Here is a 57,671-nt window from a genome sequence, read left to right on the forward strand (position 1 = left end):
CGACAGAGCTTTCGACATGACCGCCGGCCTCCCATCCGGCCATCATGTTGAATCACAAATACGCCCGCTTGGGTACCCCAAAAAATTCACTCAGGTCGAATTCCGCTCTAAGGAAGTAAAAAAAGCAGGTGGCAATCTCCGATTATTGGGGTGGGAACACGCTAGTAGTCTTCCAGGCCACTTCGAAGGCTGGGAACCTATTTTGGGAGAGCAGACTGCGAAAGCGGCAATCAGAATAGTGGAGCGATTTCACGAGGAATGGAGCGCTATTGATATAGCAGTGAGGGCTATTCTCGCAGCCAATCAATGGGCAGTCGGGCTAATTATGCCTGATGGTTCAATTTCGACTGTCGCGGCGCCCGCTTGGGGCGCCATGAGATTCCAATGGGACGGAGAGGCTGAATTCACCGCGTGCTTTCCCCGTGCAACGGTCCTCATGCCTGACGAGGAAACAGAAAATCCTCTCTCGCGTTTCCGAATTCGGAGATCAAACCTCATCGAAAATGAAAAGAACTTATTAAATAGCCCCGCAAAACGAGGGCGCCCCAAAAGCCAGACAAGACTGCGCGCGGAAGAAATCGCCCTTACTTGGCTACGCGATGAAGGAGAAGACCTTCGTGCTGAAGATAGCAAACAGGCCGATTGTGAAAGGCATGTAGCAAACAAGCTATCTGAAGACGGCCTTGATCTTGCGATTAGCACCATCCGCGAAGCTGTAACCACCGCCGCTGGCCGAATCGCAGCAGAAAAGAAAACCGGAAAGGCCGGAAATTCATAATCCGGCCTTTCCGGCCGACGCCATCCCGAAACGCGCCAATCATCCCTCGTGACGCACCGCCGACGCACCACGCATCAGGCCGTGCCCAGACAGGGAGTTTTCATGTCACCCACGATACCGACCGCCAACAAGAAACGCGGTCTTCTCGCCTCCGCCACCGGCCTTGCCGGCCGCGACCAGCCGCCCGCAGTTCAGGCGCTCGTCGTTCCGGAAGAAACCGCCGCCAGCATGATCGGACTGGCTGCCCGCACCCTGCAAAAGCAGCGCCTGTCAGGTGATGGGCCGCCCTATGTCCAGCTTACGGGACGGAAGATCGGATACCCGATCGATGCCCTCCGCCGGTGGGTCGAAAACCGCACCGTCCGCGCCACCATCGATTCAGGCGTGCGCCTGACCGGGGGTGTGGCATGACCCGCGCCACAGCCATGGTCGGCCTCGGGTTGCGTCAGATGGCGTTTTTCGGGCTTCTGCATCCCTTTTCCAACGAACAGTGGAGCGAAGACGAACGCACAACCTTCCGGCATGCTGCCGGCGAAGTGTGGCGCACTGACGGGCCGCTTACGGCCTCCGCCTGTCCGCACCTCGCGGAAGCATGGCAGATTGCCAACGGGCATGACGAAAACTGGTGGCCCAAATTGATCATCGCCACTGGGCTAGACCGCGCGGGACGGCTGCCGGTTCTCGATCTGACGTTGCCAGCTCTGTGGGGCGTAAGGTGGCTTCATGCCACTCTGATGACGATGCCCGACGCATGCGTTCAATACCGGACCCTCGTGACCCTCCATGACCTCGCCAATGTCGCGTTGGATCATCTCGAAACCCTGCGCAATGGCGCTGCGTGTGATCTGCCAGCCGACACTCCGAACAAGCTAGATATCGCCCTGTGGGATACAGGCGAGGCCCTGGCGAAGGTCGGGCCTGTCTGGGTGCTCGGAGACATGAATGTGCTGGGAGACCTGGCATGAGCGCAACTCTTTTGCCGTTCAAAATCGCGGCCATGCCTCCGAGGCGATCCATCATGCAACGGCCCGATGCGATGATGCTGCTATCGTCTACGGTCAACTCAGTGCCTGCAGCGCAGGGCCGGGAAGCGCAATCATGAACCAGATTTTCGATTCTATCGCTCAAACCTTGGGATATGGCGGTACGGCCTCCGATGATGTCTCGATCATCGTTGGTCCCTACCAAATCTCTGGGTGGGAAAGTGTCAAAATCATGGTGGGCGTTGAAATCATGCCCTGGACTGCAGAATTCACGGCCACAGAACAATCTCCGCAAAGCGGACTTGAAACACCAATCAACGAAGGAGACGCCTGCCAGATCAAAATAGGGAAAGACACAATAATTACGGGTTGGGTAATCACCGTATCCCGAGAGGTTGATGCCGATAACCATATACTTTCGGTTTCTGTTGCTTCCAAGAGCATAGACCTGGTTGAGTGTGCAGCCGAATTCTTCACGTTCTCCATGAACTCAACGAACGCACTTGCCATAGCAAAAAAAGTTTGTGCACCGTTTTCAATCGAAGTTTTGCCGGCACAAAGCTACGTCGAAAGAACGCCTATCCAGCAATTCGCGGTTATTATTACGGAAAGCCCATACGAAATAATCGAGAAGATTTGTCGGACGGCTGGTTGCCTGTTTTATGATCGGCCAGATGGAAATATCACGCTTTCCGGCGTAGTGGACGATTTTGCCGCCAGTGGTTTCGTCCAGGGCCAGAATGTCGAATCCTTTCGTGTGACCAGAACTATGCACGACCGTTTTTCTTCGGTTCGCGCATTACTTTCGACAACTGCCATTTTATACAATCCGCCACCCGATGAGGTTGAGGAAATTATCCAAGAGATGGATGCAATAACGGGCAAGGGCTGCATTGCATTTGATCCGCTCGTCACCCGACATCGTCCCCTCTTGATCAACGTCGAAATTGGTGATCCGAATTACGAGATCACGCAAAGGCGTGTGCAATGGGAGGTTAATCGGCGCGCGGCCCGAGGATTGTCTATCCAACTGACGTGTGATTCATGGCGGGATGCAGCAGGCGCATTATGGCAGCCGAATACCCGCGCAATCGTTGATCTGCCTGCGGGCAAGCCACGCTACAATCTGGATTACGTCATATCTGAAATTTGCTTTCGAAGAGACGAAAGCGGAACACACGCGGACGTCACGTTGATGCCGGCGGCTGGCCTGTCGGTCGAGCCCATGGTTCCTCCGGCCCAACAGCAAGAAGCATTGGTGGCGATCGGACGGCCGCCATCGCCTGACGGCCAATAACAGATGAATCGGCGGACCACACAGCGGCCGGACGCCGCAACCCTGGCCGTGATGCTGGCCGAGCGGATCGCCGTTCTGGCGCCGGAGTTGCTGCCGCACGGCCACCGCGAGGGCGTAGAATGGCGGTGCGGCAGTCTGGCCGGCGAGCGGGGACAGTCCCTCGCCGTGCGACTGACCGGGCCGCGCCGGGGCGTATGGGCCGATTTCAGTTCGGGCGAGCGCGGGGACGCGCTCGATCTGGTGGCGGCCGTCCAGTTCGGCGGCAACCGACGGGACGCCATGACCTGGGCCCGCACCTGGCTGGGCCTGGGCGATGGTCCGGCGCCGGGGATCGCCCGGCGAGCGGTGGTGAACAAAGCCACCACCGCCGATCAGGACCGCGACGACCAGCGCCGGCGGGCCAAGGCCCGGCAGCTTTGGCACGAAGCCCCCACCGGCATCGCCGGTAGCCCGGTCGAATCCTATCTGCGCGGGCGAGGAATCGACCTGCGCGAGATGGGACGCCAGCCGGGCAGCCTGCGATTTCATCCCGCCGTCTGGTGTGGCGAGGTCGGGCGGCCTCTTCCGGCGATGCTGGCCGCGATCTGCGGGCCGAATGGCAAGCTGGTGGCCGTGCATCGCACCTGGCTGGCACCGACGCCCGCCGCCGAATGGACCAAGGCAGATCTGCAAACCGGCAAGAAGGTGCTGGGCAGCTTCGCGGGTGGCTGCATCCGCTTATGGCGCGGCGCCTCGGGCAAGAGCCTGAGCATGGCCGAACCGGGCGAAAGCGTCATCATCGCGGAGGGGATCGAAACTGGCCTGTCCGTGGCGCTGGCGTGTCCGGAACGCCGCGTCCTGTGCGCGGTCAGCCTGTCGAATATGGGGCGGCTGGAACTGCCCGATGCGATCCGCGACGTGACGATCTGCGCCGACAATGACGGCGACAATCCAGCGGCGGCCAAGGCGTTGCAAGCCGCCTGCGCATGGTTCGGCCGCAATGGCCATACCGTCCGCCTCGCCAAACCTTCAATGCCTAACTCGGACTTTAATGATGTCCTGAGGATGAACGAGCATGAGCAAGAAACCGACCGGCACGGGCCGTAAGGGCGTCCGACAGGCCGTCGAGTCAGCCGAGGTCGTGGCCTTCCCCAGCGGTGGTGCCAGCGTCGAACAGGGACGCCCGCCGCCAGGCGTATCCCGCCGTTTCAGCCGCGACGAAAGCGGCCTGTGGCGACGCCCGACCGATGACGGCGCACCGCCGCTCTTCATCGCCGGCCCCATCGACCTGCTGGCCGAGACGCGCGATGCCGAAGGCAATGGCTGGGGCCTCTTGCTGGGCTGGACCGACCGCGATGGTGTCCGCCATGAAGAAGCCTTTCCACGCGCCATGTTTTCCGGCGAGGCTGGCGAACTGCGCAGCCGTCTGGCCAATGGCGGCCTGACACTGGCCAGCAGCACCGCCGCGAAGAACGCTTTCACCGAATGGTTGGCCCTGATCGCCACCGAAGAACGAGCACGCAGCGTCTCGCGGATCGGCTGGCACGCCTTCCTCAGCGGCAACGTCTTTGTGCTGCCCACCGCCACATTCGGCATGGCCGACGAACGGGTGGTCCTACAGCAGGAATCACCGGAGCCCGACCTGTTCGGTGTCAGCGGCACCGTTGAGGAATGGCGGGACCGGATCGGTGCGCTATGCCGTGGCAATAGCCGTCTGACCCTGGCCGCCTCGGCCGCCTTCGCCGCGCCCCTGCTGACCCTGATGGGCGAGGATGGCGGCGGCTTCTCCCTCATGGGGGCCAGCCGCTTGGGCAAATCTACCGCCCTGCGGGTGGCGGCCTCTGTCTGCGGCGGCACGATGCAGGCCGGTGCCGAGGGCTATGTGCGAAGCTGGCGCGCCACCGGCAATGCCCTCGAAAGCGTGGCATTGGCGGCCTGCGACGGGCTGCTGTGCCTGGATGAGCTCGGCCAGCTTGATCCGCGCGAGGCTGGCGACACCGCCTACATGCTCAGCAACGGTTGCGGCAAGGCGCGGGCCAGCCGAACCGGCGGCGCGCGGGCCGTGACCAGGTGGCGTGTTCTGTTCCTCTCCACCGGCGAACGGACTCTGGCGGACATCAACGCGGAAGCCGGCCGGGCAACCAAGGCCGGGCAGGAAGTCCGGTTTGTCGATATGCCGGCAGACGCAGGCGCAGGGCTAGGCCTGTTCGAGAGGCTGCATCACGCGGATGCGCCGGGCGAACTGGCCGAGCATCTGCGCGCCGAGACGGCGCAGCTATACGGTGCGCCATTCCGAGCCTTCCTCACCCGGCTGACACAAAGGCTGGCCACGGAAAGCGAACAGACGGTGCGCGATGCCCTCCGGGCGCGCATGATCGAACTGACCGACCATTATCTGCGGAACTGGCCCCAGGCATCCGGGCAGGTGCGTTCCGTTGCCCGGCGCTTTGCCATCGTGGCGCTGGGCGGCGAACTGGCCACAGGCTTCGGCCTCACGGGCTGGGACGATGACACGGCGCCCGAACTGGTGAGGCTGTGCTTCGACGCCTGGCTGACAGCACGTGGCACCGCCGGCCGGCGCGAGGATGAACAGGCGATCGAGCGGCTTCGCGATTTCATTGGCAAGAATGGCGAGGGCCGGTTTGAACGGTGGGTTGATCCCCAGGCCACCGACGCCCCACAAAGCGGCGACCCGTCCGAGCCACCAGGCGAACGCTTCCGAACCCAGATGCGGGCGGGGTGGAAACGATGGCAGAAACTCGATGACGGCCGGATGGGCTGGATGTTCTATCTGACCAGCGCCGGCATGAACGAGGCCCTGACCGGCCTGAACGCCCGCGACGCCAAGCGTGTCCTGGTCGAACGCGGCTTTCTGGTGCCGGGCACCGATGGCAAGCTGGCCAAGGTCATCAGCCCGCCGGGCCTGCGAAGCGTGCGGGCCTATGAAGTCCGGCCGATCATTCTGGGGTCGGATGCAGGGGATGCAGGCTGAGTGGCCGAAGCCCGAACCCGTCACCACCGGAAGGGCCGTCACCATGTGACGGTCCTTTTTTCGTATCCGCTGCCCATCCGAACGACCCATGCGCGCAGTACATGGCTTGGGACTGTCTTATTTGAGTATACCTCACCGAGGCGTCTCATGGCTTTTCGAAACGTGAGGATTTTCCTGTCTCATTAGGGTTGCATCTCACCATATAAGACGCCATAACGAGCATGTCTAAACCCTAATGAGACATTTGAGGCGATCATGAGCACGACATACGGATATGCACGGGTCTCGACCACCGATCAGGACCTTGCCATCCAGCAAGACGCGCTCCGTGCTGCCGGTTGCACGACGATCAGATCTGAGAAAGCATCTGGCACCTCGACCAAAGGGCGAACCGAGCTTCGTATTCTGCTCGACTTCATCCGCGAGGGCGACACGCTGGTTGTAACGAGAATCGACCGCCTGGCGCGCTCGATCGCTGATTTGCAGGCTATCGTCATTGAGCTGCGCACGAAGGGGGCTGCCCTGCGCTGCACCGAACAGCCGGTGGATACCACGACCTCTGCCGGCAAGGCGTTCCTCGACATGCTGGGCGTGTTCGCCGAGTTCGAGACGAATCTCCGCCGTGAACGGCAGCTTGAGGGTATAGCTGCCGCCAAGGAACGGGGCGTTTATAAGGGCCGCAAGGCATCGATCGATGTCGAGCGCGTGCGTTCGCTCCATGATCAAGGCATTGGAGCATCCGAAATTGCCCGTCAGCTCGGCATCGGCCGGGCCAGTGTCTATCGCTGCCTGGCAGAGGCCACGTCCGGAGCGGCGTGAACCTTGCGGAGCCTGCCCGGTGCGCGCGGGCAGCGCGGTGGTTTTCTTCCCGTTTTGTGACCGCTTCCGGCCCGTCTGCGTTCATAGATATGCATTAATCGCATATCTCAGAGATACCGAAATGGCTTCGAAATTCTGTGGGTAACTTGGGCCCGATGGGGCTCGAAGAAGGGAGATTGGCGATAATCTGCCATTCGACCGATTGCCGAGTTACACCCGTTTACACCTTCGAAAACGATAGAACGCAAAAGGTGTAATCTATATATCCATTTAATTTCATATAGTTACGTCACAAATTACACCTTCTACACCTGTTACACCTCTTTTCGGAGAGAGTGGAAGAAAGAGGGGCAATTGGGTGAAGTGAGCGGTCGCAGTCATCATGCGAAAAACGCATAGCTCTAGGATAGGCAGAGGGCTGCGGAGCCATGCGCACAGAGCAGGCATCAAGATGGAGAACCCACCCCATCGCATATCTCTTGGGTCCCTCTGGAAGGGTATCCCCTACCACGGGTTATTCGCACCCCGGTCAGACGCTCTTCCTGATAAAAATGAAAATCGGGTTGGTGTTTCTGTTGGTGTTGTTGTCGGGCCACGCCTGAGCCGGGGACCCGAGTCGAATTGATGAGCGATGGGCATAGGCAATGGATTCGCCCGGTGACGACACGGAACGGCCACTGATGTGCCTGAAGGCGGCCAGAAGGGTACGGACACCTATGGAGACCTGTGCAACGCCCTCACGGCCCTCTGTGAAGGCGTTAACCGGCCGACACACCCGGCCAGCGATTCGGTCCCCTGGGCGCGCAGACCCTCACGCCTTGGTCGCTTAGCGAGGCATCCCGTGAAATGTCGATTTTCGGATGAGTCCGGAGCGAGTCCGGAAACAAAGCGGGTAGTGATCCCGCCCGACCACCCAACCTCAAATTTTTCTGGAAAATCATAAGGTTGCGTGGTGCCGGTGGAGAGATTCGAACTCCCGACCCCATCATTACGAATGACGTGCTCTACCAACTGAGCTACACCGGCAACGAGGCGAGCGTATAACGAGCCCGTCAGGGCAATGCAAGCCCCCTTCTGAGACGGATTTTCCACCGCCCGGCCCAATGCGCGGGACACGCGGCCTCCACACAGGCCCGATCCGGCCTGTCATGCCGGCGCGACCTCGGCTCACACCCAGTCGGCATGCCGTATCGCCCCGGATATCCGGATTTTTTCATGGCTCCGCGCACCGGCTCAATCCGCCCGGTGCGTCCGGCCGGCCCCATCAGGGCCGGCCGGCGAATCGGTCACGCCGTCAGGAACGGCGCATCGCGATCAGAACGGCGCATCGATATCGACGACGTCGATCAGCTTGTGGTTGACGAACTCCTTGATCCCCAGCCCGATCAGCTCGCGGCCGTAGCCCGAGCGCCCGACGCCGCCGAAGGGCAGATCGGCCTTGACCATCGTCGGATGGTTCACGAACACCATGCCGGTATGGATCTTCTTCGCCACTTCGACACCGCGCGCGGTGTCCTTCGTGAAGACCGAGCCACCCAGCCCATACGGCGTATCGTTGGCGATGCGGATCGCATCGGCCTCATCACGGGCGCGGAAGATCATCGACACCGGCCCGAAGAACTCCCACAGGCGGGCCGGATTGTCGCCGGACATGCCGGTCAGGATCGTCGGCTGGACGAAGGCGCCGGTCTCGGGCACACGGGGCCCGACCTCGGTCGCCGTCGCGCCATGAGCCACCGCCTTGGCGATGTTCTCGCGGATCTCGTTCGCCGCACCCTGCGACGACAGCGGGGCCAGCGTGGTGTCCGGCGACATCGGGTCGCCGGCCTTCAGCGCCGCCACGCCGGCGGTGTAGAGCTCCATGAACCGGTCATAGACCGCATCCACCACGATCACCCGCTTGGACGACACGCACACCTGTCCGGCATTCCAGTGCCGGCCGAACACCGCCCATTTCGCGGTCTTCTCCAGGTCCGCGTCCTCCAGCACCACGAAGGCATCGGCGCCGCCAAGCTCCATGGTCGTCTTCTTCAGCGCCTTGCCAGCCTGCGACGCGATTACCGACCCGGCGCCTTCGGAGCCGGTCAAGGCCGCACCGCACACGCGCGGATCGTTCAGGATCATCTCGACCTGTCCGCGGGTAGGGTAGAGGTTGCGGAACGCGCCGTCCGGCAGACCCGCGCGCTTCATCAGCGTCTGGAAGATCCCGGCACTCTGCGGCACGTTCGATGCATGCTTCAGCAGCACCGTGTTACCGGCTGAAAGCTGCGGCGCGATGATGCGCGCGATCTGATAATAGGGGAAATTCCAGGGCTCGATCGCCAGCAGCACGCCCAGCGGCTGATGCACCAGCACGGCATCGCCCGAGCGCGGGTCGGATACCGGCAGCTTCTCGGGCGCCAGCAGGCTCTCGGCATGTTCGGCATAATAATCGAAGATTGCGGCCGACAGCTCGACCTCGGCCTTGGCTTCGGCGAACAGCTTGCCCATTTCCAGGGTCAGCAGCCGCGCGAAATCGTCGGCCTCAGCACGCAGGATCTGAGCCGCCTTCGTCATCACGGCAGCACGGGTCGCGAACGGCGTATCGCGCCAGTCCAGGAATGCCGCGTGGGCGTCGGCTATCGCCTGGCGCACCTCGTCGTCCGTGGCATCCGGAAACGTGGCCAGCACTTCACCGGTGTAGGGGTTGGTCGTTGCGTATGCCATAGTCGTCTTCCTTCCAGCGGGCCATTTTTCGGCCCGATACTTGTGATAACGGCTATCCGAAGCCCCCCGTCAAGGGGAACCTCACGGCTGCGTTATCATAAGAGTGCGGTCGATCCGCTCTTCGGAATCGGGCCTGCCAGGCGCACGGCCTCCGCAGGCATGCCGCCGGATCACCCGGGCGGCATGCAATCCTGCACCATTCAGAACGTCAGTTCCAGATTGGTCTGGAAATAGGCGCCGGGCTGCGCGCCAGCATCACGCAATCCACGCGACAGGGCGGTATATTGGCCGTCGATGCTGAAGGTCACATGCCGCGTCGCGCGCCAGGTAAAACTTCCCTGCGGCAGCACCCCCGTATAGCCCCCGGTCGGACGATACGCATAATTCACACCGCCCGGGAAATAGATCGTGTCGTGGACCGAATTGCGCCACAGCACCGGCACCCTCAGCAGCAGCGATGTATTGATCGTGGGCGCCAGCGTCACCAGCGGCCCGACATCGATCACGTTCTGCAGGTTGAAGTTCTGCGCCAGGTCAAGATAGTACGCACTCGGCACAAAAGGCGAGAGGAAGGTGCCCCAGCTGCTGGTCGCACTCTTGCGGGTATCGCCGCCCGAAATATCGTCGGCCTGAATACCGATCGAGGGATGCCCCCACCATTTCGCGAAACGCCACGCCACCGAGGCATTGAACGAATAGGCCGATACCGGTCGCGACGGCCCGTTCTTGGCTTCCTGGAACGTGCCGCCCTGCCACATGCCATTGGCGGTGAATTCGATCGGGCCGGCATTACCCCATACGCGCACCCCCGGCGTGTCGCGATGGGTGGAGCCGGCTATGACACCCTTCGTCGCGGTGATCGGACTGCTGGCCAGCAAATAGCCGAGATAGTACGTATCCACGAAAATCTGGCTCTTCTTTCCGAAAGTCTGGAATTCCGGCACGGCGTAGGACGTATAGGCGCCAAACAGCCGGGTCTTCCAGCCGACCTGGTCGTGGAAGGCCCGATATTCGAAATTGGTCAGCGACAGATCGAACAGATCGACGCGAAGCCGCTTCCAGACGCTGTAGCCGCGCAAGCCGTTCCAGGAATACGGAATGGAGGGATAGACACTGCCCGCCGAAACATTGGGCGGCACGTCCAGGAATGACATGCGACCAATCATGGCACCCATCGTCGCCCCCAGCATGTGCCCGCGCACTTCCACGAATGCCTGTTGCGCGTCGACCCGGTTCCGCCAGCGGGCATTATAGCCGAATTTGTTGCCGCCGGTCGCCTGGCCGCTCATCAGCTCGCCGTAAAACCGGACATGCTCGCCCAGATGCAGGTCGGCGCCGAGATTGGTGCGCAGGTTGGAAAGATAGACGTGACTCTTGTCCACCGCGCCCAGGGCAGGGTGCTGCTCCCAGAATCCATGATGACGGAAATTCCCGCTCAGCGTCAGGTAGATCGAACCGCTATCGTTCAGCGCGATGAATTTCAGCGGATCGAGAAAATCCTGACGGTTGCGCTTGTCCCGCAGGCTCGACCAGTCCTCGGCCCAGCGTGCCACCGCATAATATCCCACCGTGCCGAAACCGGAGGCCGCACCGGTATTCGCATTGAACACACCCCACGGCCCCTGATGCAGCTGAATCGGCGTCAGGGGATGCAGCATCAGCGATTGCGGCTGGCCGTACAGTTCCGGACGGCTGGTCAAAGGCGGCAATTGCTGGGGCGGCGAATGCCAGGGCGAATCCCGGCCGGTCACGATCGGGGTCGGGCTTGCACCGGCCGTCGTCGCGGTCCCCGACGCGGTCGTCGACGCGGTCGTCGACGGGGCCTTGGCGCCGCCCGCGATCGTCTGGGCCAGTTGGACATGGGTTGCCACGATATCGGCCGCCTCCGGCGCGGCATGGGCCGGCGGGGCGAGCACCGTGCCCGCAAGGGCGGTCAGAAGCCCCGCGCGGCCTTTTGTCAGGCGGGAAACAGCAAAAAATCCACGGGAGATATACATAGCCAGATCTTTTTCTTTATTATTTTCAGACATCACAGAACAACCAGATTCTCAATTCCGTCATGTATTGACCTGTCCTGGAAACGGGCCGGAAACCACGCATGTATCGAGATCAACCACACGCAGTCTCATCAGATCTATTGGAACGTGTATCGCATGCCGAAGTTTGGTCACCGCTCGTGCTGACGTGCCGGCCGGCAGCCAATCCGGCGCAGCTGGACCGCGCGCCGGCTATTTCCATCATGACGAGAAACAGGGCTCCTATTTCGCGGAACGTCCCCTCATGCCGCCGCGACCACAGCGGGACGAAGACCAGCCTTCAGCATATTGCCTGAAAGAACAAGAAAACTGCCCAATCCATGACCAGCGAACGCCGCGGCAACGCACGCACCGCCCATCGCCGCAGATAACCCGGTCGGTGGAAGAGCCGTGTTGCATCCATTCGGAAGAATCGCCGTCAATGCGGCACCGGCAAAGCCCGGGGAAGCAAAGCGGGCGAAGAGAATCATGGTTCAGGCCTCCGTCGGTCACAAAGAATATCCACCCGCCCTCCGCGAATAGCGTGACCACCTACTTTTTGTCGGATTTCCATCCGAAGTAAAAATAACAATTATATGTTGTGCGCATAAATCACGGTCACATTCCGGTGTGGCAAACCACCGAATTCCCCGGTCGGTTCATAGCGACCACCCGACCGCCCAAAACGGCGTCAGGGACGCCAAATAGATTCGATATCAAATCAAAATACACAGAGCGCCAGCCATGAAGCGGCGGAAAATCGCTCTATCCTCCCTTGCGGTCGCGCGCCACATGGTGCCGGATTGTCCCCTGTAACCGCGCGGCCCACCTTACGGAAACTGTTTTCCCGTTATGGAGTGTTCCATGCCTCACACAGCCCTGATCGTCGGCGCCACCGGAATTGTCGGCCAGAACCTGGCCAGCCGGCTGGTGGCCGAAGGCTGGACCGACCGTCCACGGTCTGGCGCGCCGCACAGCCGCCCTGCCGACGCCGGAGGCCCTGGTCCATGGCAGCCTCGTCACCGGCCTCAAACATTATCTCGGCCCGTTCGAAGCCTATGCGAAAGGTCCCCTGCCCCAGACGCCCTTCCGCGAGAGCATGCCACGGCTCAATATCAAGAACTTCTACTACGCCCAGGAAGACGCCCTGGTCGAAGCCGCCGCCCGATACGGTTTTTCGTGGAGCGTCCACCGTCCACACACCATCATCGGCCACGCCATCGGCAATGTGATGAACATGGGCTCCACGCTGGCCGTCTATGCCAGATCTGTCGCGAGACCGGGCGCCCCTTCATCTTCCCCGGTTCACCCATGCAATGGAACGGGCTGACCGACGTAACCGACGCCCGCCAACTGGCCAGCCATCTACACTGGGCGGCAACCAGCCCCGCCGGCCGCAACCAGGCCTTCAACATCGTCAATGGCGATATCTTCCGCTGGAACTGGCTGTGGCCCCAACTTGCCGCCTGGTTCAGCATCCCGCCGCCCCTATCCCGGCCACTCACGCCGCACTGCTGGAAGGGCTGGGGGAACCGACCCCCTGATCCGGCTTGCGTGAAGAAGGTCTCTTCTTTTTCTGAAGAAAAAGAAGAAAAAAGTTTTTTGGTTCTTTTTTTCAAAAAAGAGCGAACCTGCCGCCCCGGCTTCGCAAACCGCTCCGAAGCTGACCACGATCCGTGCTACAAGCAGGCGATGGAAACCACTCCCCCCATTCCGCGCGCCGTTCTCGTCGGCATCCAGACCCCTGATGTCGATGACGTCGCCCATGAAGCCAGCCTCGAAGAGCTGGGCCGCCTAGTTAAAACCCTGGGCTACGAAGTCGTCGGCTCGGTGTCGCAGAAACGCGAAGGCACGGGTGCCGCATCACTTCTGGGCGCCGGAAAGCTGGAGGAACTGGCCGCCCTGACCGGCGGCAGCGGCGTCATCACCTCCATGGCGACACCTCCCATGACCAAGGCCCGGAAACGGTTCGAGGCCACCGCCGAAGCCCCCAGGCCGGCCGAACCCGAGCCGGATGCCTCCGACAGGCCCGAATTCGTGATCGTCGACCATGAACTCTCGCCCAGCCAGATCCGCAACCTCGAGCGCGCCACGGGCACCCAGGTGCTGGACCGCACCGGCGTCATCGTCGAGATCTTCCACCGCCATGCCAACACCCGCGAGGCGAAACTACAGGTGGAGATGGCGCGCCTGAAATATGTCGCCCCGCGCCTGCGCGAATCCTCCCACGGCGGCGACCGCCAGCAGGGCCCCGGTGCCGGCGAAAGCAATCTCGCCCTCGATCGCCGCAAGATCCGCGACCGGCTGGCGGAACTGAAAACCCAGCTTGAAGCGGTGCAGCGCGACAGCGATCAGCGCCGCTCCGCCCGGCGCGACCAGCTACGCGTCGCCCTGGTCGGCTATACCAATGCGGGCAAATCCTCCCTGATGCGCGCCCTCACCGGCAGCGAGGTGCTGGTGCAGGACAAGCTCTTCGCCACGCTCGACACCACGGTGCGCACGCTCCAGCCCGAAACCCGGCCGCGCGTGCTCGTCTCCGATACGGTCGGCTTCATCAAGCAACTGCCCCATGATCTGGTGGCCTCGTTCCGCTCCACCCTGTCCGAGGCGCTGGAAGCCTCACTGCTGCTCTTCGTGGTCGATGCGTCGGACCCGACCTATGAAGCGCAGCTGGAGGTCAGCCGCAGCGTGCTGCGCGAGATCGGCGCGGATACCGTGCCGTCCCGCCTCGTCCTGAACAAGATGGACCGGGTAGACGCCACCCGCCGCGCTGCCCTGCTGGAAAAACATCCCGACGCGATCATGCTCTCTGCCCACGCGCCAGACGATGTAAGCGCCCTGCGCGAGACCATCATCACCTTTTTCGAGGCCGAGATGGTCGATGACGTTCTGGTTCTGCCTTACGCCAGACAGAAACTGATCGGCGAGATCTACGAGAGCGCAAGGGTCCTGTCCGAAGAACATGACGAAACCGGCCGCGTGCTGAAGGTGCGCGCCCTGCCCGGTGCCATGGCCCGGCTGCGGCGCATGCTCGCGTAAAACCGCCTCCCCTGGTCCGTTCAGGGCGATCCAGTCCCGCAGCAACCGGCGGCCGGCTTCATCGTCCCCGACAGATCATCCAGGATGCAGCAATCGGGCCGTCAGCGCTGCCGCCACAACGGCATCGACGGCAGCACTCGCCTGCGGCGTCTGCTGCGTCCTGCCGTTCGCCCTCCCCGCCGTCCTGCTGGGGTCGGTCGGGCGAATCCTAGCATGGTTCGCCGACGCGCATCGTTACGTCGTGCCGGTGGCCATCCTGGCTGTGGCCGCCGGCTGGCTCCGCGTCCTCCACCAGTCTCGGCAGACCGGCAAACGACCTGCTACCTCGACATTGCACATCATGGGTTTCGCGACCGTCATGATGGCGTTGGCTTATCTATGGCCGAAATTCGAGGCACCGATCGCCGGCTTCCTCCGCCACTGACCGGCCCCGCAAACGTTCTCAACCCGCTACAGGCAGAACATCGGCCAGACAGGCCGCCGCACCTGTCCGCCCGCACCGCACATCAGAATGTCCGTGTCACGTGAAACATCCATTCCGATTCCCTCCCGACCATTCGTGTGCCTAAGGCACACACTGAGGAGCGCACCAGAATGCCGACCAAAACGGTGCATGACGCATACATCCGCACGAAGCTCCCCGCCCTGCATCGCGCGCTAATCGAAATTGTCGGCGTGATGAACCGGCCGGAGCGGAACGAAGCCATGCTGAAGGCTGCCGGCCTCACGCTGGAACGCGCGCTGTTTCCATTACTGGTTCTGGTCGAGCGGCTGGGCCCGATCGGCGTGGTCGACCTCGCCGGCCGCGTCGGCCGCGACCACACCACGGTCAGCCGCCAGATCGCACGGCTGGCGGAACTGGGGCTGGTCACCCGCCATGGCAGCACGGCGGACCGCCGGGTGCGTGAAGCAACGATCACCCCGCAGGGCAAGGAAGCAACCGACGCCGTCGACCGCGCGCGCGAGACCATGGCCATCGCACTTTTCCAGGATTGGAGCGAGACCGATTTCGATCAGCTCATCCGCCTCATCGGAATGCTCGCCGAAGGCATGGCGAACATTCCCACCGAAAGCGCCTGAACGGGCTCAAGGGAGCCCGTGACCCCTTGACCAATGGAGAGGAAGCCCCCCGCCCCCGCCTCTCCTCACGGGCATTATTTCCCCGGCACCAGCGCCTCGAACAGCCGAGCGATCGCCTCGGCACCCGGATCGGGCACGTTGTCCAGTTGCCCATCGGGAATATAGGAGGCACGCCCGGCTTCCGCCTTGCCCATCCTCGCCGTCGCATCGGCCCCGCCGCGCGCCGCGCGCACGATGTCAGCCCACGCCGCGCCCTCATCAAGCGCCCGCACTGCCGGAATCAGCGCATCGAGCATCGTGCGGTCGCCTTCCCGCGCCCCGCCATAACCCTGCATCGCTGCGATGCCTTCCAGCAAAGCTGCCTGCCAGCGCTCCTGTGTGCTGCGCCCCGCCGTCGCGAACAGGATGGACAGCAGCGCGCCGCTCGACCCGCCCGCATGCCGGGCCAGCAGGCGGCCCAGCGTCTGCATCAGCGCCTGGGGGTCGGCCAGCGGCAACCGGTCCAGCGCCCCGTCGATCACACGCGCGGTCTCGGCAAAGGTGGAGCCGGCATCGCCATCGCCGATGCGCGCGTCCAGCGCATTCAGCGCTTCCTCATTCTCAAGCAGCGCCTTCGCGCCACGTTGCACCGCGTCGCGCAGGGCGGAATTGTTCGAAGGCTCGGCCGCGAAAATATCCGGCAGCGCCGGCACCGGAATCACCACCGGCTCCTGCCACGGCGCCATGCCCGTCCACGCCGTGGGTCCGACATCGGCCTGCAATGCCGCCGCGATCTCGTCGGTCAGTTCCACCAGCGTGAGGGAAAACCCGTTCATGTCCAGCGCGGTCATGAACGGCGCCGGGCCGGCCACCAGCGCGACCTTCCGCGCCAGCGCGGTGCCGGCAAAGGCTTCCAGCAGCAGCGACATCTCGATCACCGGCGTGATGCCCAGATTGTTCAGCATCAGGGCATAGCGCGCATCGCCCTCCGGCAGGGTCTCCAGCAGAGCATCCGCCGCCAGTCCCATCAGCGCACCGGCATCGGCCAGCGCAATGCGCTGTGCCCCCGGCTCGCCATGGATGCCCAGACCCAGTTCGCCCTCATCAGCCGCCAGACGGCTGGCATGTTCTTCGTCATACGTATCGCAATCGCTCAGCGACAGGCCGATCGAGCGCGTGCGCGCCGCCACGTCGCCGGCAAAAGCCGCCACCCGGTCCAGCGACGCCCCGCTTTCGGCCATGTGGCCGGCGGCCTTGTGGACCAGTACCGTGCCCGCAATGCCCCGCGCCTGCCGGTGGCCGGGCAGCGAGATGTCGTCACCGACGATCACCATCTCCACCTTCAGTCCCAGCGCGCGCGCCTGCTCGGCGGCCAGCCCGAAATTCAGCCGGTCGCCGGTATAGTTCTTCACCACCAGCAGGCACCCGGCCTCGCCGGTCACGGCCAGGATACCCGCCAGGATCGCATCCACACCCGGCGAGGCAAACAGCGATCCACAGACCGCCGCCGTCAGCATGCCGCGCCCCACGAAGCCGGCATGGGCGGGCTCATGCCCCGACCCGCCGCCGGAAATCACGGCGACCTTGCCCGCACCCCGGTCCCAGTCCCGTCGCAGGACAACCTTGATGTCGGGATAGCCGTCCAGGCGGCACAGATCCTTCCCGGCGGGCGAACGCAGCAATCCTTCCAGCGCCTCGGGCACCAGACGTTCGCGCGTGTTGAAGAATCTTTTCATGCCGGACAAGCCTTTCGCTCCGAATTCCACAATGCGCCCCCGCGCCGACCGGGCGGCGGAAGGTGCAGGACAATAGGAAGCTCCCTTGTCCACGACAACGCCGCCCGCACGCGACCCGCCCCCGCTTGCATGGCGGTGAACAGCAGGGCTCAGGAATGCCGCTGCACACCGCGCCGGCACCGCCCCGATGCCGGACAAACGCCCCGCACCGCGACGCCGTTCCCCGGTGTGGCGATACCGGTGACCAGCCAGCACCAGCACATGTCGGATCAGGCGGGTTCGTCGTGATCCTCGATCACGAGCATTGACGCCGCATGCCCACGGCTGACGGCAATCGGCGGCGGGCCGGGCACATGCTTTTCCTGCTCGCGGACCAGCGTGATCAGGCCGGAACAGATGATCAGGCCAATGCCGCTCAGCGTCACCATGTCGGCCCTGTCGCCGAACACCACATGACCGATCGCCAGCGCCCAGATCATCTGGCTGTACTGGGTCGGCGCGATGGCCCCCGCCGAGGCGTGGAGCGCGGAATGCATCAGCAGCACATTCGCCAGCGCCGCCAGCAGCCCGTAACTGGCCAGCAGCGCGACCTGATGCAGGCTGGGCAGCGCAAAGGTCGGCAGGCTGACCAGCCCGCAGATGATGACGCCGCCGAGAATGCCTGCCCCGAACAGCGAGATCTGCTTTTCGTGCGCCCCCGACGCCCGGAAGGTCACGACCGATATCGCCCCTGCCAGACCGGCAGCCACAGCCCCCAGATGACCGATCGACAGCGGCCTCAGGCCGGGCCGCAGCACGATCAGCACGCCGATAAAGCCAAGCGCAATCGCCACCCAGCGCGGCAGGCCGATCCGCTCCTTGAGGAAGACGATCGACATCAGCGTCACGAACGAAGGCTGAAGGAAGATCAGGGTGAACGCCTCGGCCATTGACAGATGGCTGAAGGCCGTCACACTACCGATAATGCCCAACGGATAGGCGATGAACCGCACCATCCACAGCCGGCGGTTCCGGGTCGCGAACACATCGACCAGCCGGTCCTTCCCTCCAAGCAGGAACGGAAACACCACCAGGGCGCATAACGACCCGAAGAACGCGCATTCATACGGCGGCAACCCGTCCCGGATCAGCTTGACGCTGGCATCACTGAACGAGAACGCGGCGAAGGCGGCAAAGGCCAGCATGATGCCGCGCAGCGTATCGGCACCGCCATGGGACGGGGAGGAAGGAGCGGGATGGGTCACTCTGATGGTCTCGGGAAAGGGGCGGACGCAGGATGGATCCGACAAGAGCGATGCCCCCCCTGCCCGTTTCAGAGCCATTCCGCAAGATCGCCGATGAACGTCCGGATCATCATGGAAAACGGCATGATGTCCGCACGAAGATACCATGCCCCCTGCACGCCAGAACAACGCAGTTATCACACGCACGTGACTCCCGCCGGGACATTCGCGGACAGAACATGGATCGGCAACGGAAAATCCATTTTTATTTCAGGAGCCATTATAAACAAGAAATTGTGAGGAATATTAAGACACCGCCCCACGATCTCTTCTCCTGTCTTCCGCAAAAGAAGAAAAAAGACTTCGCATCGTTCAGGGACATCATATGTCCAGACATAAAATTCCTGAACAGATCAAAAGTTTTTTGGTTCTTTTTTCAAAAAAGAACAGAAACCCACCCTCCCAAAGCGCCTTCTGTCCCCTCCAAGGCAACGATCCTCGCCCGGCACGCAGGGGGGGCATGACATGGTCGACAGACATATCCTGATCGCGGGCGCCACCGGCGTCGTGGGGCTGGCAGCGCTGGAGGCATTCCAGAACGCGGGCTGGACCGTCTCCACCCTCGGCTGCGCGGCACAGGGGCCGGGGGTCGGCGCCCATATCAGCGCCGACCTGCTGGACCCGGTCGGTCTCGCCGGCTGGAAGGAGGCGCTCAAACCGGTCACACATCTGTTCTACGCCGCGCTGAAGCCCGATGCCGATCCGGGCATCGAAGCCGACCAGAACGCCGCGATGCTGGAAAACCTGGTCGCAGCCCTGCACATCGCCGGGGCGCGGCTGGAACGGCTGATCATCATCCAGGGCGGCAAGGTCTATGGCGCGCATCTGGGCGTCTACAAGACCCCGGCCCGCGAGGATGACAGCCGCCATTTCCCGCCCAACCTCTATTTCCGGCACGAGGATTTCGCCCGCTTGCTGGAGCGCGAAGGCATGCGATGGACCGCGCTGCGCCCTGATATCGTGATCGGCCATTCGCTGGGTTCGGCGTTGAATCTCGGCAACCTGATCGGCGTCTACGGCACGCTGTGCCGCGAGACGCGCACTGCCATGCAGTTTCCCGGCCCGACGGCGGCCTATCGCGATACGCTGGTGAACATAACGGGTGCCGAGGTGCTGGACGAGGCCGCCCTGTGGGCTGCCACGACACAGGCCGATGGCGCGTTCAACATCACCAATGGCGATGTCTTCCGCTGGTCGCATGTCTGGCCGCACCTGGCGGAATGGTTCGGGCTGAGGGTCGGCGAGCCCCAGCCGATCTCGCTCGACCAGCGCCTGCAGCTTCGGCGATTTCATTTTCCACGTGCAGACCGACGCGATCTTCGACGTCACCAAGGCCCGCCAGGCCGGCTTTCCCGGCATGACGCGCCGGTCGGACGAGGTCCTGCTGGCCCATCTGGACGGCATGCGCCAACGCCGCCTGATCCCCTGACCATCCTCCGGGCCGGGCAGGAAGATGGTTGACCACGGCCCCGTCACGGGCAAGATCATCCATGAACCACGCCGGAGACAAACACGCATGAGGACGCAGGCTGCTTTACTGGCCCTTCTGCTGGCAGGGATATCCCCCGCCATGGCGCAGGAGCCCGCGTCCGGCCTGTCGGGCATCCGCTTTCTCGTCGGCACATGGAACGCGGGCCAGGGCACCCTCGCCGATACCGGCGGCACCACGACCGGCCAGTCCACGATCACGGCCGAAGCGGGCGGCGCGGTGCTGCTTCGGCGCGACCATACCGACCTGTTCGACCGGGCGGGCAAACCCTCCGGCGGGTTCGACCAGATCATGATGATCTATCCCGAAGGCAGCACGCTCCATGCCGACTATTCCGACGGGCGGCATGTCATCCATTACGACCAGGCCGTGATCGAACCCGGGCACGCCGTCACCTTCACCAGCTCCGCCCTCCCTGGCCAGCCGGTCTTTCGGCTCGGCTACCGTCTGCTGGCCACAAACCGGCTCGGCGTCTCATTTTCCATGGCGCCGCCGGGCAGCACCATCTTCCGGCCGGTCGCGGACGGAACATTGAGCCGAACCCATTGACCCTGCCCCGACGGCACCCGGCGAAACACGCTCCGGACGCGGACGCATCCTTCCCCGTTCCCGGAGCACATGACTAGGCGAAATGACTGATTTTTTGAAAAAACCCTATATCCCAATCGCATTTCTATTGTGCCTTGTCGGTATCCACGCAGCCTTCACCACCCGCACAAGCCGGAAGCTGCCCAGCGACGCCTATATCTGGCAACGCCAATGGACGCCCGCCGTCAGTTCCGCCGTCACCGCCAGCCGGGACATGATCCACACCTGGCGCATCCTCGCGGCGGAACTGGACGGGCATGGCGTGTGGGTGGACACAAATCCCGACAGCACCGTGCTGGCCCAGGGACACATACCGGTCATCGCCGTGATCCGCATCGAGGGCCAACTGGCCGACTGGGATGAAGAGAAGCTGGCCGCCCGCATCCTGGCGCTGAAAGCCGCCTGGCAGCAGCGCGGCATCGCGGTCGCGGGCATCGAAATCGACCATGATTGCGCGACCGTCCGCCTGCCGGCCTATGCGCGGTTCCTGGCGCTGCTGCGCGGCCGTCTGGGGCCGGGCACCATCCCCCTGTCCGTCACCATCCTGCCGGCCTGGCTGACCTCCCCCGCGCTGGAGGACGTACTGGCCCGGGTCGATGACGCCGTGTTGCAGATCCACGCCGTCCAGAATCCGCAATTCGGCCTCTTCAACCCGGCCAGGGCCCATGACTGGGTCCGGGCCTTCGCATTGCGCCGCCACGGCCCATGGCATGTGGCCCTGCCCGCCTACGGCACGCGCGTCACCTGGGGAACCGACGGGCGGATCGCGGCTGTCGAGAGCGAGCAGGATCGTTTCATGGGCGCCGATAGCGGGCATGAACTGGTGGCGCCCCCCGCCGACATCGCCGCCTTCATGAAGCGGATCGAACATGCTCCGCCGCACGGACTAGCCGGCTGGGTCTGGTTCCGCCTGCCGACGGAAGATGACAGGCGGGCGTGGAGCCTGCCGACATGGCGCGCGGTGGTCACCCGCCAGCCGCTGCACGCCGCGCTGTCGGTCCGCCTGCGCCGCCCCTCGGCCTCTTCCCCCTACGATATCGTCCTGACCAATGGCGGCAACGCGGATTCCGAAGCCCCGCCCTCCATCCGGATCGACAGTGCCTGCCCGTCCGGGGCCGATGGTCTGAACGGCTACAGCCTGGATTATGATGCAAGCGGCATATGGCTGCGGCGCGAGCAGCCCGGCCTGCTGCGGGCGGGACAACAATCCGTCATCGGATGGGTGCGGTGCGACCGGGGAACAGTCAGAGCCTATGCAGGAACCGATGAAAAACAGGACTGATCCGACCGCACCGATGGCACCGGGCCGGCGCGCCGCGCAACGCTACGGGCTGGCCTTCACGCTGTCGAGCCTGGCCGGCATTTCAATCGTCCTCGCCTGCGGCATGGATTTTCCAACCCAGTTGCTGGACGACCGCGCAGCTACGCTCAAGACCACACCGGCAACATCCTTCGCCTACGCAATCAGCCACCTCGTCACACCGGACGATTCGCTCCGGGTCGTCCGGCCCGCGCCCCAAACCGCCCAGCCGGCGGACCCGGACAGCGCCCCGCCCGAACCAGGGATGGACGCCCTCTCCCCCCTGCAGCAGAACCGCGTTGCGATGATGCGCGACGCGATCGACGGCGATTCCGCCTACGAACATGCGGACGGCTTGCCCGCCGCGATCCGCCTCTATACAGCCGGCGCGGTCGATTACGCCCTCGCCGGCAAGCTCGGCGGCGATTATGCCGAACATGCACGCAAACGCTTCCAGGCCGTGCTGGACCTCCCGGACGGCGAGGGCCAGGAGCGGGCGGTCTGGGCGGCCTACATGCTCGGCCGCCTGCAGATGGACAGGCTGCTCGCCACCGGCAGCGGAGATGCGCGCGAGGCCGCGGCCCACGCCTTCGCCCAGGCCCGCGCCCTCGCACGGAAGAACGCTCCCGACCCGCTCTCCCTCGCCGTCGCCAGCTATGGCGAACAGGCGAGATCCTATCTGATGGATGGCAGGACGGCCTGCGGCTGGAAAGCCTTCCTGACCAACGCCCCCTGCGCCGACAGCATCGACCCTGCGAACCTCAAACACGCCATCGCGCTCTATGCCGAACAGGCAGCGCGCGGGTCCGCCAGCGGCGCCACTTCGCTGCTGCTCATCGCCTCGTGGGCAATGGCCGACCCACGACGCACCGAGCACCTGATCGACACCCCACTCAGCCAGAACCTGCTTGTGGCCTATGCGCTGGCCCGCACCGGCGACATCATCAACGACGATCCGCGAACGGCGTCCGACTATGCCGCACCAGACCGGGACGGCCTGGGCTATCACGACGCCGCGCGCGGCATTGCCGGCAATGGCTGCCCCTACTGCACCGAAATCCGGACCATCCGCCCCAACCCGGCCATCGTCACCCTGGTCGATGCCATTCACGCGCGCGGGCTCGAACATATCGCCCACGCTGACCGGCTGGCCGCCCTGGCCTATCGCAGCGGCCGCTACGATCTGGCGAAGACGCTCGCCACCATGCAGCCCGGCGCGCTATCGCGCTGGGTACTGGCAAAACTGGCCATCCAGCACGGCGACCTTGCCGCCGCGGCCCGATATTATGCCGAAGCGGCCAAGGCATTTCCCACCGTCGCGGACGGCCTGGCGCCGGAGGAAATCAGCCGCCTCCGCGCCGAACAGGGCGTCCTCACCCTGTCCCGTGGACAGTATGTCGCAGCGTTCGACTGCCTCTATGCCGCCGCGGTCAACGCGGGCAGCCATAGCGGCGTAGCCTTCGACGCCGCCTATCTGGCCGAACGGGTGCTGACGGTCGACGAATTGCGGCATTATGTCGATGCCCATATCCCCGCGGCGCAAGGGCAGACCCCGCCATCGGCGGCCCCGCCCGAATTCGACGCCATCCGGCTGATCCTGGCCCGGCGACTGGTGCGCGCCGGGCGCATCACCGAATCCCTTCGTTATTTCCCTGCAGATGACGATCCACACTATATCACGGACGGCAAACCCGCCCAATTCCGCACCTGGGCCAAAGCCTATGGCAACGCCCTGCAGGATGCACGGCATCGCTGGACCGCAGTCGGCCGCGCGCAGGCATGGTTTACCGCCGCCAGCATCGCCCGCGCCCACGGCATGGAGATCATGGGCACCGAGCAGGACCCGGATTATGCCGTGTTCAATGGCGGTTTCACCACAGGCGCGGGCCGCACCGTCGCGGTTCTCTCCCCCACCGACAGCCAGCCGACCATCCCCCTGACCAGAAAGGCCCGCACCGCCGCCGCCCTGTCCGGCCCGCTGGTCACCGAGGGCGAGCGCACCCGCTTCGCCGCCAGCGAGGCCGCTCCCTACCGGCGTTTTCATTATCGCGCCATCGCGGTGGACCAGGCGGAAAACGCCGCCGATCTGCTCCCCGCCCGCTCGCAAGCCTTCGCCGCAGTACTATGCCACGCCGCCGCCTGGGGCACGGGGGCAGACGCGGAGCTGTACCACCGCTATGTCCGCCAGGGCGCGTCCGTCCCCTTCGCGAAAAATTTCGGTCAGCACTGCCCGGCACCCGATTTCCAGTCCGCCGCCACCGATCCCTATACAAGTCCCTTCCGCCCCCTGCACCGATGGCTGCACCGGTACCTGACGGCGCCGCTCGCAAGCATGATGGCGCGGTTGTAACGCCGATTGCCGGCCGCTACCGACGCGACCATGCGAGGAAACCATGCCTCCTCGCGCGGTCTCATCGGTGCCCTCAAGCCGAACGCATCAATCGGACAGGGACTGGCCCTTCTTGACCAGATCGCTGCACAATTCGACACGCTTCGACCGCTCGAGCGTGGAGATATCGAACGGCGTGCTGGTCCCGGTCTGCAGCAGGCCCTGCCCGCCAACCGAATAGAACTGGTCATTCTTCACGTCGTCGCGCTTGACCAGCGCACGCGCGGTGCTGCGTGCCGTGGTGCCATTGACCAGTTTCTTGTGAATGCAATAGGCCACCAGACCGGCGACATTACCGGCACCGGCCGAAGCCAGCGTGGGCAGCCCGTTTGCACCCAGCACGCCAGGCGTCGCAACCGTCGTCGACCCCGTCACACCAGTGACGATCTGCGCACCCTGCGTGGCCGGATTGGACGCCGGATCGGTGGGCGACCGCCAGCACGCTACCGGCCGGCTGGGTCGAAAGCATCGTTCCCGCCGGCACCTGCGCCGACGCACTCTGCGCATGCGCCGTCCCAACCGCGGACAGCGCGACACCACAGGAAACCGTCAGGGCAAAAAAGCGATTCATCAGCATTACAGGACCTTTCAGCAGGTCATCCAAACAACAACCCAAGACACGACATATGACAGGCATCATGTCACATCATTATGGGCCGTATAATCCAAAGACCAGACGTGCCGGATAGCCGACAGTTCTATTCCATACTGAAACAATTCACGCCGACAGCATCGTCACAATGCCAGATATTCTCTTCATACCAGTTATTGTATGCACACATCGCCACCCACGCGGGCTGACATGACGTCCAGCGTCTTCGCACCAGAAGAAAAGCCGCAGACTTGCGCGGCTTTACAGGCGATCTGACAATTCGTACGTACCAGAGTACGAGTCTTTGTACCCATTATCCACATGGTTGTACACAGGAACAGGAGAGGCCCTCCCCAATCCCCCAGCCCCCCGATGGCCGTTTTAAAACTTTCCCTTTGGCTTACCGCCGGAACGCCCGCAGAATACACGGCGCAACGATCTCTCCCGCATTGCGTGAAGACCTATTTATCAACATACCCGTAAAGAGACTTGCCGAATGCGCCTCCTCCTCGCCCTCATCCTCCCCTGGCTTCAGTTCTTCACCATCGGAAGGCCGATTGCCGGCATCGTCTGCCTGTTTCTCCAGATTACGATCATCGGCTGGATTCCCGCCGCCATCTGGTCGGTCTATGCCCTCAGCCAATACAAGACCGACCAGAAAATCAAAAAGGCGATGCGCGGCTGACCCTGCCCCATCCCGACTTTCCCTGAATAACGGCCGAAGAGACTGATTCCGCAGATCTGCCGGTCTGGCGCTTTTGCCCAGATGTATCGTCCCTTGCGATCGCCGGGCAGATGCCCATTTCCTGTCGATCTATCGGCCGCAGGAGGGCGAAATGGGAAACACCAAGGGAAAATCAGAGGGAGTTCCCACAAAGACCACAAAAGGCAAAAAGCCTCCCCTGACAACAAAGACCGGCGCCTATGGCGATATCGCCCAGGGTCGAGACCCCAGGGAACCGCCCACTCCTGGGCAGCCCCCACGCCATACCCCAGGCTCGGTCAAGTGAACGAGATGCCCTGACAACCGGCACCATTGACAACTGGTGACAGGTCGAGAAACTCGCCGGGGCGCGGAGACATGCGGCGATCCATCGTTCCTATGACGAAGGCAAAGGCCTACGCTGGGAAATGGAGACCGTGCAGACCAACGCCATCGGGCTTACGTCGTGCATTTGGCTTGGAAAGACAGTGCCCACCGGTCTCCGCTGGTCATTTGCCAAAGCGTGCGAGCAGAGCGGGCTGTCGTGGAAGCCGACACAGCACCACCTCAAGCACAGCGTGGCGTCTTGGTTCGCGATGGACCCTGTTCCGATCGACCAGGCCGCCGACCGACTGGCCATCGATCCGACGACGCTACGGCGTGTCTATCGAAAATTCGACCCGGACTATCTGAGGGAGGTGACGAGCGCCCTATCCCTTTAGATGTTCAGATGACCATCTATGATATCTGTGGATAAGCCGATGATGCCAATGTTTTCAATGGCGTCCCATAGGGGATTCGAACCCCTGTTGCCGCCGTGAGAGGGCAATACAGGGTCCTGGAATACAGCCACCACAATCCGCCAATCCATTGATTTGCTTCCATTCTTTATCACCAGACGTCACGGCTTGTCACGGGACATCTTCCTCAAATTGGCGCGAAATTGGCGCGCGCGCCAAAAAGAGGCAGTGGAAACAGGCTTGACGCATCAGGATTGACGCATCAAAATTTTCGGCCTCGCTGTATATACACATGAGTCCATGCCGCCTGTCGTTCTACCCCCTGCCGTTCTGACATACGACCAAGCAGCGGCATACCTCGCCATATCACCCGGCAGACTCCGCAATCTAAAATGGTTGGGGCTGGCCCCCAGGCACATGACATACGGGACCCGAGATGTCCGGTTTCGGGTCGCGGACCTGGACGCATGGCTTGCCATAAAAGCCGGGGTAGTCTCCCCGCCACCGCCAGCCCGAAAGCGACCACCCCGACCCAGACAACGACCGGCTGACAATCCCTATGTCACCAAAATGGAGACACAGGATGATTTCGGGCCACCATGGCAGCCGAACCGCATCCAATCGGCCGTGCTGGCCTGGGCTGGCCGCCATGCGGCTTGGCTGGTCGGAACTCGGCAACCGCCGAGCAGTATCATGGACTCGCAGACCTACCCCCACGGTTGACCACGATTACCACAGCCCCCGGCGCCTCCCTGCGCTCGACACATGGCGCTTCCGCCGCCGGGGTCTGCTTCGCTGCGCTCCGGCCTTCGGCTGGAAATCATGGACAACACTTCATGGGATGCAAGAGTTAAACGTTATCATTTTCCCGCAATATTTTATCCAGAAACGCCTTAGCCCCCTCCGAACCCCAAAATTTATATTCGCGTTCTGAAAAGACCAAACCGAAAGCATGAAATATCCCCGCAGTCACTTCTATGGTGTCCTCATAAAATTTGTTCAATTCGGACGGTGAGTGAGAAACCTCTATGGATTTCTTTATATCTCTATGGGCCAAACGAATATTTCTTATATTTTTTATATTTGAATAAATACTATATCCCGGCGATGACTGCTCGATATAGTAATAATATATATTCTTTATACGGAAAAAGCCGTCATCCACTATTCCTTTTTCTATATTCACGAAAATTGATAATTGATTTCTGAATTTCTTTTTATTAAGTGAATTGAAAATAAAAGATATCCGTAAATTTTCGTTGTAGCTATTATTATCATCCCACATTCGCATTAGAATAAGCCAAGTTTGATGGACTAGAGAGCCCATAATGATATCCAATGTATTATTTGATAATCTGTCAGAAAATACGCTGTTCAATTCATCCATATGGGCCGACATATAGGAATATGTCTCCCATATATGTATTAATTTACCGACTTCATCCCTAAAATGCAGAAGGTAACCTTGAATTCGAGCAATCTCTGCGTTCATATCTTCGGTCATTCCATCACTCCTTCATCTATCTTGCATGTAAGAATATCAATCTCGCAAAATATATCTTAATATCTGTAGATTTCAGGTAGAGCCACCGGCTCGCAAATGAATGACTTAGAATGAGTCTATGGCGTGGTTCGACACAACATGCCCCAAGTTCGCGTCACCTCGCTTATGTTCCGCAATCCAGGTTTGCCAGGACCCGCAGAACACACACACTTCGCGATTGGGAGACTCCGCTACATAGGCATGCTGGCAGTTTTCTGCCCCCTCCTTCTCATAATGCCGCCAGTGCCCCATGACATTATGAAGACGACGAGGCCCATTCATCCGTGACGCTGACTGACGTATTAAATCCCGGATGACTTCTTCGCGATTCTTTATATGAATCGTTCTATAGGACATTAAAGGAACACTTCTGGTCCCTCCAGATTTACCACGACGATTTATATCGTTTATTTCAACGCCTTTGTGGTTATCTCTTGTGTGCAGCAGCCCCAACATTGATATCAGCAATGTCCATGAGCCGACGATTTCTTTTAATTCCGCCGAAATCATCCGCTCCATGAGATTTTTCCTGGCATCAACATTGCGCCATATGGAATTTCTCAGAATGGGATTGAATACAATATGAACATGACTTATAAAATCATCACGTATCTTCCTACGAAATTCACCTTCTTTATCCGTCTCGGCTTTATTAACCCAATGTGAATAAGCCTCTCCGGCTATAACTTCACCGATACTTACGCTCTCACCCGTTGGCCACTTGAACACATCCGGAAGCATTAGCTCAATGATTTTTGTGGTATCTCGCAACTGTGCCGTCAGTGGCGCCGCACTATCCCACAAGTAACTCACCAATGATGGGATAATCACCCCGTCATTAATTCCAATGAATCCCGCGATATATTGCGTGTCGCTCACTTGCTCAATTAAATAACCGATAGCATCGGGAGTATCATGGTATGGCTCCCGGCCATGAGCGATTACCTCATCGCGGGGACTCCATTCAATCCAGGTCAAGCGTGATGGCGCACGCGCAGTCCCTAACATTCCTGCCAAGATATCAGGGCGCTGCATGCTCATATCTACTGCTGCCTGCACAGCATTCGCGCTTACTGTATATCTGGCAGCCGACCTCATCCGACCTTGTATCTCGGCAGTCAATTTGTGCGGGCTCATGTCGAGTCCATTATGCACAAAAGCCCTGCCTGCCTGCATGATTTGGTCGAACAAGGTAAGTGTCGGCATCCGAGACCTGCTTTCTTAATAATAGTCAACAGTATCTCTTCACAGGCAGTCAGTCCAGATTCCTATTCTGACCTCGCGCTATACTATCCGCCAGAAATGGAAATTTCTGCCAAACGTCTGATGACCAGGTATTCCGCCAAGTCCAGCCCCGACAGAAATGACCGTCAAAAGTAGGGAGCCAAGACCATGCAAAAACTAGGATACTGCCGCGTCTCAACCGCAGGTCAGGATTTCAAGGACCAGCTTGCTGTGATGAGTCGCCATGGGGTGTCGCCTGATGACATCTTCCAGGAAAAGATATCTGGCACTGTCTCCGCCGATGACCGTCCCGAGTTCTCACGCATGATGTCCCGTCTGATGGATGGCGATGAACTGGTGGTCGCCAAGCTGGACCGTCTCGGCCGCTCGACCCTCGATATCCTCACAACGATTAACACGCTCAGGGAACGAGGGGTTACGATAACCATCGACGGCACGGGAAGCATCCGCAATGACATGATGGGAACGTTGACCACAAATCTCCTGGCAGCGTTCGCAGAATTTGAGCGAGCCATGATTTACGACAGGATGCAGACCGGCAGACAGCGTGCCATTGCCGCCGGGGTGGTCATGGGGCGCAGGCCAAAGTTATCGAAGGCAGCGAGAGAAGCGATAGCAAGGAGATACGGCGTGACGGACACCGGCCCGGCGCTGGCACGGGAATACGGAGTCAGTATCAGGACCATCGAACGTCTGGCTCAGGCCAGCAAAGCGGCAACCCAGGCCCAGGCCATGGCCGCCTGACTCACCTTCCCAGGGCTGGCCTACGGGCCGGCTGCCTTGGGGATGCCTCACGCTTGAACCTATTTGCCATCATATCCTGATATTTTCCAATGGCGCCGGCAAGATGGCGTGAGCCAGGGTCAGACTTCAACCGCTCCTGAAACACAGGGTCTTCCCACAGCTTGCGGAAATTATGGCCTGCGTTGGCCCACCAGCATCGGAAATCCGCTGACTCATGATGGACCCGGACAACTCTGCCATCATCGGAAAATTCCAGGACGTAGGCTCGATGAATCTGATTCTCACCGCCGCCGTTCCCACGAATCACCTTGGTTTTGACTTCGAGCCAACCCCCGCGATACATCTCCGCATCATAGAACATATCGACGTAATCACCGCGCGTTTCGTATCGAACACCGTTAACAATCGTGGACATGACATCTCTCCCTTCATTTATATAGTAACAGACTTCATGGAATCGTACAAGTAAAAACCCCACCAAATCAATGGTGAGGCTTCACTATTTCTGATTCATGGAGACTCAGAACTTTGGTGTGTATGTCGAGGACTTTGGCTTTTTCGGACGACCACCAGGATTGCCATCATCTCCATCTAGATAATCAGGAACATCTCCTGGCATCTCGTAATGTGCATCCATGACATCGTTGATTGATGGCCCGGATTGACCATGGCGATACTCTGCCGCTGTAGCTGCCTCAGCATCCGCAACAACCTTTCCACGCCGTTCCCTGTCATCGTTGATATCCCTGATAATCTGACGCAGGAATCCAGTATCGCGATACGGAGAATCGTCGTCAGCCCCCAGCACTGCATGGATTGCCGCGTTCAGATTATCAGCCAACTTGCCATGATATTTCGAATCCGGCAGGTCGCGCATGATGTCAACAATGGCATCTGGCTTCGCGAGGGAATCATAAAGCATGATATTCTCCCTCAGCTTTTTAACCTGGGGGCTGCTCTCGTATGCCTCGTGCGCAGCCTCGGCGCGCCTGACGACAGCTTCGGCAACAGGACGGGTGCAATCCTGTTGCGCCCTGGCCTGCCTGACAACAAGCTGTGCCAACTGGTTCCGCTGGTATTCCTCTGCCAGCTTCTGCCGCTCCAAAGGCCCCAGGCGTTCCCAGGGCTGGGGCTTCGCGCACAAGCCGAACTTGGCGAACACATGCTTGACGAACCACACGGCAAACGCAGCGATATTTTGGCCGACCTCCGCCTGTTTTTGCTCCTGTTCGGACATGGTAGCTTTACGCAAACCCCACCATGAACCTTTTAGTTTTTCGATTTTTTCCTTGATTTCTGTTTCCTGTTCCAACATCTCAAGCAACCGGTCTTCACCACCCTGGGCCACCCTGGCTACCATTGCGGCACGGTCGCCCTTATGAGCCATAATCGCCTGTTGTTCGGAGGTGGGTGGATTCAGACCGGCCAATTCCGTGCGAGCCTTAGCCGCCAGGAGTCCAAAATCCTCAGCGTATGAGCCATCATAGTTATCTTTCCACGCGCGACCATTGCACAGCGGGTCAAACCGGATATGGTATTCCCCACCATCGGCGTCCGCAGGGAGGTGTTTTGTTGGCAACTCGTATATACAATCGTTGTTGTTGACTGCCTGAACAAACGAGAATCCCGCACGCGGTGCATCAGGGATAGCATCACGTTGATACGTGCGCACTCCCTCGTATTCGTCATAACTGTGAGTATTCATGGCATTTCTCCTGTTCTTGACTCCGGATTTCGAAGTCATCCACAGGATTCTAGCGTGTGGGTTCGCAGCAGATGATTCGTCCATCATCTTTTGCATCAACTGAATACTGGCATTCACCGCATCCGCCGCCTGCCTTTCCAGTTTCTCCTTTACTTCGTTCGCCTGGACTATCTCTTTACTCAGCCCCCTGACAAACCCCGTATCCGAAACCCGCACCCGGCCCAAGTCGGCCCGCACCGGAGCGACACCGCAACCAGGACGACCGGCAGGCTGGCCAGATGGAGTTTCCTTTGATGGCGATTCTTTTGGTGCCGCTGAATCAGGCTTTTCGCTGACGCCATCATCATTCTTGCGATTTCTTGATGATGCTTTTGGCTCTGGTGGTGCGATGATGACGCCTGACATTGCGTCGGTTAGCTGATTTTTACGAAGGCCCAGGAGCCTGCCAACACTTCCCAGAAAATGGTCATCTGAATCTTTCAGAACCACGACGCCAGCCTTATCTCCCTGCTCCATTCGCCATCCGCGAGCATGGACAGATTCGGTCAGCCGAGCCCAGGAACCCCCGGCGTCACGCCACATATCGCGCACATCTTGGCGCACCTGTGCCAAGTCAATCCCGAGCCTGTCAGCCTTGGCCTTTTGTTTTGACGTAAACGCAGATTGAGGTTTTGAATCTTCTGCCTCTATAAATGCCTTCATGGACTCACGCACGGAATCGTCCCGCGTATGCTCCATAACGTATTCGTTGTGATGACCATTTAAGATTCGCAATCCATGCCTTGCCTCAAACTCCCTGGCAACAAGTTCATTGCGTGCATACGAGTTATCAAGATTAATCCGCCGGCCTGTATCCGGGTCGATTAAACGAATCAGATAATGCCTGTGATAGTTATGTGCTTCGCCATCATGACGTTCCTTGCCATGCTCGACTGCCAGCGCCAGGGCATCCGGGTTGTATCCAAACTCCCTGGCATGCGCGGCCATTGCCAACCGAAATTGTTCGTCTGCAATCGGCTCCTTGGACGACAAGATAACTTGCAGCAAGCACCCCCTGCGTCCGTATCTGTCAGCATCCGCCAGGGCATCGAAGCATGCCTCCTGACTCCCCCGCATCAGGTCAATGGAATCGTTTTCTTCCTCCTTTTCCAGGAGATGACGGAGCAACTTGCGGACACTGGCACGGGTGCTTCGGCAAGTCGTCGTTTTGATAATCATAAGTCACCCGACCCGTGCCAAAGCCCGATTCAGGACCTTGCTGATGCTTCCTATATCAGCCGTCACCGTGGCGATTCCGTCAGCGTCGCCACCTTGGTTTACCCGCTTTGCAATCTGGTTCAGATTGTTGCCGATAGCCCGGAGTTCGGCACGAATGCCGACCAAATCATCATGAAGATGTGGCCCGCCAGCACGCACATCCAGAGCAGCTTGCCGAAGGAATGATGCCACCTTGCGACTACCCGCAGCCTGCTTAATCCGCGTCATTTCGCTGGGATTTAATCGCAAATGTGTGACAACAGTTCGTCTTTCCCCCTTCTTCATTTGGCACCCTCCTGATGGTTCAGAAGGCATTGTAATACATAAAGAGGAAGACAACATTTTTAGACATGCAAGTCATCGCCTGCGTAGCTCATTTCGTCTGCGACTCCATGACCTCCCCAGGCTACTTGCAAGGGGCTGCGCCCCGTTGACCCCCTCAAAAACGCAAAAGAGTAACGCACTTGTATCGCTAACCTCAAAAGGGTGTCATATGGTTATGACATCCCTAAATCACCCCATCCAGACGACTCAGATAGCTATCTATTTCGTGCCTCCTGGATGTCCACCGACTGGCCCCCGTTGCTCGGCCCCCAGGGGCCTCCGCCATAGACCAGTCGCCTACCCACGACGCTTTGCGGCAGCGGCAGCGCCGGGGGCTCGCCGCTAAATGCGCGGGTATCTCTCGCTATATTCGATTCCATGAAATCATCGTCTGGCTCACGCCACTTGCGACTCCTAGGCGGCTCGCGCCATGGGACATCAACGCCTGATGAATGGTTCCTGGATGTAGAAGGCAGGATGACGGATGACCGTCATCCCACACCGACCGTCAGTCGCCGTCCCTGGACGCGAAGGACCACGCGGCATCCTCACCGGCCATCCTCACCGAATACCAGCCGTGGTTTTCCGCACGCGGCGCTCGGGTGGTCGCATGCTCGCCCTTGGAATGCCTGACCACTGGATGCTTCGCCAGAACACGTATCACGCCGCCATGCTCAGTTTCCCGCAGGCCCAGCATAGGCTCCGCAGATGACACGACATGGCTCCCCAGGTCGAAATCACCGGCTGGAATCTCCTTGAGATACCATTTTTCATCCAGCTTTTCGCGGTCCAGACTCCTGCACCGTTCAGGGACCACCAGAACGTCACCCTGGCGCACTGAGTCCACCAGCAGGCGAGGCGTTACACCCCACATACGGCACTGGACAGCCTGGACAACACCGGCAGGGGATAACCCACGACGCACCGCACCATGGATGACCGCAGGCCATACAGGATGGCGGAATGCCGTTCCATTTTCATTGAATCCGCAGAGCACGTAGCTTTTGCGGACGTTCAGGTATCCGTCATATTTCTTACGCCGTGCGTGGCGTAGCTGGACAATGCCGACCGCCTGTTCGGGGTCCCAGGCATACAGGTCCAGGTTCAGGGATTGCCCGCGACCACCCTTCGACTTGCTGTCGAATGATGCGTAAGCGCCGGGAAGGCAGGGTGCCAGGAACTGCATAATGGCGAACGTGCCCTTGCCGTTCAGTTCCCCATAGTGACCCCTGGTGTCATCGACCGTCAGCGCCGAGGCACGGACATGGGATGGCAGGGAGAACGCCTCTTCAGTAGCCCGTGTTTCAACAACTTCGGGCTTCGCGATTGCGATGGTGTTCATGATATTTCTCCAAATGCAGAGACCAGAACCATTTCTGAATCTCATGACAGTTATTGTAACGCATGTATTGAATACCTCGCCTTTCAACGAAAAATGCCCTCAAATACCAATGAAATCAGGGGTTTTTCGTGTCAGTGACAGACACATAGACCACTTATTGTAACGTGTCAATAACCGTTTTCATCTGTAGTCGTATATACACGACACCCTGTCCATCTGTTGTATATACGCGGTCTCGAATACTTTCTTGCAAAATGCGAGAAATATTTATTGGCAGTTTTCCGCCAATTTTCGCGCATAGAAAACCCCGCACTAGGCGGGGTTCGGGGGCATCGGAGTACCATGAGCCATCCAATGGATGACCTATATATGCGTCATTCACATATCAGGGATTCGCTTCCTGTATGCGACGTTGGATATCTTCCACCCTGGCCAGGGTCCGGCGAATGCTGCGCAGCATGGAATCCAGGTTCTCCCCGGTGCATTCGGCCAGCTTCTGGCGCTCCCGATATCGCTTCTGGATTTCGGCGCGAGATAGCGGCCCCTTGCCTGGATTGATGAGCTTGCGTGACATTCGAACCTCCTGTTTGTCTATCTAGTGACTCCGCACATGGCATCACCAGAGCTTATTATAACGCGTTACCTGACAACCATTCAGGATAGGTGCTGGACCCCACTCAACAGCCTCTGGACCATGGCGTTCTTGTTCGTCCTGGACATCCCCTTGAACGCCTCAGACTCGCCAACTGCCGACGACAGATGCCTTTTTACCCCGTCAGAATCAGCGATTTCCCCGGATTCGATTCCATCCGCAACGCCAGCCAGCGCCGATTGCACACCAGCCCCCAGGGCCTCCTTGTCCATGCCATCACCCCCGATGGCACCAATGGCATCCATAGCAATCCCAGCAGCACCCGACCGCAGCGCACCGGCCCCAGGCAGACCACCCCCAGGACGTAGCCCATGGCTTACAGCAACCGGCGCAGATACATCCGGCCTTCTGCCGCCAGATGGCATCCTTGACCCACCAGACCCCGACTGACCGTCCTGCCGACCTGCCGTCAATATCCTGCCAGCACCCTGAACCTTTTGCCCTATACCCCGAGCAATCAGCCCACCAGCAAACCCCTTCACCCCTTCGGCATGCTGAACCTCGCTGCTGCCGACCGACGCACCACCAAACCACCGTGTTACCCGGTCAGGGACCTCCGAAATCAGGGAAAAGGAGCGGATGGCGATGACCCAATGAAGGTATGACAGCATGCAAACCATGACGACTGTGCCAATGATTCCGCCAGATTCTGCCGTTCCCGATGCCACCGCAGGGTAAAACGTCGTCCGCAACAGAAACACCATGGCGTCAAAGACTGCGAAGCTCAGGAAATACCCCAGCATTCCCAAAGGTGCCCGCAAGAACAAGCTGAACGCAAGCTGGTATCCTGTGCGTTGCTCCTGGCCTATCAATTCCTGGCCGTCCAGCCTGATATGCACAAAAGCCCACAGCGGCGCGGCTATCATCGCTTCGACAACAAAAATCAGCATCGACATGGTGAACATGGTGAAATGTATATACGGCATCATCGGCAAGACGTATGCGTGCAGCACGCCGACAAACAGGAGCGCACCCAGAATCACCCAAATCACCGACAGCGCCGAGCCAGCCAGCTTGCCGACCATGCTGGCGATATCGCCAAGGAGCAGGCCACCAAGGAGCGACAGACCGCCAGTTTCTGGTGCCGCGACGACAGCGCCAGCCTCTGCAATGACCCCTGCCGCCCTGACCATCTTGGTCGCCAGCATGGTCTTGGACCCAACCCAAACCACGACCATTGCACCGATGATTCCCCATGCGAACGTGATGAGATTCTGTCCAAATTCAGTCATCGCCTGAAGTTCTGACTCACCGGAATCCCCTGTTCCAGCCGCTCCGCTGGCGTTCACCAGCCCCCCGATAGCCGAGCCGATTCCATTATCCAAGAATCGCAAGAACTCACTGAAAACGTTGGACGAATACGCATCCGCAAACGTATTCGTGTTTACCGTGACGTGATTGATGTTGCCTGCCGAACTGACCGCCGAAAGCTTGTCCTGAACCGATTTGATGGTTTCCTGGCTGTCGGGAGCGAAGGCTCCATCAATATGGGCTGTCAGTTCACTAAACAGGACTCCACTGGCACCAGACGACAACGCACGAACTTCCCCGGCCAAATCACCGGCACGGTTCGTCATCCTCCCCCCATCGATGGTGATTCTGGCAGATGCCATAACGGAATCTGCCATCCCCTGCATCTTGGCGACGTTCAAATAATAGACGCCAGCCGTGGCCCATCCATACTGTCCAGCCGTATCCTTCCAGTTCGTCAGGGTGTCGCTTCCACCTTGATTTAGGGAACTGGCGAGCGTGTTGACCGCCGCACCCCAATCCGCAACCATGCCGGTATATCCGGACTGAATCCCGGATTCCAGTTCGGTCAGTTCACCAGGAATCTGGTCTGCCTGCTGGCCATCCACGTTAACAGACTGCGCCGCAATCCGGGACATTGGGGCCAAGGTCTGCATGTATTTGGCGAGGGCCGTTAGCTCCGCAGAGCCATATCCAGAATAGACACCACCAGTAGGAATATCAATCGTCACGCTGCCACACGTAGGGCCGAAATCGTATTTATATTCAGCAGTTTGTACCACCTGACCGGCCGCCTGAGTCGCCGCCGAGCCACTGGATAACACATGCAAACCAGCCCATTTCCATAGATAGTCAGCCTCCTGGCTGATATCCGCCATCGTGCTACCAGCACCGACTTCCTGGGCAACAGGCGTGGAACCAGGAACATCGCTATACCCGCCAGCAGACGCCAGCGTGGCACGGCAGGCTTCATCAACTGCCATTGTTTTAACTACAGAGTTTAAATTTGGAATCGCTGACCCGGAGATGGTCGGTTGAGTCAGCCCTTGCAGGTATGCACTCCACATCACGTTAGCCAGTGACCCGCCCCAAAGTGCGAGATATAATACCGCGACTTGCATAACGCAGTAGCCCTTTATAAAGGGGGCTAGGGCTCCGGCACCCATGAACAGACGCACGGGAGCCCATACGACAGACCATCGCTGGCTTAGCATCGTTCCTTCATGAGCGACGGATACCAGCGTGCTCACCACATGCCACGCCAGCCCCGCCATCGCGATTGACATGAGGACACTGAGAAACGCCTGGAACGCATCAGCGAGCGCCGATGTTCCATTGCTGTTCCCTCCCGGTCGGTCCAGGCTGCTGATGATGCTAGGCGTTCCCAGCGGGGTAACATCAGGAAACAGATTCTCCAGGAGATTCCGATAGATATCATCCTGGCACGGCAGCGTGAACGCCACCGATACCGCCGACCCAGACGACTGACAAGATGATGACCCGGAGGCCGCCACTGTATCCGCAGCCCTGGCACCGGGAACCCCAGCCCCAGCGACTGCCAGAACCAGAATCATCATCAGGGTCTTACCCCTGAAACCCCGCCAAAATGCGTTGATTTGCTTACGTTTATGCCATGCTAGCAGCCCTACCGCCACGATGGCGACGAGGGGCATTGCATGGACGATGACCCATGCAGCACGCATCATTATGCTGCCAACGAAGAATCCCAGAACCAGCCCCATGCCCCCCAGGACCAGGGGTGGCGTTTCCCTTTCTGTCGCCATTGTCGTCTCTCCCCTGCCTGCCTGTATCCGTCAGCCCAGGATTGCCGATGCCATTGCGGCTATCGGTGCCACCCCAAAGAGCAGGCCCAGGACAACGGACAGGGCTGTAAATGCGCTTTCATGATTCTTTGTGTAGTTCGTATTCATGTTCGTATTCCTTATGATTTCAATTTGTGATGGATTCAGATGACCTGGACCACCTGCCGAGCGGTCAGATAGGTCCTGGCACGGAAAGCAAGAATCATGATTTTCTCACTATCCCTCCCAATCTTCCGGAAGGCGTGCGACCCAACAAGACACAGGTAAACCCCTCCATCCTGGACAACCGTGTATGCGGCTGGCTCGATATCGCGGATACTCAAATCCAGCATTCTCGTAATCGACGCCGCAGAGCGCGGACGGAATCGCCGACCATCTAAATCGTTGATTTCAATGGTATTTCCATTGTCCAGGTGATGTGTGTAAATCGTCATGACTGCCTCCTGTGGGAGCGAGATTGCCCCATCTGGCAGTCATTATATGTTGTCGGACAGCAGTTTTTCCGGAATCCGGACATTTTGCGAATAATGTCTGATTTTACTGGTGTTTTTATGTATTCGGGACTGGTGTTTTATTGAGAAATGCACTTCTGGATGAAAGATGATTTCATTTTTAAAGGACAACAAAATGGAAAACCCCAGCACAGGGCCGGGGCTATCTGGAATCAAATTTTACCAGGGTATCACCCTGGCGTCAGGGTGCTGCCGCCGTAACCCATGGCACCATTGGAAAAGATATCAATTATATCTGCAATCGACGTGACACCAGGCGCAACCGGCTCATTGGCCAGCACTGGCACGTTAGCCGATTTTCCAGCAACGTCCGCCGCCGACACCACGGCGCTGCCAGCGAATTTTATGCTGGACCGTGATGCAGGCGAGCTTGCAGGACCCGATTCCGTGCTTGCTTGGCCGGTGCTCACGAGTTGCGCGATAAACGCGGTAATTTCCCCACATCGGTCAATTTCCTGGCTGTAGCCGCCGATTCCTGTTGTCAAATTCCAAATTTTGTTGTCGGAATAATATGGCTCCTCATCAGCAAAATTGGGGCTGTAGGGGGCTTGCTGGAACTGGTTAAACGTCTCGGCACCGCCGCCGCGACCACCGCCACCGACAACCAGGTAGCACGTTGCCGTCGTTGTTGAGACGACGTTTCCGCTGCTATCTAGGGCAGCAAACGTAATAACGGTATTTCCGGATTCGGCTGTCCAGGTCAGGTTCGCGCTAGTCCAAGCCACCTGCGTTGAGCTAACCGGAGGCGGTGGCGGCGGTGGAGGGCTAACCACTGGCGGGGGAGGACTGACTACAGGAGGCGGGGGTGGCGGGCTGGCAACCGGTGGAGGACTCACCGGAGGCGGGCTTACCACCACAGGAGGACTCACCGGAGGGCTGACTACCACAGGCGGCGGTGGTGGCGGCGGCGGTGGGGGAGGCGGCGGCGGTGGCGGCGGCGGTGGCGGGGGCGGGGGAGGAAGAGGTGGAGCCACAGGCGTAATAACAGGTGGAACAACCGTTGCTTTGGGTGTCAAATCCGGCACGACAAGTACCGGAGAGGGCGGGAGCGTTTCAAGGGAAACCGGCGGCGGGGACACCGCTGGATGGGATGCCGTAAACGGCACATATGGAGATGGCATGTCCGGCGCATCAGCAGGCGGCGATGTTGGCAATCCGGGGTTTACGGTCGGTGGCGGCGGGGGCGCTGTAACAGCGGCATACTGCGCAACGTCCGTGCTGGCGACCGGCGGAGGGATATCATCTGTGACGCCTGCATTTGCCAACGATGCAGGATGTAGAACGAATGTCAGAATATTCCCATTCTGTTTGCAGGACTCACGAGCGGCCTCCAGTGCATTCGTCCCGGCCAGACTTCCATTAATTGCAATCGCCTGAAACACCGATTTGTCAGCCGCCGCCGAGGCCGTAATTTCGTAACAACTCGACCTGCCAAGCCCTGACACGATGATTCCATACCCTGGTGCCGTCGTGCCAATCGTCACCGCGCCGCCAAATGGCGAGACAAGGCCACCAGCTTTGAGATATTGAGCAGGAAGCCCGCTAGCCCCCGCAATGTCGCTTGTCGTTGGCTCATAGATATGAGTCTGGCGCGTCATCGTTGCTATCGCCGATGCGATTTGGCCAACTTCCGCGACGGTAGCATCATCGCGATATCGAGTGTGAGAACCCCCCATCCAGTAAGCCGTTCCACCCGCGAGAATCGTTGTCACCCCCAGGGCAAACAGACCCTCAAGCAGAGTCACACCCTGCCGTTTTCGATGATTCCTTGTATATACGGCGATACTCATGACACGGACTCCTGCAACTGCACGTCGTCACGGTCGGGATGGCCGGGAGGCAGCACACTAATGCCGACTGACCTTGCCTTTGCAAGCACGTCATCAGCAGTCCATTGCGCGATGTCATTGATATCGCACAGGAATTCATTGGAATCCGCTTTAACTCCCCAGTCCCGGCGCTGCTCCGGCGTCAGGACCCAGACGCAATCGGAAATCATGCGGACGACCTCGCGACCCGTAGGAACAAACGTATCCAGGTCGCCGAAAACGTAGCCTTCACGCGCAATCAGAAGACCAACGGCCCCCTCCCGGAGGCATTCATCGGATAGCCGACGCACATATTCAGCGCGTGCCGCCTTGACGCCATATGCCAGGGCGTCCGGCATCGCTTCGGCGGCTGTTCTATCGTTTGCGAGTTCCAGGTAACTATCTCGTAGCTCAAGGATTCGTTGAGCTAGTGCCGCCTCCCTGGCCTTTCTCCCCCTGTATTTGGCTTTGTATGGCGCATCGGATGGCCGAACTCGCCGCGCCTTTGATTTTTTCGATGTCATTTCTGGAATCTCCTGCTCCTTGCCAGTCACAATGACCAGCACTGGCAGACATTGTAGCGTGGCGGACAGCGAGATTCCGTTCAGCCGGACATTCCGTGGAATAGTCCCTGAAAATCAGGGAGAATCAGGATTCAGTATATACGCCAGAATCAGGAAACCCCTGGATGATGATATCCAGGGGCTACGGCACAGGAGAGAGCCAACCCCATGATAGCACTGTCCCTTGCCACTATCCGGCCCGGATGACCCGATTCCTCCTGTTCGGCAGTCGCCTGACCTGGACTGGTGCCGCCTGGGGCTGGACCTGGGATTCCAGCGGTTCGTTGTTGATAACTATTCTCAATGGAACCTCACTCAGGATAACCCGGTGGCGACGAACCTGCGCTTTGAATCTCGGCTTTTCGTCCCTTGGCGGCTGGGATGGCTGTGGTGGCTCCTGGATGGAGTCTGGCGGGGTGTCCACGGAGATGATTTCCAAGGGGATTACAGGGTCGTGGACATGCGCTGGCACCCCCTCGCGTTCATCCCTGTCCTCTTCTACACAACTTACTTCTTTTTCACTCTTTCCTTTATTTTCCTGATTACTTTGGAAATCACCCCGGATTGCCAGAAGGTCGTTGCCCTGACCACCATTCATCCCCATTTCAATGTTTTGGATACCTCCCCATTCTGTCCCTGAGAGTGACAACCCAGCCCCATCCAGAACGGTCAATCCAACCATTCCTGACTCACCAACAGCAATGACGATAGAGGATGACATCCCCCCAGCACACGCAAAGATGGCATCTCCCATATCATCCACAACGGCATATCCACCGTCACTATGTCTCGTAATTTCCAGGATAATCACCCCATCATCTCGACCAACCACGCTTGCCACTAGGACGCCACCTGGACGCATTTCCTGACAAATGCGGTGGACATGACGATTAGCGACTTTGATGGTTCCTACGCCGCTTATCTGAATCTCCTGGGGCTGATGACCCGCCGCAGGGCTATCCCCTTCAATGGTTTCCTCTCCATCAGAATCATCATCCTCCGATGAACCGCCAGCAACAGCATCGGGGATTGCAGCATATGCGGCCAGTTCCCTGGCTATCCGCGCATCGAGGAAATGCCTATATGGTGCATGGCAAAATCCTGCCATCCAGAACAGGACTTCAGCCCGGCGGGACCTATCCTGCATCATGTTCCAGATACGAGAGACACGTTCCCTGGGCACGTCCGTATCGTCGCCGGCAGCGTCCGGATATTCCTTGTTAAACAAGGCATCCCAGCGACCACGGATTCCCCGAACCGTCCCAACGAAGCCAACCTTTTTCGTCAGCCCTGGCGTTTCCTCCAAGGTGTATATCAGCCATGCGTCAAGGTCCTGGGTCCGTTCCACCCGATTCAGGAAAATGGAGTTTCCATAATCATCGACCTTGTTTGTTTCCTCTTCTGGGAACTGCTCATTCACAATCGCAATCAACCTGCCTTCATCCTCACCCCGGCAATGTAACGCGGCATGTATATGCGGCGTGCCATCCTCGTGCTGCTCTATGGCATAATAGCCAACCGGATGTATCCCGGCCCGAATGGCATTTTGCTTGATATATTCCAAGCGTTTGCGAATCTCTACGTCTGCCGTTTCCACGGGACACCCCGCCCCGTGGAACTCTCCAGGCAGAGTCAGAGTCATCGCAAGCTGTATCAATCCCAGATGCTCGACAGCCGATGCCGTGATAGCTGATGCCAGCCCAAAATTCCTGGCATCTCGTTTTTTCGTCGTCCATTTTTTGTAATCGTAAACGGTGGCACCTGTATCCTGGTTAACCACCCTCGCCTTGTCCCTTGCCTCGGCTTCATATTGCAACGTCGCCTCTGCTTCGTCGGCTTCATGTGGCATCCCCAGCACACGACGGATGTTATGTCGGGTTTTGCGGCACTTGGACCCGCGAGCCCTATCCATCGCGTCCGCTAGCTTTACGGTAACAGCTTTGTGAAACGGCGCTACGTTGGGGTTTTCCTCCCTAGCCGCCTGATACACGAGATGATGCAAGGATATCATAATGTTCACCATCTCGATTCCAACTGCCGAGATATCGTCATCGCTGCCCATGATATCCGGATGACTGCCCGTGCCACCCCGAACCGTCCGGATAGCCTTTTCGCAGATAGCATCTTGATAATCTGGCAGCAGTGCATGCCAGTTCTCGCGGAGAATCTGCCGCAGACGGGACATCATGGCATCGACAATCAAGCTGTATGCGGGATTGTATGAATTGCTTGTGTCTGCTGAATCTCGTGATATACTCATGTTGTTGACTCCAAATAACTGCCTCGCTGGCCGGCGATATGGGCAGTTAGCAACAAGTATAGCACAGCCCCAGGCGCCACACCAGCCGTCTGGGGCTTCTTTTTGTCTATTTTTCAGAAAAATGCTGTCCGGAACGCTATAATGTCTGCCATCATAAAAAGATGGAGATGGAATCATGGATATTTCAGACGATAGATTCGCCCTATGGCTTGAACATGAAGAAGCCGCATGGCGTTCCTCGTTCCCCGGTCACGATTTCGGCGCTGTTGACGGCACATGGACCGAGGACGACTGGCAGGATGACGCCGAGTTCCTGGACCCGCCTCCCCGTACCTCGCCGCTAACAGAATATGAACGGGAGACGCTGGACAGCGAGCAACGCAAATGCCGGTTTGCCGATGGCTCACCATCATCGACATGGGATGACCGTCAGTCGTCCCAGCCACATCCAGCCGCGAGCCGCCCGAGCCAGCCGACTGATAGGTTTACAATCATGGCCCCGCCAGGGTTCACCGTGCATACCCAGCGAACAGATGGCGGATTGATAATATCATTCCGTCCAGCCCTGCCAGCCCTGTCAGCAGCCCAGGCACCCCAGCCAGCCCCAATGGTTCTCCCAGGATGTGTGACCAGGAGCCGTCGCACCGTCTCTGGCACGGTCACGACCGTTCAGGCCACCACCCCCTCCAAATCGACGGAGAGGCCCCTTTCAGCACCGCAGGCCGTTTCCCAGGCTAATACCCAGGCAACCACCCCAAAGCCCGCAAATGGGCCTCAGAACGCAATCCAGGGGCATCCAGGGGCCGAGGGATGGCATGTTCGGCCCGATGGCACGTGCGTGCGGACCAGGAAGCTGGGGGCCACGGCGCAGGCCGAAAAGGAGCGGCAAAGAGCATGGATGGCAGGGAGGGGGTGACCTCCCCTAGCAGGTCACATCCCCTCATCATCGTATGCGATACCCAGGAGCCGTTCCTGTGCCTCGGCAGCCAGGGCCAAATCTTCAATAACCGGCTGGTAGTATCGATTGAGAGATTTCAAATCACGATGCCCTGTGACTCGGCATAAATCCAATGGATTTGTAAACAACTTCGCAAGCCTACTTGTTGCCTCATGCCGCAGGTCATGAAGCCGAAGATTCGTTAGTTCGGCTCGACGACAATTCCGGGTAAATCGCATGGACAACGCATCTTCGTTACCCACATCGAATATCAAGTCACTGGCCCTGGGTGGCTTCTCATATTGGGACAATTTTTCCAGCAGCAATCTCCGGGCTCCTGGCATCAAAGGACGACGTTCCGGCCCCTGGACGGTGGATTTATACATCATCTTTGTCTGATAAAGCGTGATGACCCGCCGCTCTATATCCACGTCACACCATCTCAAGGATATGGCTTCCCCCCGGCGAGTGCCTTGCTCAATCTGCCAGCGAGCAAACCAGATATCGTCAGCCACCGAGGAACGGGACATGGCAACCAGGAGCCGTTCATATTCACCTGCCTGGATATCATTTCCGCCGTCATCTTCACCGGCACCAGCCAGCCGCCTGTCCCGCTTCTTGTCGGCCCCAGCAGGTCGTTTAACCACGCGACCTGATGCGTAATTGACAGTTTTCACATCCCATTCTGATATGGCATGATTCACTGCACTAGCTAGTATAGTAAGCCGTTTGACAACAGTTCCACCGGAAAATCCTGTGGCAAGCATCCGGTCACGGAACCCCCGGACATCAGCAGCCGACCACTTCCCCAGGGACACCCCCGCAATGGCATCGTCCAGGATAGGCGGCAGGTGGCCTTCACGGTCGGCCTTGCGGTTCGCCATCCGCTCATCGCGATACCGTTCCAGCAGTTCACGAATGGTCATCGTGTCCGCCTGGGTCGGCTCCCGGAACAGGCCCAGATGCTTCTCAGCAGTCTTTTCCCCGAGCCAGCGCCGAGCCAAAGCCGCCGTGGCGAACGTCTGAATGACCCTCTTTCCATCAATCAGTTTGCGGGCCTGATACTGTCCGGGCTTTCGCAGATAGACCCCTTTGGGAAGCGCCTTGCCGGTCGCCGGGTCGATTTTATCTGCCATGGTGGTTCCCCCAATTGGCGCGAGATTGGCGCGCATTCTGCGCATGTGCAATCATCGGATTGGGGATTTCAGCGTAAACCCTTGATTTTCCAAGGGTTTTTATGGCGTCCCATAGGGGATTCGAACCCCTGTTGCCGCCGTGAGAGGGCGGTGTCCTAGGCCTCTAGACGAATGGGACATCTGGCTTGGCGCGGTTCGTATCCCGATGGCGCGGAGCGGTCAAGCCCCGTCCGCGCGATAATGACATTTTCTTTGCGCCATCGCCCTCAGTTCGCCACCGCCACATCGCGGATGAAGAAGCTGGCATCGGTGCGGCCATTCCAGTTTTCCGCACGCAGCCAGCCCGCCAGATGCAGCGGCGGGGCATTGCGGTCTTCCAGCATCGCGGCGGCGGGATGGTCGTCGGCGCGGAACAGCAGCGCCTTCAGCCGCGGGCCGCCGCCCTCGCCTTCCACCAGCACCCGCAGCGTGCCGCCTTCGCGGCCGATCCGGTCGGCGCGCACCACCCGCACGCGCGGAATGGCCAGCACCGGCTCGTCATTGCCCGCACCGAACGGCGCCATGCGGCCGATATCGGTCGCCAGTTCCACCGTCGCGCCGGCCACATGCACCACGCCTTCGATCAGCACATCCACCGCATCCGGCAGAGCCCGCGCATCGCGCAGGCGCTCGTTCAGGAAATCGTGCAACGCCGGCACCCCGCCCGCAGGCAGCGAGAACCCCGCCGCCATCGCATGGCCCCCACCGGTGGTCAGCAATCCCATCTGGTGCGCCGCGATGATCGCCGCCCCCAGATCGATATCGGCAACCGAACGGCCCGATCCCTTGACCGTCCCGTCCTCCAGTTCCGCCCCCACCAGCACCGGGCGGTTGAACCGTTCCTTGATCCGGCCGGCGACAATACCCACCACGCCTGGGTGCCAATCCCGCCCCGACAGCACCAGCACCGCGTGCCCGGCCTCGCGCTGGGCCGCCGCCTCTTCCATCGCGCGATCCAGGATCGTGCTCTCCACCGTCTGGCGGCGCCGATTCACCGCATCCAGCCGTTCGGCCAGCCGACGAGCCTCGGCAGCATCGTCACACAGCAGCAGATCCAGCCCCAGCCCGGATTCGGCAATCCGCCCGCCCGCATTGATGCGTGGCCCCAGCGCGAAGCCGCAGGTGAAGGCCGAGAGCGGGTCGCGCGCGCCCGCAACCTCCAGCAGCGCCTCCAGCCCGATGCGCCGCCGCCGTGCCAGCATCTTCAGCCCCTGCGTCACCAGCGCCCGATTCAGCCCGGTCAGCGGCATGACATCGCACACGGTCGCCAGCGCCACGATATCGAGGAACGCCATCAGATCCGGCTCGGGCCGACCGGCAAACCATCCCGCCCGACGCAGCGCCCGCACGGTCGCCACCGCCGTCAGGAATGCCACCCCCGCCGCGCACAGGCCCCGCTGGCCGGACAGGCAGTCCGGACGGTTGGGATTGACGGTGGCCAACACGGAAGGCGGCGGCCCCTCGGCCTTGTGATGGTCCAGCACCACAATGTCGGCCCGCCCGGCCAGCGTCGCCAGCACGTCGCCCGCCGCCGTGCCGCAATCGACACAAACCACCAGCGTCGCCCCCCGCGTCACCAGCGCGTCCAGCGCCGGGGCGTTGGGGCCATAGCCCTCGGTCATCCGGTCGGGCACATGGGTCATCACCGGGCAGCCCAACTGGCGCAGCAATCCGGTGACCAACGCGGCGGCACAGGCGCCATCCACGTCGTAATCACCGAACACGGCCACCGTCTCGCCCCGGCGCACCGCCTCGGCCAGCCGGTCGGCCGCCACATCCATGTCCTGCAATGCCGAGGGATCGGGCATCAGCGCCCGCAGCGTCGGGTCCAGGAAGGTCGCGGCGGTGCCGCCATCCAGCCCACGCGCCGCCAGCATCTGCCCGACCAGTTCGGACACGCCCGCCTGCTGCGCGATCATCAGCCCGATCCGCCCGCCGGCATCGGCCAGGCGGGAATCCCGCCACAGCCAGCGCCGGCCCCCCAGGCTGGACCGCACCCCCAGCACCACCGCCCCCTCAACCGGGTCGGAAGGCGCCATCAGCAGCCCGTCAGCCACAACCGAAGGCGACATAGGCCGTCAGTATGCCGGCCAGGTCTTGGTGGTGAAATCGTGATGCGCCTCGACAAAACGCACCGTGCCGGATTTCGAGCGCATGACGATCGAATGGGTCACGGCGCGCCGGCCATCGCGGCGAATGCCGCGCAACAGCGGGCCGGTGGTGACGCCGGAGGCCGAAAACAGGACATCGCCTTTCGCCATGTCAAACAGACCCAGCTTGCGCGACGGGTCCTTGCCCGGATTCATCTCCCGCGCGCGGCGAAGCTGCTCGTCATCCTCGAACAGCAGGCGGGCCTGCATCTGGCCGCGCACGCAGCGCACGGCGGCAGCGGCCAGCACACCCTCGGGCGCCCCGCCAGAACCGGCATAGATATCCACCTCGCCGTCCGGCAGGCAGGCGGCAATGGCGGCGGCCACGTCGCCGTCGCTCAGCAGCATCACCCGCGCCCCGGCCTCACGCGTCTTGGCGATCAGTTCCTCATGCCGCTCGCGCTCCAGCGCGCACAGCGTCAGCTCGCTGATATCCTTGCGCTTGGCCCGCGCCAGCTCGCGCAGATTGGCGGCAATGCTGGCATCCAGATCCACCACGCCTTCCGGCAGGTCGGGGCCGACCACGATCTTGTCCATGTACACATCGGGCGCATGCAGGAAATTGCCCGCCTCGGCCAGCGCCACCACCGTCAGCGCGTTGGGCATGTTCTTGGCGCACAGATTGGTGCCTTCCAGCGGGTCCACGGCGATATCCATCGCCGGACCGCCGGCCCCCACCTTTTCGCCGATGAACAGCATCGGCGCCTCGTCCATCTCACCCTCGCCGATCACCACCGTGCCGTCGATCGCCACGGTATCGAACGCCAGACGCATCGCCTCCACGGCGGCGCCGTCGGCCTCGTTCTTCTGGCCGCGACCAGTCCAGTGCGACGCGGCCACCGCCGCCGCCTCGGTCACGCGGACCAGTTCCAGAGCCAGGTTGCGGTCGGTGACCTGGTAGGCGGCAGTGGGTGTGGACGTCATCACTCTGTTCCTTAGCTGTCTGGGCCGGTTCTCGTCGCCGGCCTGTTGGACGGGGCCGTCAGGATAGTCAGCCGGCCTCGATACGAATCATCGCCGGCTCGCCGATCACAGCCGGCAGGGCCGCGATCCGGGCCAATGCCGCCATCATGGCGGATTCCTGTGTCCGATGCGTGACCAGCACCAGCGGCACGGACGGTTCGTCCGCGCCACCACTATCGTCGGCGGCGCGCCCATGTTGCAACATGCTGCGCAAGGACACGCCATGGTCGCGCAGAACGGCCGTCACGTCGGCGATCACACCGGGCCGGTCGTGCACCTGCAGGCGGAGGTAATATTCCTCGTGGAAGGCAGTGCGCGGCAGGGCTTCCACCTGCGTCAGCCCGTCCGTGCTGCGGCCCCACACCGGCACCGCATTGCCGCGCGCGATGTCGATCAGGTCGGCGGCAACGGCGGTGGCAGTCGGCCCCTCGCCCGCGCCGCGCCCTTCCAGCATCAGCCGGCCGACGAACGCCCCCTCGACCAGTACGGCATTGAACACCCCGTCCACCTGCGCGATCGGCATCTTCTCCGGCACCAGGCAGGGATGAACACGGGCCTCGATCCCATCCTCCCGCCGGCGAGCCAGACCCAGCAGCTTGATGCGATAACCCAGCGTCTGGGCGAAGGCGAGGTCCAGCGCGTCGATGCCGCGAATCCCCTCGACATGCACCGAGGAAAACGCCACCGGCCGGCCGAATGCCAGCCCGGCCAGGATCGCCAGCTTGTGCGCCGCGTCGATCCCATCCACATCGGTCGAAGGATCAGCCTCGGCATAACCCAGCGCCTGCGCCTCGGCCAGCACGTCGGCAAAGGCACGGCCGCTCTCTCGCATCGCGGTCATGATGTAGTTGCAGGTACCGTTCAGGATGCCGCCCACCCGGTTCAACCGGTCGGCGGCCAGCCCCTCGCGCACCGTCTTGATGGCAGGAATGCCGCCCGCCACCGCGGCCTCGAACATCAAGGGCACGCCCGCCTGTTCGGCCAGCGCAGCCAGTTCGGCGCCATGCACCGCGATCAACGCCTTGTTGGCGGTCACGACCGGCCGGCCGGCCCGCAGCGCTTCCGTCACCAGCCGGCGGGCAATGCCCTCCGCACCGCCGATCAGTTCGACCACCACGTCCACGTCCGGGTCGTGCGCCAGCGCCAGCGCATCGTCATGCCAGGTCACGCCGTCCAGATCGATGCCCCGGTCGCGGGTGCGGTCGCGCGCGGCCACGGAAGTCACCACCACCGGCCGCCCGGCCCGAGCCCCGACGATGGCCGCATTGCCGCGCAACAGCTTGACCAGCCCGGCCCCGACCGTCCCCAGCCCCGCGATGCCGATCCGCAATGGCGCCGCCCCCGTTCCGCCCGCCTGTCCGCCCGTGCCACCCGTACCCATCATCCGTCCGGTCACCTGATATCCTGTCGTCGTTCCTGAATTCAGCAATCAGCCGAACGCGGCGCCCACCGCGCCGCGTCCGGGTCAAAATCGGCCGGGGCCGCCCAGCGGGCGCCCCCGGCGGCAGGGTTAAATCACCGGCGCCGCATCGGCAGCCAGGTCCACATCCTTCCCCACCCGGCGGCCGGACGCGGCCAGATCGGGCAGATTGACGCCGTGGCGGCCCATGAACTGCCGGATCGCCCGCGTCGCCTGGCGCAGGCGCTGGGTGTTCTCCACCAGCCCGATCCGCACGAAACCCTCGCCATACTCGCCAAAGCCCAGCCCCGGCGCCACCGCCACCCCGGCTTCCTTCAGCAGCAGCTTGGAAAAGTCGACGCTGCCCATCTCGCGGAACGCAGCCGGCAGCGGCGCCCAGGCGAACATCGACCCTTCCGGCGACGGCACGTCCCACCCCGCCGCATGCAGGCCGCGGATCAGCACGTCGCGCCGGTCGCGATAGAGCGTGCGCATCTCGGCCACGCAATCCTGCGGGCCGCTCAGGGCCGCCACCGCCGCCACCTGAATGGGGGTGAAGGCCCCGTAATCCAGATAGGATTTGATCCGTGTCAGCGCATTGATCAGGCGCGGATTGCCGGCGGCGAAGCCCATGCGCCAGCCGGCCATGGAATAGGTCTTGGACAGCGAGGTGAACTCGACCGCGATCTCCTTCGCCCCCGGTACCTGCAGGATCGAGGGCGGCACCCTGTCGCCGAAATAGATCTCGGCATAGGCGAGGTCCGACATGATCCAGATCTCATGCCGGCGGGCAAAGGCCACCAACTCGCGATAGAAATCCAGATCCGCGACATAGGCCGTGGGGTTGGAGGGAAAATTGACGATCAGCGCCGTCGGCTTGGGCACCGAATGGCGCACCGCGCGATCCAGCGCGCGCAGCATCTCCTCGTCCGGCGTCGCCGGGATCGAGCGCACCGAGGCCCCGGCAATGATGAAGCCGAACTGGTGGATCGGATAGGACGGGTTGGGCACCAGGATGGTGTCACCCGGGCTCGTGATGGCGGCGGCCAGGTTGGCCAGCCCTTCCTTCGATCCCAGGGTGGCGATCACCTCGGTCTCCGGATCCAGCGTCACGCCGAAACGGCGGTCGTAATAGCCCGCCAGCGCCCGGCGCAGGCCGGGAATGCCCTTGCTGACCGAATAGCCATGCGCGCGCGGGTCGGCCACGGTCTCCACCAGCTTCTGCACGATATGCGGCGGGGTGGGGCTGTCGGGATTGCCCATGCCCAGATCGATAATGTCCTCGCCCCTAGCTCGGGCCGCGGCCTTGGCCTTGTTCACCTCGGCGAACACATAGGGCGGCAGCCGGCGGATGCGATGGAATTCTTCTGTCATGGGTTGGCTCGTTGAGACTGTTTGCCCGGGACCCAGCGCCCCGGACAAGGTTCAGGATGGCCGTTTCGCACCGCTCTTCCGGCGGCATGTCGCGACTGGCGGGATGTTTCCCCACCAGTCGCGGATATTAGCGACGCCCGCGCCCGACAGGCAACCGCGCCGCACGCCTACTCCGCCGTGCTGATGCGCACCCCGTCGCCAAACGGATGGGCGCGCAGGTGGATCGCCTTCGCCGGCACCCCATCGGCCACCAGACGGTCGGCCACCGCACGGGCGCGCAGCAGGGCCAGCGCCATCGCTCGCGCCTGCTCTGTCGAATCGGTCGACGCGGCCTCGCCATAGCCATGGACGAACAGCGGGCCACCGGGCGTATGGCGCACCACACTGTCGATGTCCTTCTCCTGCCCCGCCACCGGGTGGTCGTTGCCGACCGGGAAGAGAATGCGCGTTCCCCCCGGGTCCGACAGGATATAATCCGGGCGGCCCACCGCAACGGCGGCCTCGCTCGGCACCGCGAAACCGGGCAGTTCCGGCGCCGTCGGCGGCCCGGCGGGAATCTCGGGCGGCGGCACCGATGCCGCCGGCGCCTTGCCGCCCACGCCGCCGACATCCGCGCCAACCTCGGGCATCGCCACCAGCGGCCCGCCACCGTTATCGCCCGCATCGCCATGGGCCGAAGACGTTTTCGGGGCGGGTTGGGATGCCACGGGCGGCGGCGGGGGCGCCTCCGCCGCGTCCAGCGTCGCCGAAGGCGTGGCCTCGGTCGTCGCCGGAGCGGCCGGCGTGGAAGGACGCGCCGGCGCGGCGTTCACAGGCGGGGCCGTATTCGTCAGCGGCCCGACCTCCGCCGCCATCCGGTGCGCCAGGTTGCGCTGTTCGATCAGGGATTCGGTCACATCCTGCCGCCGCTCGGCCGATGGGAGGACGGGAGGCGTGGTCGGGGTCAGCCCCACAGCGGGATAGGGGTCGTGCGCGCCCGGCGGAGGCGGTCGCTGCTGGGCGATGACGCCGCCCTGATACTGATGCCACCAGTCCACCGTGGTATCGATGGCATCGCGATGGGCACACCCGCCCAGGGACAGCACCCCCGCCAGCAGCGCGCCCATGGCCGCCCCCCGGTGGCCCGTCGGGCGGGCCAAAGCCGAACGGTCTCTTGGCAGCGGCGCTTTCATACCCATCTTCTCTCCGTGACCAGCGTCTGGCTGTCTGCCCTCCCTTACTAGCCCGGCCCCGGGCCTTTGAGCTAGAGAGCCGCGCCGCCGGTTCGCAGCGGGCGTGGCACAGGACGGGTCTTGGCACCGGGCCGAAGGGGGCGCAGGATAGAGCGATGACGCAGACCAGTCCTGGATACAGGGAGATCATGATGCTGAACGGCATGCAGCCGAACCACCGTATCCGGATGGATGACGAAGACCCGAACGGTCCCGACATCCCCGAGCCCCAGGGTCCCGAACCGAAGGAACCCGACGACAACAAGACGCTCTCCTCGCCGGTCAACGAGCTTGAAAGCCGCCTGTTCGACCAGCGCAAGGTGCTGGTCTTCGGCGCGATCAACGACAAGCTGGCGCGCGACGTCACCGGCCGCCTGCTGGCGCTGGCCGGCGCGTCCGACAAGCCGATCGACGTCTATGTCAACTCGCCCGGCGGCCATGTCGAAAGCGGCGACACGATTCACGACATGATCCGCTTCGTCGATTCGGTCGCCCCGGTGAACGTGATCGGCACCGGCTGGGTGGCCTCGGCCGGCGCGCTGATCTTCGCCGCCGGCAACCCGCAGCGCCGCTACTGCCTGCCCAACACGCGCTTCCTGCTGCACCAGCCGATGGGCGGCGTGCGCGGCCCCGCCACCGATATCGATATCGAAGCGCGGGAAATCGTGAAGATGCGCGAGCGGCTGAACCGCCTGTTCGCGCGCGAAACCGGCCAGACCTACGAAAAGGTCTGCCGCGACACCGACCGCAATTACTGGATGTCGGCCGAAGAGGCCATCGCCTACGGCCTGGTGACGCGGATCATCTCCACCATCTCCGACATTCACTGATCGCTGGCCCCCCTCCTCCCCCCCATCGCAGGGGGGGCCGCAAGGTGACGTCCGGTCCGGCCTGATCTCCAGGCCGGGCCGACGTCTGTACTCATTGTGCGAGCTTGCGAAGTATGACGTCTCTCTCCGATATCTATTCCTCCCTCCCCGAAGCGATCGACCCCAAAGGCGCCGACACGAAAACGGTGGCCGAGGCCGATTTCAACGCCCGCCACTGGTCCAGCCCGGTCCCGGGCCCGCTGAAGCCCGGCTCGGCCGAGCACAAGCGCGCGGTGGCGGAGATGTTCCGCGACACGTTCAACCCGTACAAGCCCTCGGTCATCGAATGGCCGAAGCTCGACCCCGAGACGCTGAAGCGCGTGACCTCGCTGCCGATCTGGGACATCGCGGTCCAGACCGAAGGCAAGGCCCGCCTGCGCATGGCCGCCTACGCCCGGATGATCGACGACCCGGACATGAAGGACGCCCTGTCGCGCAACGCGTGGGAGGAAAACCGCCACAAGGAGGTCCTGTCCAAGCTGGTCGAGGCCTATGACATCAAGATGGCGCCCGAGCCGCCCTATATCGAGCCGCGCGACACGGAATGGGCGTATCTCGTCACCGGCTTCTCGGAATGCGTCGACAGTTTCTTCGCCTTCGGCCTGTTCGCGCTCGCCCAGCGCTCCGGCTTCTTCCCCGCCGAACTGATCGAAACGTTCGAGCCGGTGATGCAGGAGGAATGCCGCCACATCCTGCTGTTCGCCAACTGGCTGGCCTGGCACCGCGCCACCATGCCCCTGTGGCAGCGCCCGTGGTTCGAACTGCGGGTCCTCGCCGTCTGGGTGTTCCTGGTCTACGAGCGGATCGGCCTGGCCACCAGCATCGACGCCGACGGCAACGTCCAGGAACAGGACAATAATTTCACCGTCAGCGGCGCCAAGGACGTGGCGAACGTCGATATCAGCCTGCGCGACATGATCGATCTCTGCCTCTCGGAGAACGAGCGCCGCTTCTCCGGCTACGATCCGCGCCTGCTGCGGCCGAAGCTGGCACCGAACCTGGCGCGCTTCCTGCGCCTGTTCCTGCGCCGCCCCTCCGGCGCCCGCGCGCTGGAGACGCCTGCTTGAGCCGGATCGAAGCCGGGTCGGAAACCCACAAGGACCTGTTCTGCAGCCAGTTCGTCGCCACGCATCAGGTCTTCGACCCCGAGACCCTGCCCTGGCCCGAACTGACGGACACGGAACTGGCCCGCCTGCGCACCATCCCGTTCTGGCAGGAGGTGTACCACACCGAACGCCGGGCGGGCGCGATCGTCGATGCCTTCACCCCGCGGATCGCCGACCCGCTGGTGCGCGAGGCCGTGGCCCTCCAGGGGCTGGAGGAAGCGCGCCACGCGAAGCTGATCCGCACGATGATCGACCGCTACGGCATCGACGCGACGGAACAGCCCCTGGAACGGTTTCCCGCCGATCTGGAAACCGCCTTCATCGATTTCGGCTTCGGCGAATGCCTCGATGCCTTCCTGGGCTTCGGGGCGTTCAAGAACGCGCGCCAGTCGCAGTTCCTGCCGGAAAAGCTGTTCGAGATCTTCGACGTGCTGATGTTCGAGGAAACGCGGCACATCGTCTTCTTCATCAACTACATGGCCTGGCGCGAGCGGCGGCGCGGGCTGGGCCGGGTGCGCCGGGCGCTGAAATCCACCCGCTATTACGGCCGGGCCCTGGGGCGCCTGCTGGCCATGGTCCGACGCGGCCAGCAGCCCAATGACGGGCGCGATTTCGCGGTCACCCAGGCCAATGTCTTCCTCGACAGTTTCTCGTTCCGCCAGTTCGTCGAGGATTGCTACCGCGAGAACGCGCGGCGCATGCGGGAATTCGACCCGGACCTGATGCAGCCCCGCCTGCTGCCCGCCATGGCCGACCTCGCCCTGCGCGGCATGCGCCTGTGGGACCGAAGCCGCCCGCACCTGCGCGCGGACAAGCACTGAGAGATCCCGCGCGTCCTGCAACAATCGGTTGCAAACCGAAAGAAAAACCCGGCTGTCCGGCATGTTGGGCGGGCCATGCGAACGCCAGCCCCCCCTGCCGACGCGCCGACCCGCACCGCGCCTGCAACCCGCCGGCAGGGCGCTGGAATCCCGTCCTTTCCCCACGCCTCCGCGCCATTTTTGCGCTTGCACACTCGCGGAGCGTGGGACAAGAATGGCATCAACGATTTTCAATCGTTAATATACATATCCGCGCCGCCATCGTCCCCCCAAGGTCAGTCCAATGTCCGAAACGACCCGTTTCACCCGCCGCGCGCTGCTGGGCACCAGCCTGGCCGCCACGTCGTTTCCCTTCGCGCCGATCGGGGCCAGGGCGGACGCGCCCGCGCAGGGCAGCGCCCATTGCAGCGCGGCCGGCACGGCGAGCGTCCCGCCCGTACCCGGCCCCGCCCGCAAGCTGACCATCGCCTGGAACCAGAATTCGACCTGCACCGCCGCGATCCCGGTCGCGAAGGAGAAAGGCTTCTTCGCGCGCTACAATCTGGACGTCGATTACGTCAATTTCGCCGGCTCCACCGACCAGTTGCTGGAAGCACTGGCCACCGGCAAGGCCGACGGCGCGCCCGGCATGGCCCTGCGCTGGCTGAAGCCGCTGCAGCAGGGGTTCGACGTCAAGCTGGTCGCCGGCCTGCATGCGGGCTGCATGCACATGCTGGCCCCCAAGGGCGGCCCGGTGAAGCTGGACGACATGCGCGGCAAGACCATCGGCGTGACCGACATGGGCGGGCCGGACAAGAATTTCTTCTCCATCCGCCTGAAGGAAGCAGGCGTGGACCCGGAATCCGACGTGCAATGGCGGCAATACCCGGCCGACCTGCTGGCGGTGGCGCTGCAACGGGGCGACGTGCAGGCCATCACCGGTACCGACCCGGTCTCCTATCTCTACAAGCGCCAGTTCGACCTGGTGGAAATCGACAGCAACATGAACGGCACGTGGGCGCAGATCGCCTGCTGCGTCATCGGCCTGCGCGGCAGCCTGATCCGCAACGACCCCGCGGTGGCGGCGGCGGTCACGCGCGCGATCCTGGACGCCGGCGCCTGGGTCGCCTGCAACCCGGACGAAGCCGGGCGCATCTTCAAGCCCTTCGCCGCCCGCGCCAGCGCCGAGGACCTGGCGAACATGCTCCGCCTGCAGGGCCATCATCACCAGGTGCTCGGCCCGTCGCTGCATGATGAAATCGTGCGCTATGCCGACGCGCTGAAACAGATCGGCGTGTTCCGCCCCTCGCTCGACTCCGCGCGCTATGCGGGCAAGGTCACGCAGGACCTGTTCGCCACATGAGTGCGTCGGACACACGAGCCCCGCCCGTGCGCGCGACCGGCCAGACGGCGACGAAGGCCGGCCCCCGCCGCACACTGCTGCCCTGGGCCGCCGGGCCGGCCTGGTTCCTGGCGGCGCTGGTCACCTGGCGTTGGCCCGACGCCGACGATTTTCCCGATACCAGCCAGCTTGCCGCCCTGTTCCTGGCCGTCGGGCTGGGCCTGACGGCCGCGGCAGCCCTGCGCCGCCTGTCCGCGCGTGCCCCCTGGGCCATCGCGCTGGGGCTGGGCTTCGCGGCGTGGGAGATCGCACAGGCCAAGCTGCTGTGGCTGCCGCGCCCCTTCTTCGGCACGCCGCAGGACCTGCTGGACGTGTTCCTGACCGACTGGAAACGCCTGGGCGACAGCCTGCTGCACTCGCTCGGCCTGCTGGCGGTGGGGTACGGTATCGGCGCGGTGCTGGGCGTGGCCGTCGGTGTCGGGCTGGGGCGCTCGCCGCGGTTCCGCTACTGGGTCCGGCCGCTGATCCGCCTGGTCGGCCCGCTGCCGCCGGTGGCGTTGCTGCCGCTGGCCTTCGTGCTGATCCCTTCCGGCCGGCTGGCCAGCGAGGCCCTGCTGGCGCTGGCGGCAGGCTTTCCCACCACCATCCTCACCTGGTCGGGCGTCGCCGCCGTCGATCCCGCCTATTACGATGTCGCCCGCACCATGGGGGCGCGCAACCGCTTCCTGGTGCTGCGCGTCGCCCTGCCCGCCGCGATGCCGCAGATCTTCGTCGGCCTGTTCATGGGGCTGGGCGTGTCCTTCGCCACCCTGGTGGTGGCCGAAATGCT

46 protein-coding genes, 2 tRNA genes and 1 pseudogene (1 of these 49 running past the window's edge) are annotated in these 57,671 nt (G+C 61.6%); 23 read left to right on the forward strand and 26 right to left on the reverse strand.

Annotated elements, in window-relative coordinates:
• The 7 genes from HLH29_RS13100 to HLH29_RS13130 form a co-directional block, all read left to right on the forward strand.
• Positions 1 to 778, forward strand: a 778-nt coding sequence (locus HLH29_RS13100; protein WP_220791515.1) for a hypothetical protein, incomplete at its 5' end; no start/stop codon positions are given.
• Positions 779 to 880: 102 nt separating this feature from the next.
• On the forward strand, positions 881 to 1,189 hold the full coding sequence (locus tag HLH29_RS13105) for a DNA-binding protein (RefSeq protein WP_182967528.1): 309 nt from the start codon (positions 881 to 883) through the stop codon (positions 1,187 to 1,189).
• Entirely contained in the window at positions 1,186 to 1,743 is a 558-nt protein-coding gene (locus HLH29_RS13110) for a hypothetical protein (protein WP_182967530.1), read from the forward strand. Before HLH29_RS13105 ends, HLH29_RS13110 begins: the two co-directional genes overlap by 4 nt.
• Positions 1,721 to 3,058 carry a phage baseplate assembly protein gene (locus HLH29_RS13115; RefSeq protein WP_182967532.1) on the forward strand — a complete coding sequence of 446 codons (1,338 nt, stop codon included), beginning with the start codon at positions 1,721 to 1,723 and terminating at the stop codon, positions 3,056 to 3,058. The genes HLH29_RS13110 and HLH29_RS13115 overlap by 23 nt, the downstream gene beginning before the upstream one ends.
• A 3-nt stretch (positions 3,059 to 3,061) precedes the next feature.
• Positions 3,062 to 4,144: a DUF7146 domain-containing protein gene (locus tag HLH29_RS13120; protein ID WP_246374240.1), complete on the forward strand. Its 1,083-nt coding sequence runs from the start codon at positions 3,062 to 3,064 to the stop codon at positions 4,142 to 4,144.
• Positions 4,113 to 6,029, forward strand: a complete 1,917-nt coding sequence (locus tag HLH29_RS13125; RefSeq protein ID WP_182967534.1) for a DUF927 domain-containing protein — start codon at positions 4,113 to 4,115, stop codon at positions 6,027 to 6,029. The genes HLH29_RS13120 and HLH29_RS13125 overlap by 32 nt, the downstream gene beginning before the upstream one ends.
• A gap of 255 nt (positions 6,030 to 6,284) precedes the next feature.
• Positions 6,285 to 6,848, forward strand: a complete 564-nt coding sequence (locus HLH29_RS13130) for a recombinase family protein (protein ID WP_182967536.1) — start codon at positions 6,285 to 6,287, stop codon at positions 6,846 to 6,848.
• Between the two features lie 950 nt (positions 6,849 to 7,798).
• Here HLH29_RS13130 and HLH29_RS13135 read toward each other — a convergent pair.
• The 4 genes from HLH29_RS13135 to HLH29_RS13150 all read right to left on the reverse strand — a co-directional run bounded on the left by HLH29_RS13135 (position 7,799) and on the right by HLH29_RS13150 (position 12,060).
• Positions 7,799 to 7,874 (reverse strand) — tRNA-Thr (locus HLH29_RS13135).
• 288 nt (positions 7,875 to 8,162) lie between these two features.
• A complete protein-coding gene (locus HLH29_RS13140) occupies positions 8,163 to 9,554 on the reverse strand; it encodes an NAD-dependent succinate-semialdehyde dehydrogenase (RefSeq protein ID WP_182967539.1) in 1,392 nt (463 codons plus the stop codon).
• Between the two features lie 200 nt (positions 9,555 to 9,754).
• Entirely contained in the window at positions 9,755 to 11,551 is a 1,797-nt protein-coding gene (locus tag HLH29_RS13145; RefSeq protein ID WP_246374241.1) for an alginate export family protein, read from the reverse strand.
• 281 nt (positions 11,552 to 11,832) lie between these two features.
• Positions 11,833 to 12,060 carry a hypothetical protein gene (locus tag HLH29_RS13150; protein ID WP_182967543.1) on the reverse strand — a complete coding sequence of 76 codons (228 nt, stop codon included), beginning with the start codon at positions 12,058 to 12,060 and terminating at the stop codon, positions 11,833 to 11,835.
• Positions 12,061 to 12,433: 373 nt separating this feature from the next.
• Here HLH29_RS13150 and HLH29_RS13155 point away from each other — a divergent pair.
• The 3 genes and pseudogenes from HLH29_RS13155 to HLH29_RS13165 form a co-directional block, all read left to right on the forward strand.
• Positions 12,434 to 13,073, forward strand: a pseudogene (locus HLH29_RS13155) (NAD-dependent epimerase/dehydratase family protein); the annotation flags it as partial.
• Between the two features lie 188 nt (positions 13,074 to 13,261).
• Positions 13,262 to 14,608, forward strand: a complete 1,347-nt coding sequence (hflX, locus tag HLH29_RS13160) for a GTPase HflX (RefSeq protein WP_182967545.1) — start codon at positions 13,262 to 13,264, stop codon at positions 14,606 to 14,608.
• 594 nt (positions 14,609 to 15,202) lie between these two features.
• Positions 15,203 to 15,688 carry a MarR family winged helix-turn-helix transcriptional regulator gene (locus tag HLH29_RS13165; protein ID WP_182967547.1) on the forward strand — a complete coding sequence of 162 codons (486 nt, stop codon included), beginning with the start codon at positions 15,203 to 15,205 and terminating at the stop codon, positions 15,686 to 15,688.
• Positions 15,689 to 15,762: 74 nt separating this feature from the next.
• Here HLH29_RS13165 and HLH29_RS13170 read toward each other — a convergent pair whose 3' ends face one another.
• Positions 15,763 to 17,403 carry a dihydroxyacetone kinase subunit DhaK gene (locus HLH29_RS13170; protein WP_182967549.1) on the reverse strand — a complete coding sequence of 547 codons (1,641 nt, stop codon included), beginning with the start codon at positions 17,401 to 17,403 and terminating at the stop codon, positions 15,763 to 15,765.
• A gap of 269 nt (positions 17,404 to 17,672) precedes the next feature.
• Positions 17,673 to 18,647, reverse strand: a complete 975-nt coding sequence (locus tag HLH29_RS13175) for a DMT family transporter (protein ID WP_338030246.1) — start codon at positions 18,645 to 18,647, stop codon at positions 17,673 to 17,675.
• 50 nt (positions 18,648 to 18,697) lie between these two features.
• Here HLH29_RS13175 and HLH29_RS13180 point away from each other — a divergent pair, with 50 nt between their 5' ends.
• The 5 genes from HLH29_RS13180 (at position 18,698) to HLH29_RS13200 (ending at position 24,413) form a co-directional block, all read left to right on the forward strand.
• On the forward strand, positions 18,698 to 19,150 hold the full coding sequence (locus tag HLH29_RS13180) for a hypothetical protein (protein ID WP_182967552.1): 453 nt from the start codon (positions 18,698 to 18,700) through the stop codon (positions 19,148 to 19,150).
• Between the two features lies 1 nt (position 19,151).
• Entirely contained in the window at positions 19,152 to 20,147 is a 996-nt protein-coding gene (locus HLH29_RS13185; protein WP_220791516.1) for an NAD-dependent epimerase/dehydratase family protein, read from the forward strand.
• Positions 20,148 to 20,256: 109 nt separating this feature from the next.
• On the forward strand, positions 20,257 to 20,724 hold the full coding sequence (locus HLH29_RS13190; RefSeq protein ID WP_182967554.1) for a hypothetical protein: 468 nt from the start codon (positions 20,257 to 20,259) through the stop codon (positions 20,722 to 20,724).
• An 82-nt stretch (positions 20,725 to 20,806) separates the two neighbouring features.
• On the forward strand, positions 20,807 to 22,045 hold the full coding sequence (locus HLH29_RS13195; protein WP_182967556.1) for a DUF3142 domain-containing protein: 1,239 nt from the start codon (positions 20,807 to 20,809) through the stop codon (positions 22,043 to 22,045).
• Complete coding sequence (locus HLH29_RS13200) at positions 22,029 to 24,413, forward strand: hypothetical protein (RefSeq protein WP_182967558.1); 2,385 nt, start codon at positions 22,029 to 22,031, stop codon at positions 24,411 to 24,413. Before HLH29_RS13195 ends, HLH29_RS13200 begins: the two co-directional genes overlap by 17 nt.
• An 87-nt stretch (positions 24,414 to 24,500) precedes the next feature.
• Here the strand turns inward: HLH29_RS13200 and HLH29_RS13205 are convergent, their stop codons facing one another.
• Positions 24,501 to 24,959, reverse strand: coding sequence for a DUF2501 domain-containing protein (locus HLH29_RS13205; protein WP_246374243.1), 459 nt, complete (start codon positions 24,957 to 24,959; stop codon positions 24,501 to 24,503).
• Positions 24,960 to 25,540: 581 nt separating this feature from the next.
• On the opposite strand from HLH29_RS13205, the gene HLH29_RS13210 reads away from it, so the two are divergent.
• Entirely contained in the window at positions 25,541 to 25,729 is a 189-nt protein-coding gene (locus tag HLH29_RS13210; RefSeq protein WP_182967560.1) for a YqaE/Pmp3 family membrane protein, read from the forward strand.
• 455 nt (positions 25,730 to 26,184) lie between these two features.
• Complete coding sequence (locus tag HLH29_RS13215; protein WP_220791517.1) at positions 26,185 to 26,469, forward strand: hypothetical protein; 285 nt, start codon at positions 26,185 to 26,187, stop codon at positions 26,467 to 26,469.
• 868 nt (positions 26,470 to 27,337) lie between these two features.
• On the opposite strand, the gene HLH29_RS13220 is transcribed toward HLH29_RS13215, so the two are convergent.
• A complete protein-coding gene (locus HLH29_RS13220) occupies positions 27,338 to 27,991 on the reverse strand; it encodes an AbiU2 domain-containing protein (protein ID WP_182967564.1) in 654 nt (217 codons plus the stop codon).
• Positions 27,992 to 28,096: 105 nt separating this feature from the next.
• The gene (locus tag HLH29_RS13225) at positions 28,097 to 29,236 is read right to left on the reverse strand and encodes a hypothetical protein (protein ID WP_182967566.1); all 1,140 of its coding nucleotides are present in this window, start codon (positions 29,234 to 29,236) and stop codon (positions 28,097 to 28,099) included.
• 186 nt (positions 29,237 to 29,422) lie between these two features.
• On the opposite strand from HLH29_RS13225, the gene HLH29_RS13230 reads away from it, so the two are divergent.
• Positions 29,423 to 30,019 carry a recombinase family protein gene (locus tag HLH29_RS13230; RefSeq protein ID WP_182967568.1) on the forward strand — a complete coding sequence of 199 codons (597 nt, stop codon included), beginning with the start codon at positions 29,423 to 29,425 and terminating at the stop codon, positions 30,017 to 30,019.
• Position 30,020: 1 nt separating this feature from the next.
• Here HLH29_RS13230 and HLH29_RS13235 read toward each other — a convergent pair whose 3' ends face one another.
• The 17 genes from HLH29_RS13235 to HLH29_RS13315 all read right to left on the reverse strand — a co-directional run bounded on the left by HLH29_RS13235 (position 30,021) and on the right by HLH29_RS13315 (position 52,692).
• Complete coding sequence (locus HLH29_RS13235; protein WP_182967570.1) at positions 30,021 to 30,434, reverse strand: hypothetical protein; 414 nt, start codon at positions 30,432 to 30,434, stop codon at positions 30,021 to 30,023.
• Between the two features lie 105 nt (positions 30,435 to 30,539).
• Positions 30,540 to 32,771, reverse strand: a complete 2,232-nt coding sequence (locus HLH29_RS13240; RefSeq protein WP_182967572.1) for a relaxase family protein — start codon at positions 32,769 to 32,771, stop codon at positions 30,540 to 30,542.
• Positions 32,772 to 32,945: 174 nt separating this feature from the next.
• A complete protein-coding gene (locus HLH29_RS20055) occupies positions 32,946 to 33,323 on the reverse strand; it encodes a MobC family plasmid mobilization relaxosome protein (protein WP_408871973.1) in 378 nt (125 codons plus the stop codon).
• Positions 33,324 to 33,813: 490 nt separating this feature from the next.
• On the reverse strand, positions 33,814 to 34,647 hold the full coding sequence (locus HLH29_RS13250) for a hypothetical protein (RefSeq protein WP_182967576.1): 834 nt from the start codon (positions 34,645 to 34,647) through the stop codon (positions 33,814 to 33,816).
• Positions 34,648 to 35,032: 385 nt separating this feature from the next.
• Positions 35,033 to 35,221, reverse strand: a complete 189-nt coding sequence (locus HLH29_RS13255) for a hypothetical protein (protein WP_182967578.1) — start codon at positions 35,219 to 35,221, stop codon at positions 35,033 to 35,035.
• Between the two features lie 80 nt (positions 35,222 to 35,301).
• A complete protein-coding gene (locus HLH29_RS13260) occupies positions 35,302 to 38,334 on the reverse strand; it encodes a DotA/TraY family protein (RefSeq protein WP_182967580.1) in 3,033 nt (1,010 codons plus the stop codon).
• A gap of 182 nt (positions 38,335 to 38,516) precedes the next feature.
• Entirely contained in the window at positions 38,517 to 38,807 is a 291-nt protein-coding gene (locus HLH29_RS13265) for a hypothetical protein (protein WP_182967582.1), read from the reverse strand.
• A 248-nt stretch (positions 38,808 to 39,055) separates the two neighbouring features.
• Positions 39,056 to 39,610 (reverse strand): hypothetical protein, encoded by a 555-nt coding sequence (locus HLH29_RS13270; protein WP_182967584.1) that lies wholly within the window; start codon positions 39,608 to 39,610, stop codon positions 39,056 to 39,058.
• Positions 39,611 to 40,671: 1,061 nt separating this feature from the next.
• Positions 40,672 to 41,259 (reverse strand): hypothetical protein, encoded by a 588-nt coding sequence (locus tag HLH29_RS13275; RefSeq protein ID WP_182967586.1) that lies wholly within the window; start codon positions 41,257 to 41,259, stop codon positions 40,672 to 40,674.
• Between the two features lie 187 nt (positions 41,260 to 41,446).
• Positions 41,447 to 43,693 (reverse strand): hypothetical protein, encoded by a 2,247-nt coding sequence (locus HLH29_RS13280; RefSeq protein ID WP_182967588.1) that lies wholly within the window; start codon positions 43,691 to 43,693, stop codon positions 41,447 to 41,449.
• Between the two features lie 753 nt (positions 43,694 to 44,446).
• Positions 44,447 to 45,589 carry a site-specific integrase gene (locus HLH29_RS13285; RefSeq protein WP_182967590.1) on the reverse strand — a complete coding sequence of 381 codons (1,143 nt, stop codon included), beginning with the start codon at positions 45,587 to 45,589 and terminating at the stop codon, positions 44,447 to 44,449.
• A gap of 102 nt (positions 45,590 to 45,691) precedes the next feature.
• A tRNA-Glu gene (locus tag HLH29_RS13290) sits at positions 45,692 to 45,767 on the reverse strand.
• An 88-nt stretch (positions 45,768 to 45,855) separates the two neighbouring features.
• Positions 45,856 to 47,700: a single-stranded-DNA-specific exonuclease RecJ gene (gene recJ / locus HLH29_RS13295; RefSeq protein ID WP_182967592.1), complete on the reverse strand. Its 1,845-nt coding sequence runs from the start codon at positions 47,698 to 47,700 to the stop codon at positions 45,856 to 45,858.
• Positions 47,701 to 47,706: 6 nt separating this feature from the next.
• On the reverse strand, positions 47,707 to 48,702 hold the full coding sequence (glpX, locus tag HLH29_RS13300) for a class II fructose-bisphosphatase (protein WP_182967594.1): 996 nt from the start codon (positions 48,700 to 48,702) through the stop codon (positions 47,707 to 47,709).
• A gap of 67 nt (positions 48,703 to 48,769) precedes the next feature.
• A complete protein-coding gene (locus HLH29_RS13305; RefSeq protein WP_182967633.1) occupies positions 48,770 to 50,122 on the reverse strand; it encodes a homoserine dehydrogenase in 1,353 nt (450 codons plus the stop codon).
• A 129-nt stretch (positions 50,123 to 50,251) separates the two neighbouring features.
• Positions 50,252 to 51,514 carry an LL-diaminopimelate aminotransferase gene (locus HLH29_RS13310; RefSeq protein WP_182967596.1) on the reverse strand — a complete coding sequence of 421 codons (1,263 nt, stop codon included), beginning with the start codon at positions 51,512 to 51,514 and terminating at the stop codon, positions 50,252 to 50,254.
• A 167-nt stretch (positions 51,515 to 51,681) separates the two neighbouring features.
• Positions 51,682 to 52,692, reverse strand: coding sequence for a hypothetical protein (locus HLH29_RS13315; RefSeq protein WP_246374245.1), 1,011 nt, complete (start codon positions 52,690 to 52,692; stop codon positions 51,682 to 51,684).
• A gap of 188 nt (positions 52,693 to 52,880) precedes the next feature.
• Between HLH29_RS13315 and HLH29_RS13320 the strand changes: the two genes are divergently transcribed.
• From HLH29_RS13320 to HLH29_RS13340, 5 genes are all read left to right on the forward strand, one after another.
• Positions 52,881 to 53,555, forward strand: coding sequence for an ATP-dependent Clp protease proteolytic subunit (locus tag HLH29_RS13320; RefSeq protein ID WP_182967637.1), 675 nt, complete (start codon positions 52,881 to 52,883; stop codon positions 53,553 to 53,555).
• A 113-nt stretch (positions 53,556 to 53,668) separates the two neighbouring features.
• Positions 53,669 to 54,661: a ferritin family protein gene (locus tag HLH29_RS13325; RefSeq protein WP_182967598.1), complete on the forward strand. Its 993-nt coding sequence runs from the start codon at positions 53,669 to 53,671 to the stop codon at positions 54,659 to 54,661.
• Positions 54,658 to 55,521, forward strand: a complete 864-nt coding sequence (locus tag HLH29_RS13330) for a hypothetical protein (RefSeq protein WP_182967600.1) — start codon at positions 54,658 to 54,660, stop codon at positions 55,519 to 55,521. The genes HLH29_RS13325 and HLH29_RS13330 overlap by 4 nt, the downstream gene beginning before the upstream one ends.
• A gap of 283 nt (positions 55,522 to 55,804) precedes the next feature.
• Positions 55,805 to 56,863: an ABC transporter substrate-binding protein gene (locus tag HLH29_RS13335; RefSeq protein WP_182967602.1), complete on the forward strand. Its 1,059-nt coding sequence runs from the start codon at positions 55,805 to 55,807 to the stop codon at positions 56,861 to 56,863.
• Positions 56,860 to 57,671: the 5' portion of an ABC transporter permease gene (locus HLH29_RS13340; protein ID WP_182967604.1), read on the forward strand. It continues 175 nt past the right edge of the window; the window shows 812 of its 987 coding nt (coding positions 1–812); it begins with the start codon at positions 56,860 to 56,862; its stop codon lies beyond the right edge, outside the window. The genes HLH29_RS13335 and HLH29_RS13340 overlap by 4 nt, the downstream gene beginning before the upstream one ends.

It is taken from the genome of Gluconacetobacter tumulicola, assembly GCF_014174215.1.
GTDB lineage: Bacteria > Pseudomonadota > Alphaproteobacteria > Acetobacterales > Acetobacteraceae > Gluconacetobacter > Gluconacetobacter tumulicola.

Coding starts and splice junctions, on each gene's coding strand:
- HLH29_RS13130 (WP_182967536.1), top strand. CDS start 6,285: ATGAGCACGACATACGGATATGCACGGGTCTCGACCACCGATCAGGAC.
- HLH29_RS13315 (WP_246374245.1), bottom strand. CDS start 52,692: ATGGGTATGAAAGCGCCGCTGCCAAGAGACCGTTCGGCTTTGGCCCGC.
- HLH29_RS13185 (WP_220791516.1), top strand. CDS start 19,152: ATGGTCGACAGACATATCCTGATCGCGGGCGCCACCGGCGTCGTGGGG.
- HLH29_RS13230 (WP_182967568.1), top strand. CDS start 29,423: ATGCAAAAACTAGGATACTGCCGCGTCTCAACCGCAGGTCAGGATTTC.
- recJ (WP_182967592.1), bottom strand. CDS start 47,700: ATGTCGCCTTCGGTTGTGGCTGACGGGCTGCTGATGGCGCCTTCCGAC.
- HLH29_RS13145 (WP_246374241.1), bottom strand. CDS start 11,551: ATGTATATCTCCCGTGGATTTTTTGCTGTTTCCCGCCTGACAAAAGGC.
- HLH29_RS13210 (WP_182967560.1), top strand. CDS start 25,541: ATGCGCCTCCTCCTCGCCCTCATCCTCCCCTGGCTTCAGTTCTTCACC.
- HLH29_RS13150 (WP_182967543.1), bottom strand. CDS start 12,060: ATGATTCTCTTCGCCCGCTTTGCTTCCCCGGGCTTTGCCGGTGCCGCA.
- HLH29_RS13140 (WP_182967539.1), bottom strand. CDS start 9,554: ATGGCATACGCAACGACCAACCCCTACACCGGTGAAGTGCTGGCCACG.
- HLH29_RS13310 (WP_182967596.1), bottom strand. CDS start 51,514: ATGACAGAAGAATTCCATCGCATCCGCCGGCTGCCGCCCTATGTGTTC.
- HLH29_RS13285 (WP_182967590.1), bottom strand. CDS start 45,589: ATGGCAGATAAAATCGACCCGGCGACCGGCAAGGCGCTTCCCAAAGGG.
- hflX (WP_182967545.1), top strand. CDS start 13,262: ATGGAAACCACTCCCCCCATTCCGCGCGCCGTTCTCGTCGGCATCCAG.
- HLH29_RS13115 (WP_182967532.1), top strand. CDS start 1,721: ATGTGCTGGGAGACCTGGCATGAGCGCAACTCTTTTGCCGTTCAAAAT.
- HLH29_RS13280 (WP_182967588.1), bottom strand. CDS start 43,693: ATGATTCCATCTCCATCTTTTTATGATGGCAGACATTATAGCGTTCCG.
- HLH29_RS13325 (WP_182967598.1), top strand. CDS start 53,669: ATGACGTCTCTCTCCGATATCTATTCCTCCCTCCCCGAAGCGATCGAC.
- HLH29_RS13125 (WP_182967534.1), top strand. CDS start 4,113: ATGAGCAAGAAACCGACCGGCACGGGCCGTAAGGGCGTCCGACAGGCC.
- HLH29_RS13170 (WP_182967549.1), bottom strand. CDS start 17,403: ATGAAAAGATTCTTCAACACGCGCGAACGTCTGGTGCCCGAGGCGCTG.
- HLH29_RS13225 (WP_182967566.1), bottom strand. CDS start 29,236: ATGCCGACACTTACCTTGTTCGACCAAATCATGCAGGCAGGCAGGGCT.
- HLH29_RS13335 (WP_182967602.1), top strand. CDS start 55,805: ATGTCCGAAACGACCCGTTTCACCCGCCGCGCGCTGCTGGGCACCAGC.
- HLH29_RS13305 (WP_182967633.1), bottom strand. CDS start 50,122: ATGGGTACGGGTGGCACGGGCGGACAGGCGGGCGGAACGGGGGCGGCG.
- HLH29_RS13165 (WP_182967547.1), top strand. CDS start 15,203: ATGCCGACCAAAACGGTGCATGACGCATACATCCGCACGAAGCTCCCC.
- HLH29_RS13195 (WP_182967556.1), top strand. CDS start 20,807: ATGACTGATTTTTTGAAAAAACCCTATATCCCAATCGCATTTCTATTG.
- HLH29_RS13220 (WP_182967564.1), bottom strand. CDS start 27,991: ATGACCGAAGATATGAACGCAGAGATTGCTCGAATTCAAGGTTACCTT.
- HLH29_RS13105 (WP_182967528.1), top strand. CDS start 881: ATGTCACCCACGATACCGACCGCCAACAAGAAACGCGGTCTTCTCGCC.
- HLH29_RS13205 (WP_246374243.1), bottom strand. CDS start 24,959: ATGCGCAGAGTGCGTCGGCGCAGGTGCCGGCGGGAACGATGCTTTCGA.
- HLH29_RS13190 (WP_182967554.1), top strand. CDS start 20,257: ATGGCGCAGGAGCCCGCGTCCGGCCTGTCGGGCATCCGCTTTCTCGTC.
- HLH29_RS13200 (WP_182967558.1), top strand. CDS start 22,029: ATGAAAAACAGGACTGATCCGACCGCACCGATGGCACCGGGCCGGCGC.
- HLH29_RS13180 (WP_182967552.1), top strand. CDS start 18,698: ATGCCCCCCCTGCCCGTTTCAGAGCCATTCCGCAAGATCGCCGATGAA.
- glpX (WP_182967594.1), bottom strand. CDS start 48,702: ATGACGTCCACACCCACTGCCGCCTACCAGGTCACCGACCGCAACCTG.
- HLH29_RS20055 (WP_408871973.1), bottom strand. CDS start 33,323: ATGTTGTCTTCCTCTTTATGTATTACAATGCCTTCTGAACCATCAGGA.
- HLH29_RS13265 (WP_182967582.1), bottom strand. CDS start 38,807: ATGACGATTTACACACATCACCTGGACAATGGAAATACCATTGAAATC.
- HLH29_RS13260 (WP_182967580.1), bottom strand. CDS start 38,334: ATGGCGACAGAAAGGGAAACGCCACCCCTGGTCCTGGGGGGCATGGGG.
- HLH29_RS13250 (WP_182967576.1), bottom strand. CDS start 34,647: ATGAACACCATCGCAATCGCGAAGCCCGAAGTTGTTGAAACACGGGCT.
- HLH29_RS13255 (WP_182967578.1), bottom strand. CDS start 35,221: ATGTCACGCAAGCTCATCAATCCAGGCAAGGGGCCGCTATCTCGCGCC.
- HLH29_RS13110 (WP_182967530.1), top strand. CDS start 1,186: ATGACCCGCGCCACAGCCATGGTCGGCCTCGGGTTGCGTCAGATGGCG.
- HLH29_RS13120 (WP_246374240.1), top strand. CDS start 3,062: ATGAATCGGCGGACCACACAGCGGCCGGACGCCGCAACCCTGGCCGTG.
- HLH29_RS13235 (WP_182967570.1), bottom strand. CDS start 30,434: ATGTCCACGATTGTTAACGGTGTTCGATACGAAACGCGCGGTGATTAC.